The organism is Streptomyces sp. BK022 (genome assembly GCF_004217355.1).
GTDB classification, from domain to species: Bacteria; Actinomycetota; Actinomycetes; order Streptomycetales; family Streptomycetaceae; genus Streptomyces; species Streptomyces griseoluteus.
The window spans coordinates 781074-838587 of the sequence record NZ_SHKU01000004.1 but is presented as its reverse complement, the minus strand read 5'-3'; the positions used below and the strand labels follow the sequence as shown (position 1 = coordinate 838587).

The window sequence follows — 57514 nt, the reverse complement described above, 5'->3', positions numbered from 1 at the left end:
GCGGTCGTTGTCGGTGTACGGGACGGTGTTCCACTGGTCGTGCGAGCGCAGGGTCTGCAGCAGCAGGTGACCCTCGGGGGCCCGGGGGACGACCCGCTCGTTGGGGGTGAACCGGGCCTTGCCGGTCTCGGTCCTGAACACGCCCTCGTTGACCGGGTTGGGCAGCTGGAAGCCTCCCGGGCGGTTCACCCGGGCGTTGAAGTCGTGGAAGCCCGGCACGATCCGGGAGATGCTGTCGCGGATGGTGCCGTAGTCGCCCTCGAACCTCGCCCAGGGGATGTCCTTGTCGCCGTCGACGCTCAGCCGGGCAAGCCGGCACAGGATGGCGACCTCGCTCAGCAGCACGTGCGAGGCAGGTTCGAGTCGTCCCCGGGAGGTGTGCACCTCGCTCATGGAGTTCTCGACGGTGACGAACTGCTCGCCGTCCGCCTGGACATCACGCTCGGTGCGCCCGAGCGTCGGCAGGATCAGGGCCGTGTCGCCGCAGACGGTGTGCGAGCGGTTGAGCTTGGTGGGGATGTGAGCGGTCAGCCGGCACGAACGCATCGCCCGCTCGGTGACCTCGCTGTCGGGCGCCGCGCGCACGAAGTTCCCGGCCAGGGCGAGGAAGACCTTGACGCGGCCCTCCAGCATCGCCTTGATCGAGTTCACCGAGTCCAAGCCGTGCGGGCGCGGCGGATCGAAGCCGAACTCCTTCTGGAGGGCGTCCAGGAAGGTGTCCGGCATCTGCTCCCAGATCCCCATGGTGCGGTCGCCCTGGACGTTGCTGTGGCCGCGCACCGGGCAGGCGCCCGTGCCGGCACGCCCCAGATTGCCGCGCAGCATCAGGAAGTTGACGATCTCCCGGATGGTGGGTACGCCGTGCTTGTGCTGGGTGATGCCCATCGCCCAGCACACGACGACGCGTTCGCTGTGCAGGACCTCGTCGCGGACCTTCTCGATCTCCTCGCGGGTCAGCCCGGTCGCCGCGTGCACGTCGTCCCAGTCGACGGTGCGGGCGTGCCGGGCGAACTCCTCGAAACCTGAGGTGTGGGCGTCGATGAAGTCGTGGTCCAGGACGGTGCCGGGACGCGCGTCCTCCGCCTCCAGCAACAGCAGGTTCAGGGCCTGGAACAGGGCGAGGTCCCCGCCCGGCTTGATGTGCAGGAAGCGGTCGGCGATCTGGGTGCCCCGCCCCACTACCCCACGCGGCTTCTGCGGGTTCTTGAAGCGTCGCAGCCCCGCCTCCGGCAACGGGTTCACCGCCACGATGCGGCCGCCGTTGCGCTTGGCCTCCTCCAGGGCCGACAACTGCCGCGGGTGGTTGCTGCCCGGGTTCTGCCCCACCACAAAGATCAGGTCCGCGTGGTGGAGGTCTTCGAGACTCACGGTGCCCTTGCCGACGCCCAGCGTCTCGTTCAGGGCGAAGCCGCTGGACTCGTGGCACATGTTGCTGCAGTCGGGCAGGTTGTTGGTGCCGTAGGCGCGGGCGAAGAGCTGGAAGACGAAGGCGGCCTCGTTGCTGGCCCGGCCGGAGGTGTAGAAGACCGCCTCGTCGGGCGAGTCCAGCTCCTTCAGTTCCTGCGCCAGGACCTTCAGGGCGTCGTTCCAGCCGATGGGCTCGTAGTGGTCGGACCCGGGCCGCTTGATCATCGGCTCGGTGAGCCGGCCCTGCTGGTTGAGCCACATGTCGGAGCGTGCGGCCAGATCGGACACGCTGTGCTCGCGGAAGAAGTCGGCGGTGACGCGGCGCGTCGTGGCCTCGTCGTTGATGTGCTTGGCGCCGTTCTCGCAGTACTCGTTGCGATGGCGCCGGCCCGGAGCGGGGTCCGCCCAGGCGCAGCCGGGGCAGTCGATCCCGCCCACCTGGTTCATGGTGAGCAGGTCGACCCCGGTCTTGCGCGGGGAGGTCTGCTCCAGGGAGTACTCCAGCGCGTGCACGACGGCGGGAACCCCGGCCGCCCACTTCTTCGGCGGTGTCACGGAGAGGGAGGTCTCCGGCTCCTCACCGGGCGGGTTCTGCATCGCTTGGCCTTTCTCTTGCCGTGTGCGGTACGCGGGTCAGCCGACGGGCCACTGGGCGACACGGCTCCTGGGCGGTTCCGGGGAGTCGTGCTGAACCCGGCCGTTGCGGATGGTGCCGCGCCAGGCGCCGCCCTCCTGGCCGAGCCCTTCGATGAAGTGCTTGAAGCCCACCAGTTCCCCGCGCACCAGTCGCGCGGTCAGCCCGACGACCCTGGACGAGCGGGTGAGGACCTTCGTGACCCCCTGCGGTCGGAGGCGCATCCGGACGGTGATCGCGGTGCCACCGGACCTGGTCGGCCGGAACTCGACCTCGCCCTCGTGACCGGGGTGCTGCTCCAGGCCGCGCCAGGCCAGGTAGGCGTCCGGGTCCTGTTCCACGATCTCGACCGCGAAACGGTGACGCAGGGGGCCGTAGCCGATGGTCCACTCGGTGACGGTCGGCCTGATCTGCTCGACGCCGCGGACCACGGTCGAGAAGCGCGGGAACGTCTTGAACTGCGTCCACTGGTTGTAGGCCGTGCGGACCGGCACCGCGACCTCGACCGTCTCCTCGACGTGCCGCTCGCGCAGGGGGCGGCGGCGTGTGACGCCGGCGCTGTCGGAGCGCAGGCCCGGGGTGTTCGGCACGGCCTGCCCGCCGTCGTCTTCGTGCACCATCATGGTCCTTCCGGTGAGGGAGCCGGGCGTCGGGAGACCCGGCCCTCCCCTTGTGGGGCAGGGCATCTCTTCCGCTTCCCCGGTCCCGGGTTTCCAGTCACGCGGCCACGTAAGCGTCCCCGACGGCCCCGCGCACGGGTCGCCACGAGGGCGCGGCGTCGGCCGGTCGAAGCGGCCGGGGTGGCTGTCGCAGGAACGGGTATCCGCGCCACACAGCGTCGATTGCCGGCTTTGCTCGCGGTGACAGTAACGGAGACACGGATGAACGGCCCCCGAACAGACTTCCCGCCGACGCAGAGGGTGTCCACCGAGACCGTGGGCGGCCGGTACCGGCTGGGCGCCGGTATCGGCCGAGGAGGTGCCGCCGACGTCTACGAGGGCGTCGACGTCCGCCTCGGACGACCGGTCGCCGTCAAGATCTTCCGGGTGGGAGCCGACCCGGAGATGGAACGACGCTTCGCCGAGGAGGCCGTCCTGCTGGCGCGGCTTCAGCACCCCGGCCTGGTGACCGTCTACGACGCCGGCCGGCACCAGGGCAGCGCCTATCTCGTCATGGAGCTGGTCACGGGGCAGACGTTGCGCCAGTGCCTCGGGAGCGAGCCGATGTCCCCCCGGCGCGTCGCCGAGCTGGGCGCCGGCCTCGGGCGGGCGCTCGCCCATGTCCACGGCGCGGGCATCGTGCACCGCGACATCAAGCCGTCGAACGTCCTGCTGGACGCCTCCGGCGCTCCGCACCTCGCGGACTTCGGGATCGCCCGGCTGGTGAACGCCACGCGTCACACCGCTTCCGACGTGCTCATAGGAACCGCCGCCTATCTCGCGCCGGAGCAGGTCATGGGCAGGGAGGTGGGACCGGCCGCCGACATCTACGCCCTCGGTCTGGTCCTGCTCGAGTGCCTGAAAGGGGAGCTGGAGTACGTGGGGACCCCGCTGGAGGCGGCTGTGGCCCGGGTGCACCGGTCGCCCGTCGTACCGGGCTCGGTACCGCCCGAGCTGGCCCGTCTCCTGCACGCCATGACGGCTCAGGACGAGGCGACGCGGCCCGACGCCCCGAGTTGCGCCCGGGCGCTGTCCGCGCTGTGCGCCGCGCCTCCGCCCGCCGCGCTGTCCTCGGTGGCCCCCGTCACCCTCTCCGCGCGGGCGGACGACGAGACGCGCAGCCGGGCCCGGGCATCGCACACCGGCAGGACGGGACACGCGCGCCGCCTCGTGGTCGGCACCGCCCTGACCGCGCTTTCCGCGGCTCTGGGAGCCACTCTCGCCGTGACCCTGGACACCGGCGCGCACAGCGACGAACGCGTCGGCTCCAGCTCCCCCGCCTCCGAACTTGACCAGCCGCCCTCCGACTCCGCGAGGCCGCCGGGGACCGCCGCCGCGGACCCGGACACACGGCGGCCCGGGTCGGCTTCGGCGTCCGGCCCGTCACGCTCCACCACCGCGGCCACGACCGGTGACACCGCCCCGGCCGGCGGGACAGCCGTGCCCGAAGCCGCGGCGCCGGCCGCCGCGCGCCGGACGCCACCCGGTGCGGAGAAGGGCGGCGCGGCCCCCCAGCACCACGCCCCGGGCCGCGACAAGAAGGCGGCCAAGAGTGCCCCCGCCCACGCCGGGCCCGGCGGCGCGCGGAAGCCGGCCGGGCCGTCCGGCGGCTCTCCGGACACACCGGGCCGGAAGAACCACGGGTGACCTGAGGCGCCGAGCGCGCGGGACCGTGGAGGACGGTCCCTGCGGGACCGCTGCACGGGGTCCCGTAGCCGGCGGCCGTCGGAGTGAGCCCGGTCGGTGGCAGCGGCGGGGTCGGCCTGGTGACGGGGGCGGCCGTGTTCGTCGGCAACAAGCCCGAGGGTAAGCCGAGTTGAGCGGGGATGCGCGCGGTCTCGGACCGATCCGGTGCCATGCGCGCGGGGCCGTTCACCGTGGCCGGCAGCCGGGGAAATGGGGGTGCGGTCGGCAGAGCCGGGGTGGTAGGCACACGATGTGACAGAGAGTCTTGAGTTCTCCGCCCTGCTGCGACTGATCGACGAGCGGTCGGCCGCGTTCCGGAGGGCGGTCGCCGACGCGCCCGGCCTCGACGCGCCGGTGCCGTCCTGCCCCGAGTGGACCTTGTTCGATCTGGTGCAGCACCTGGGAAGGGGCCAGCGCTGGTGGGCCGCGATCGTCGCCGCGGGCCCGGCCGGGGCTCCGCCGCCCAAGGATGCCACGCAGGCCCCGCGCGAGCTCGAGGCGCTGCTGGCCTGGTACGCCGAGTCGCACGAGCTGCTGCTGAGCGCGCTGCGCGACGCCGGCCCGGAGCGCGCGTGCTGGACCTGGTGGAGCGCCGGCGTGTCCCCGGCGAACGCCTGGGGCGTGGCCCGGCGCCGGGTGCACGAGGTGCTGGTGCACACCTACGACGCCCAGCTCGCCGCGGACGCCGTGCAGCCGATGCCGGCGGACGTCGCGCTCGACGGCGTGGCCGAGTTCCTCGACACCTGCAACTCCACCCCGGCGGCCTGGCCGCACCAGGCCGCCACCATCCACTACCACGCCACCGAGGGCCGCTCCTGGCTTCTCGCGCTGGACGGCACCGGGGCGTGGCCCGCACCCTTCACGGACGAGGCCGCGCCCGCCTCCGCTTCGGCCACGGGTACGGCCGAGCAGCTGCTGCTCTTCGTCTGGGGCCGCCGCACGCTGAGCGACCTCAAGATCGACGGCGACCAGCAGGTCTTCGAGCAGCTGATCGCCTGGGAGCCGGAGGAGTAGCCGGTCGACACCGCCGGCGGGCCGCCTCGTCGGGTGTCAGCGGGTCTCGATGACGACCTTCTCGATCACGACGTCCTCCAGGGGGCGATCGTCGCGGCCTGTCTCGACGTCGGCGATGGCATCGACGACCTTCTGTCCGGCGGCGTCGGTGACCTCGCCGAAGATGGTGTGCTTGCCGGTGAGCCACACGGTCGGTCCGACGGTGATGAAGAACTGGGAGCCGTTGGTGCCCGGACCGGAGTTGGCCATGGCCAGCAGGTAGGGCTTGTTGAAAGCCAGGTCCGGGTGGAACTCGTCGCTGAACTTGTAGCCGGGGCCACCGGTCCCGTTGCCCAGGGGGTCGCCGCCCTGGATCATGAAACCGCTGATGACTCGGTGGAAGACCGTGCCGTCGTACAGCGGTGCGGTGCTCGGCTGACCCGTGTTCGGGTCGATCCACTGCCGCTCGCCCGTGGCGAGTTCGACGAAGTTCTTGACGGTCTTGGGGGCGTGGTTCGGCAGCAGCCGGACCTCGATGTCGCCCTTGTTGGTCTTCAACGTCGCATACAGTTCTTCCGCCATGGTGGATCTGATCCTTCGACGCGTGGGCTTCCGACCCGCCCAGTGTCCCGGCCCGGCGGACGCTCCCTGACGCCGCGACACGGTGTCTCACCCGCACGAGTGGCTCGCGGCGCAACCTCTCCGAGGCTGACGGTCAGCGGATGTCCCGTTCGCGCACGCCGGAGGCGACGAGGAAGCGGGACGGCGACGACCGGCTGGCCGGGGCGGCGCTGCATCGAGGACGGACCGCTTCTCCCCCTGGTCGATCAGCGCCCCGACGCGCTGGACACCGGGGCGTGCTCCAACTGCTGCCCGCCCCTCCGTCAGAACCGGGCGGCGATGTAGTCGATGCCGGTCAGCTCCACGTCCAGGCGCTGGGCGCGGCGCCCCCGGTCCTGGAAGTACAGCTCCTTGGCGGCCTGTGCCAGGACCTCGTTGGGGTGTTCGCCACTGCGCCCGTACTGGGCGTCCAGGAGACGGCCGGCCCAGGGCGCGTCCAGGTGGATGGTGAGCAACCGCTCGCGCGCCTCATCGGTGGTCCCGACCGGCGCGATGTAGCCGAACGTCGCCCGGAACTCCACGGTCATGCCGGTACGTTCAGCCGCGCGGCGGCGGGCACGCTCGCGGACACGGGGCTGCCAGCGGGAGCGGACCGCCTCGTCGATGCGAGCCTGGACGTCGCCGGGCGGGTTCTTGCGTGCGCCGCGGCGGTAGCGGTTGACCGAGTCTGCGGTGACCCCGATCTCGGCAGCGACCGCGCGAGCACTGCCGAGCTTGCGCAGCAGGTAGTTGATCTGGCCCTTGAGGGTGCGGGGCGGGGTGGTGGTGTAGGTCTCGCGGCCGGCGCGTTCGAGGGCCTCCCCGATCAGCGCGTCGTCGGCGCCGGCGGTCTGCGGGCGGATCTGGCGTGGCATGGTCTCCTACTCTCCGCCGTCGAGCACGGCGTCGTGGCCGCCCTTGATGAGCTGCGCGGGGTTGCCGCCCTGCTCGATGAGGTCGATGGCCCACTCCATCGTCTGCACGCCCTCCAGCTTGACCAGGCCGGGGGCGACCCCGAGACGGAAGCAGCCGGGCAGCGGTTTGCCGCTCTCGGTGTACGGGAGCAGACTCAGCGGGCTGGCCGTCGGGGCCGGGTAGACCACGCAGTCGGACAGCACGCCCAGCGGGAACAGGCCCACGGACGCCATGGCACGCATCTTGCGGTGCATGTTGATCCGCGCCTTGCTGATGATCGCGGCGCGGATGTCGGGGCGCCAGGTCGGGCGCTCCAGCTCGGGCCAGCGCTCGCCGCGCACGTAGTTCAGGCCGCGTGCCCGGGACTGGAGCTTGCCGATCCCGCCCTTGGCGGTGGCCTTGACGGCGGCCAGGACCGCGCGGGCGGCCGGGTCTCCGTGGCGCGCCTGCTCCATCGCGGCGAGGAAAGCGGCGTCGTCCATGCCGGGCTCCACCCCGAGGTCCGCCATGGTTTCCAGCAGCGCGGTCCTGAGCCGGTCGTGCCACGGGTCCAGGAAGGCCCCGTACTCGGGGCGCAGATACGCTTCCTGGATCTCCACGTTGTGACCCAGCTCGATGGCGTAGGCGACGGTGTGGGTCTGGTACCAGGCCGGCCCCGTCGGCCGCTCCCCGGACGGGGTGAACGGGCTGGGCAGGCGCGGGTCCAGCTCGACGTGGGACAGATCGGTGTACCAGGAACCAGGCACCTTCTTGTCGAACGCGGGCCGCCTTGCGTGGACCGGGGCACACAGGCCGACCGGCGTGCGGGACGCGGCCGCGAGGAACGCCGCGTTCACGTCCAGGCCGATGGCGAACGGCATGCCGGCCTCGGAGGTGACGGTGTCCAGGTCCCGGACCCAGTCGTACACCTCCTCGTGCAGGAACCCGTTCTCCCAGCCCTGGGCGAGAGGGTGCTCCGCAGTGGCCTCGGGCGGCGCCGGGTCCACCGGCTGCGTGCCCAGAGAGCCGGGGTTGTGGGCGGACACCCAGCCGTTGCCCGACTCGTCCCGCGCCGCGCGGGTCGGCGGCCGCAGCGCGGTCATCAGCTCCAGACCGTTGACCGCCGTACCTCCACGCGGGGTGATGACCCTGTCGGCGTACCGGGTGAGGGCGCGGGCGATCTCCTCGGGCTCCCTGGCGGCCAGGCCCGGCCAGGACCGCTCGTCGAGGGCGCCCCAGGAGAGCACGGCGATCTGCACGCACTGGCGCTGCCCGGCCTTGGCCGGACGGTAGACCCGCGCCCACGGGCCGAATCCGCGCCGGGTGAGTTTCCACTTGGCCCGGCCGATCTGCTTGACGATCGGGTGGTCCTCGGGCAGGCGCAGTCCGGCGCGCTGCTCGTGGCCCTCCAGGCGCTCCGGCAGCCCGAGTTGGACGGCGGCCTGCGCGGTCAGCACGACCAGCGGGTCGGAGGGCTGCCCGTTGCGGTTCAGCGCGGGGGCGCCGACCGGCTGCGCGAGGGTCCACTCGACAAGTTGGGGGATCGTGCGGGCCGGGCACTCCAGCACCAGGCCGTCGCGGCCATGGGCGGTGCCGTCGCCGTCCAGGACCAGCAGCGGCCCGTGCGCGTAGCGCGGGTCATCGGCGGCAGCCGCCTTCTTGTGGCCTGCCGCCCGTGGCGCCCCGGCACCGACCCCCGCTGTCGGCCGCGTCGGCACGGAGCGCGGAGCGGCAGACGCGACGGGCGCGGGGGCGGAAGGCTCGGGTGAGGTGAGCACCGGGGCCGGGGCGGTTGCCGGGCCCGGCGGCTCGGCCACGGTCGTGACCGGCATGGGCACGGGCACGGGTGCGGCGGGCGGGGCAAGAACGGTGCCGGGGGCCGGGTGCTTCTTCCCCCACGCGTCCAACAGGCGCTGGTACGCCTCCAGACGCGGCGGACGCGGTTCGCTCCGGCCGTTCTCCCAGTTCTTCACGGTCTGTGGTGTCGTCCTGAGCACCTGGGCAAGGCGCGCCTGCGTGATCCCCGCAGCCTCCCGCAGCCGTGCCCGTTCGGCGGGCGGCGGCAGCTGCGGCTCCTCGGCCGCGAGCGCGTCCACCGCTGCGAACAGCTCCTCCTGCGACACCATCAGCGTCACCTCCGCCAGTCAACCTAGCATCGGCTTGCCTCTGGATTTAGCCCTTGCACTTAACCTCGCCGGGTGAAGTTCACGTGTCGGTACGACGTGCGGTGACGGGGCGCGGTCGTGGAGGCCGACGGTGAGTGCCGGCGCTGGTGCGGAGCCGGTCCGGGACCGGACTGCGGGACGGCGTGGGTGACGGTGTCCCGCGGTCCGGCCGGGCGCGGCTACCAGGTGTTGGAGTTGATGACGGACGCCTCAAGCGAGCCGTCCAGGACGCTGCCGAGCCGGGGTATGCCGGTGGTGTCCATCTTCAGGTGACGGGCCTTGATCTCGGTGGCCCCGTCGGTGCCGATCCGCCCGCTCCCGTCGGTCCCGGTCACCGACGGCAGCACGGTGACCGTGCCGTCCCCGTTGTCCTGGCCCAGGGCGCCGACGACCAGATCGGCTCCGCCGCTGTTGTCGAGGTCGGTCAGCAGGGCGGCGGAGCCGAACTGCGCCCACAGCGGGGTGCCGGGGACCCCGTGATTGCCGGGGTAGAAGTACTGCGGGGCCGTAGTGGTGTCGACGCCGCCGCGGGAGCCGGCCAGGACGGTCACCGTGCCCACGCCGTAGTGGACCTGCCCCCAGAGAGTCAGGCTCTCCTGCCGGGCACCGATGGCGAGGTCGAGCCGGCCGTCGCCGTTGACGTCGCCGAGGGCGACCGAGGAGCCGAACTTGTCCCAGTTCTCCGAGTCGCCCGGCACATTGCCGGACTCCTCGGAGATCGTCTGCGTGCGGGACGAGGGGCCGCCGGCCGCACCGTAGGTGACCTGGACCTGGCCGCCTATCGCCCCGCCGGGCTTGCTCCGCGCCCACCAGATACCGGTGACGATGTCCCCGTAACCGTCCCCGTCGATGTCGCCGATCGCCCCGGCCACACCCCCCGGCATCTTCTTGGCCACGGTGCGCGAGGGACCGGTGGACGTACCCGGCACGAAGTAGTTCACATTGTGATACTTGCCGTCGGTCCAGAGGGTGGGGCTGTAGCCGTCCACCATCAGGTCCGCGCGGCGGTCCCCGTCGACGTCACCGGCGGTGAGGTTGATGATGCCGGCCTCCGGCGCACTGCGCAGCGGCAGGACACGGGTGGCGAGCGCACCGGCCCGGCCGCCGCGCGAGATGCCCTTGCGGAAGACGTAGAGGGTGGAGCCGTTGGTCCCGGCGGCCAGGTCGGTGCGGCCGTCCCCGTCGAAATCGCCCGCCGCCAGCGCGGCCCCGAACCGGTCGTGCGCGGCCGGCGCCGGATCGGGGACGGTGGAACCGCCCCGCAGGCCCGTCGCCGAGCCCCACAGGATGGTGACCGAACCGCCGTTGACGTCGCTGCCCACGTCCTCCAGCGGAGCACCGACCGCAAGATCGGTGTAGCCGTCACCGTCGAAGTCCCCGGGCGCCGTGGCCGCCCCGAAGAGGTCACCGTTCTCGGCGCTGCCCGGCACGTTCGCCGAGTCCTGGTCGAGCGTGGCGGTACCGGCGGCCGTCACACCCCTGGCCGAGCCGTAGAACGCGGTGACCGCACCCGCCCGCCACTTTCCGTGCACCCACCCCGCGGGAGTACCCGCGGCGAAGTCGGCGTAGCCGTCGCCATTGAAATCGACGCGGGACAGCCCACCGGGCCGAGCCGGTGCGGCGGCCGCCGTAGCGGCCAGAGAGCCCGTCAGCGCGGCCACGAGCGCGGTGGCGATGACAGTGCGGTATCGGTACTTCACCCGAAAATCCCCAACCATTCAGCGAGAGTTGTCGCCGAGGAGACCCCCAGGGCACCCGAACGGTTGCACGGACAACTCAAGATCACCGACCCACACCCCGGCACCGGCCCGAACCACGGGGCCGCGCGTGCACGCTGAACCGGTGAGCGCCCCGGCTGCGTTGCCGTCGGCGAGGGCGACGGCCAGGTCATCAGGCTCCCCGGAATCAGGACCGTGGTCCCGGCAGAGGTCCTCGTTCCGTCGCCACCAGGGCCGTCGTGGCCACGCCGTCCAGGACGGGCGTCCACGCTGAGCTGGGTGTCCTCCGCGAGGTGGGCCGTCCTCTCTCATCATGGTGTCTGCCCACAGCCGAGGTCTGTCGGTAGGTGCCGTTACCTTCACCGTCATGACGACACCTTCCAAGCCGCTGACGCGGCTGTTGACCGACCCCGTGGGGGCAGTACCGGGGCTAAGCCTGCCGCCGGGCTCACTGGTGATCGAGACCAACGGTGGTCCTTGGCCTGAGCCGCTGCTTTGGGTCGCCGACGAGGTCGCAGCACCTGGAACATGGGCCGAGTACCTGCCGGCCCGGTATGCCGGGCTGCGGCCCGTGCTTCTCCAGGACGAAGCCGGTCTCGAGGAGTGGTGGGACGGCCAGCTGGATCCCGGCATGGTGTCGGACCCCGACGTCCACCGTGCCGAGGAGGTCCTCGAGGACCTTTGGAGGTCCGCGGCGTCGGAGACCGAGGACGACGAGGACGACGAAGACGCGGGCGAGACCATAGCCCCGTTCACCGGCAGCTGGCCTGGACTTGCGTCGCCAGGGCGGACGGCGGCAGATCCGGAGGTGACCGCTGCGGACGTAGCCCAGGCCTTGGTCGGACACTCGCTCATGAGTCCTCGGATCGCGTTGGTCCCGGTGGGCCGGGCCGCGGACCTCCCCGCGGCCATCGGCTGGTCAGGGCCGGTCAACTACGAACACGACGTGGCACGGCTGTGTGCCGTTCTCCGTTCCTGGGAGGACCGCTTCCACGTTCGGGTGATCGCGCTGTCGTACGCACGGCTGGACCTGTCGGTCGCGGCCCCTCCGCGGACGCTGGAGGAAGCTCTCGCGGTCGCCGCGGAGCACTTCGCGTTCTGCCCTGACAACATCTGGCAGGGATACGAGAGCATCCGGGAATACGCGGAGGATGCTCTGGTGGGTAAGGCCCACTGGACGTTCTGGTGGGACTGAAAGGCTTGTGGCTGTTCCTCCTCGCTGGCAAGAACACGGCTCAGGGCTGCCCCGGGACCGCATTGGCTCGATGCATCGCGGCCGGCGTGCCGGACAGTTGCCGGGGGCTGCTCCCGGCGCTGAGACCCCGGGTCGGCAGACTCACCACAGTGCCGTGCCCGGCCCGCCCTTGAACGGGCCTTCGATCTCGGCGGTGATCCAGCCGCCGTAGAAGTCACCCTCCTGCGCACGCACGACCTCGCCGTCCACCGTGCAGAGGTCGACGTGGGTCGGATAGAAGGCGATGTGGTCGGTGAGCCGTTCGTAGCCGCTGGTGGGAGCGGGGTAGCTCCAGGCGGCGCGCCTGCGGATGCCGGGGCCGGGGGCCAGGTCCCAGTACACCGCCCGCCCCTTCCACTCGCACCACGTGCTTCCGCGCGCCGCGAGCAGCAGATCGGTGCGTACGTCCTCGGGAGGGAGGTAGAAGACGGGCGGGTGCGAGGTCTCCAGTACGCGCAGGGCACGGCGCGTGTCGGCGATTTCGGTGCCGGCGCACTCGACCCGGATGCGACGGCCGTCGGAGCGGATCGCGGGAGGCCGGGGGTAGTCCCACACCGACTCGGTCCGGGGCGGTGAGTGATCGGGCATGGTGCCATCGTGCGTCCGGCAGCTGGCGTGCGCCTCCCGCGTCGTTGCTGCGTCGCTTCCGTCGCTGGGCTCGGCACCCCTGGGTTGAAGAGGCCGGACGACGGCCGGGGGGATGCTCGGGGCCACCGGGCAGCTGCCGAGCGAAAGGGCGGTCATGCAGGTGGTGACGCGATCTGCGCGTTGACGTCCCAGTTGTTCCGGGCGCTGGGGTTGCCGCCGGACTCGCGCATGATGTTGCGGTGCAGGCCCTCGTAGCTGCCCGGCATGCCCTTGGCCTTCATGACGGTCGCTACTGCCTGATCCAGCTGTCCAGACTCCCGGACGCCCCGGTGGCGGCCTGCGGAGCGCTGTGGGCGGCCGTGGTCGCGTGGGCGGCCTGCGGAGCGGTGGCGGCGGAGGCCGATGTCGGCACCAGCCTCACCGCACCCGCGGCGGCACCCACGATGGCCTGGCCGGTCAGGAGAGGTGCCGATATGGGCCCTTCGCTGCCGCCAGGAAGGGGGAGCCTCCTACGACCCGCGACAGGACGTGAGCTGCCTCCTATGAGCACCGTCACCCCCACTCCCCCTCTCGGCGCCGTTCGGTGAACCTGGTTCAGGCCCCCGAACCGCCGCCGGCGGCACCGGGGGCCACGCCGTCCGGCTGCCCGCTCCCCAGGGCATCCCGCATGGTGCGGAGACGGCGGTCCTGGCGGTTGCTGCTCCAGACCATCCACCCCATGAACGCGACGCCGAACGCGACGAAGGCGACGGTCTGAAGGGGCTGCGCGGTGAGCCCGACGAGCACCGCGACCGCGGCGAAAAGGGCCACCAGGAAGATCAACGCCGCCACACGATGCCGGGTCTGGCGCAGGCGTCGCCCGACGATCTCCCGCATGGCCTCACGGTCCTCAGGGGCGGACGGCACCTCCCCCGTACGCAGCCACCGTTCCACGCGGACCAGACGGTCCATGGAACCACCCGCGGCCCTCTTCTCCTTCCGGCGCCTGGCGAGTGCGAAGGCGATCCCGGCGGCCGAGTAGACGCAGGTGCGCACCAGGACCGCTCCGAGCGAGCGGCCCGGAAGCAGCACCCAGGTCACCAGGCTCGCCGTGACCACGCCCAGGACCACCGCCGCCCACACGTTTCTGATGAAGAACTCGTTGATCCGCCCCACGATCAGCCTCCTTGGCCTCCCCCGCAGCCCGGTGACCCCCACCGCTGCGGCCGAACCAACGCCTACCCCCTCTCATCGCACACAGGCGTCAACTCCTGCCTCCGCGACGGTATTTGGCCTCGGGGCGCCGAACCGGCACGGTCGCCGGACGCGTCAGGGCGCCGCCCCAGCCGACCGCGCCCACGGTCGGCCCGGCGCGCGAGAGGCCGTTCCCTCCCTCGATCGGGCTTTCCTCGAAGACCGGTACAACCATCCGGATGCGTCGCCAGTCAGACCAGTCAGGAGCAACGAGTTCCTACTGCCACAAGGGGGAAAAATGCGATCCAACCGTACTGCCCTCACCGTCGGTGCTCTGGCCGCGCTCGCGCTCGGGGCCGGCACCGCGCTGGCCGCGCCGGCGTCCGCCGCGCCCAACACCACTCCGCAGCAGGTCTGCGGGAGCAGCTACCGCACCGTCAACTCCGCGGCCGTCGGCTCGCTCGGGACCGTCTACCTGACCTACAACGCGTCCAACGGCAAGAACTGTGTGACCACCATCCGCAACAGCCCCGGCACCGCGGTCGAGATGTCGGCGTGGGTCTACGTCGCCGACACCGGCCAGGGCGACGACGACTACGGCAACTTCACCTCGTACGCCGGTCCGACCTACGTCTACGGCAAGGGACACTGCGTCGACTGGGGCGGCCAGATCAAGAACGTGTACGTGCAGGTCTCCGGTTCCAACTGCGCGTCCCTGAAGGAGAAGCGGTCCACCTACACCCGCTGATCCGCGGCCACGCACGATGACCACTCGCTCCGGCGGAGGCTTCACGCTCCCGCCGGAGCGAGTTCGCGCGTGGCGACCGTCAGCACTTCTCGCGCAGGGAGTGCAGGTACGCGCTCGAACGCCGCGCGAAGCTCAACGAGTCCGGCGGGCTGTCGTGCTCCGTCTGCCAGTGGTGCGCCAGGCGTTGGCCGCGCAGGTGGGTGACGGTGGAGATGAAGCGCTGGTAGTCGATGTCACCGTCGCCGACGTCCGTCATCCGGTAGCCGAACTCGTTCGTGGGATCGCTCACGCCGTCCTTGACGTGGAAGAGCGGGTAGCGATGGGGGCGGGCGAGGACGTAGTGCAGCGGGTCGAACGGCGCGGGCGTGCCGTCCGGGCGCTTGGAGAAGCGGAACTGGCCCGCGTAGGCCCAGTAGATGTCCATTTCGAGGTAGACGAGGTCGGGGTCGGTTTCCGCCAGCAGGACGTCGTAGAGGCGGACCTCGGGGTGGTCGGTGGCGAAGGCGAACTCGTCCGAGTGGTTGTGCTGGTAGAACTTCATGCCGCGCGCCCTGGCCGCCGCGCCGTAGGCGTTGAACTCGTCGGCGGCGCGCTTCCAGGCGTCGACGGTCGAGCCGTACCGGAACGGGCCGGAGGCGGTGCCGATGTGCTTGAGGCCGAGGGTCTGGGCGTCGTCCAGAACCTTCTCGAGGTTCTGGGCGAAGGTGTAGGCGTTCGGGTCGTCGGAGTAGTAGCCGACGTGACTGCCGATCGGGGTCAGACCGTGTTCCCTGGCCAGGCGCCGGAGGCGCGGCAGGGTGATGGGGCCCGCCGAGCCCTGGGTGTAGCCGGCGAACTCGATCTCGTCGTACCCGTACCTCTCCAGTTCGGCGAAGACGGGGGCGAACCCGAGGGTCCCGATCTTGTCGCGCAGGCTGTAGAGCTGGATGCCGAGCCGGCCGGGGGGCATGACGGGACGGCCCCGGCCTGGGGCGGGGGCGGCGGTCGCGGCCGAGGCGGGGCCGGCGGCGCCCAGCAGGGCGGCGGCCGTGGCGCCCGCGGCGACGCCCAGCATGCCCCTTCTGGTCAGCCGATGGGTCAGTTCGGAGTCATGGTGCGAAATGCGGCTCATGCGGGAACTCCGGGGTGTGGGAGGGCATTGTCAGTGGTGGGTGCTTCACTGGGGACCAGGCACACGAGACGGGTGTCATGAGGGCTCGTCAGGTGAGTCCGGCGAGTCGGAGCAGGAGTGACTTCACATCGGTGGCCGCGAGGCGGTCGCCGACGGTACGGGGGGTGGAGCAGATGAGGAGTGGACCGTCGTCGTCGCTCGCGGGAAGGCGGCCGTGGCTGCCCCGGATAGGTGACGGGTCCAGGGGCACGACCGCCATGCGGTAGCGCAGGCCGAGCTTCTTGCGGGCCAGCGCGGCCGCCGCCTTGACCTTGACGTAGGGGTCCAGGGGGTCCATGAAGAGTTCGACCGGGTCGTAGCCGGGTTTGCGGTGGATCTCGACGAGCCGTGCGAAGTCGGGTGCGCGGGCTTCGTCGAGCCAGTAGTAGTACGTGAACCAGGCGTCCGGTTCCGCCACGGCGACGAGTTCGCCGGAGCGCGGGTGGTCGAGGTGGTACTCCTTCTTGCCCTCGTCGTCGAGCAGTTGCGCGATGCCCGGCAGGCCGGTGAGGGCGGCGCGGGTGGCGTCGAGGTCTTCGGGACGGCGTACGTAGACGTGGGCGATCTGGTGGTCGGCGACCGCGAAGGCACGTGATGCCATCGGGTCCAGGTACTCCATGCCGTCCTGCTCGTGCACCTCCAGCAGGCCGGCGCGGCGCAGCGCGCGGTTGATGTCCACGGGGCGTTCCACGCGGGTGATGCCGTACTCGGACAGGACGACGACGGTACGGCCCTCCGCGCGGGCGTCGGCCAGGAGGGGCGCGGCCGCTGCGTCCAGGTCGGCGGCCGCCCGGAGGGAGCGGGGGTCGTCGGGGCCGTAGCGCTGGAGGTCGTAGTCGAGGTGAGGGAGGTAGCAGAGGGTCAGGTCGGGGCGGCGGGTGCGCTGGATGTGGCGGGTCGCGTCGATGATCCAGCGGCTGGAGGCGAGGCCGGCGCCGGGGCCCCAGAACTGGAAGAGGGGGAACGTGCCGAATCGGGCCGTGAGTTCGTCGTGCAGGTCGGGAGGGCGGGTGTAGCAGTCGGGTTCTTTGCGGCCGTCGGCGTAGTAGACGGGACGGGGGGTGACGGTGAAGTCGGTGTCGGCGCCCATGGCGTACCACCAGCAGATGTTGGCCACGGTGTAGCCGGGGTGGGCGCGGCGGGCGGCGTCCCAGAGCTTGTCGCCGGTGACCAGGCCGTTGTGCTGGCGCCACAGCAGGACATCGCCCAGTTCGCGGAAGTACCAGCCGTTGCCGACGATGCCGTGCTCGGCGGGTGTGGTGCCGGTCAGGAAGGTCGACTGGGCGGCGCAGGTGACGGCGGGCAGGACGGTGCCGAGGTGCGCGCGGGAGCCCTGGTCCGCGAGGGCGCGCAGATGGGGCATGTGGGCGAGGAGGCGGGGCGTGAGGCCGACGACGTCCAGGACGAGCAGGGGGGTGGGGCGGCCGGGCGAAGACTGGGCGGGGGCCGCCGGGTGATCGGTCATGGCAGCTCCTTCAGGCCGAGGTCGGTGAGCAGGTCGCGGGCGAGGGAGAGTTCGGCGGCGATGCCGTCGGTGAGCTGGGCCCGGGTGCGCGGGCGCAGTGCGGCGGGGAGCGCGTGCCAGGTGTAGGTCTCGACCTCCAGGTGGCGGGTGAGGGGGTGCGGGCCGCCGACGAGCCGCGTCAGGGCGGTGGCGAGGACGGGGAGGGTGGAGGCGAGGGGCGCGGCGGGGGCCGCGTGCAGGGGGACGTGGACGTGGGTGCGCCACGGGGTGGAGTGGGGCAGGGAGCCGTCCTGCAGGGCCTCGCCCAGGTCGTCGGTGCCCTGTCGGCCCGTGGCGGTGAGGGCGCGGGTCTGGTGCAGGAAGCGGGGCTCGTCGAACGCGGTCAGGGCTTCACGGACGTCCGGTCGGTGGGGGTGCTCGGCGTGCAGTGCGGCGGAGAGCTGGGATTTGACGATGGGCACGCCGGCTCGGGCGAGGGCGTCCAGGGCGGTGCCGGGATCTTCGAAGGAGGTGGCGAGGTGGCAGGTGTCGACGCAGATGCCGATGCGGGGGTGGGCGATGTCGGCGAGGGGGGTGAGGGCGTCGGCGGTGGTCTCGATGACGCAGCCGGGTTCGGGTTCGAGGCCGATGCGGAGGGAGCGGCCGGTGAGATCCGCGAGGGCGTCGAGGCGGTCGCCGAGGGTGCGCAGGGCGGTCAGGGCCGTCTCCATGCGCGCCGGTGTGGCGACGGTGCGCCAGGCGAGCGGCAGGGTGGAGATGCTGCCCTCCGCGATGTCGTCGGGCAGCAGGCCGGTGAGGATGCGGGCCAGAGCCGTGGTGTGGCGCAGGCGCTCGGGGTCGGCCCAGTCGGGTTTGTAGACGCGGTACTTGACCTGCTGGGAGCCGAAGCCTTCGTACGGGAAGCCGTTGAGTGTGACGACCTCCAGCCCGCGCCGGTCGAGTTCGGCGCGGAGGGCGGCCAGCGCGCAGGGGTCGTTCTCCAGGGCGAGGGCCGCGTCCTTGGCGAGCCAGAGCCCGATGCCGAGACGGTCGCGGCCGAGGCGGCGCCGGATGGGCTCGCAGTGTTCGCGGAGCTGGGCGACGACGGCGTCGAGGGTCTCGGCGGGGTGGACGTTGGTGCAGTAGGCGAGGTGGACGAGGGAGCCGTCGGGGTGGCGGAAGCGCACGGGTCACTCCTGTCCGGCGGGGGCGGTTTCCTTGGGGGCGCCGCGGAGGATGGTGTTGCCTTCGTGGGTGGCTCCGGTGGCGTCGACGGCCAGGTCCAGCCGTCCGCTGAGGCCGTAGAAGGCGACGGGGTTGCGCCACAGGACGCGGTCGACGTCGTCCTCGGTGAAGCCTTCGGCCAGCATCAGGTCGGCCACCCTGCGGGTCTTCAGGGGGTCGCTTCTCCCCCAGTCGGCGGCGGAGTTGACCAGGACCTGTTCGGGGCCGAAGGCGCGCAGGACGGCGACCATACGTTCCTCGTCCATCTTGGTGTCCGGGTAGACGGAGAAGCCGAGCCAGCAGCCGCTGTCCTTGGCCTCCTTGACGGTGGTCTCGTTGAGGTGGTCGAGCAGGACCCGTTCCGGGGCGAGCGCGGAGTCCCGCACGGCGTCCAGGGTGCGGCGCAGACCGGCGGCCTTGTCCCGGTGGGGGGTGTGCACGAGGGCGGGCAGGCCGTGGTCGGCGGCGAGCTGGAGCTGGGCGGCGAGCGCGGTGTCCTCGGCCGGGGTCATCGAGTCGTAGCCGATCTCACCCACGGCGACGACGCGGTCCTTGACGAGATAACGGGGCAGCTCGTCCAGGACGGGGGTGCAGCGGGGGTCGTTGGCCTCCTTGGGGTTGAGGGCGATCGTGCAGTGGTGGGCGATGCCGTACTGGGCGGCCCGGAAGGGTTCCCAGCCGAGGAGGGAGTCGAAGTAGTCCAGGAAGGAGGCGGTGGAGGTGCGGGGCTGGCCGAGCCAGAAGGCGGGCTCGACCACGGCGCGGACGCCCGCGGCGCGCATGGCCTCGTAGTCGTCGGTGGTGCGCGAGGTCATGTGGATGTGGGGGTCGAAGAGACGCATCAGGACTCCTTGCCGTGGGGGCCGCCCTCGGGCGCGCGAAGCGGCGGGGCTGCTGCGGGGGCGGTCAGGGCCAGGACGCGGTGCAGGTCCTCGGGTACGGGGCGGCCCGCGGCGGTGCGTTCGGCGGCGAAGTCGGCCAGCATCCGGGCGAGTTCGCCGTCACCGTGGGCGCGGGCGGCGAGCTGGGCGGCGCCGGCCACGGGTACGCCGGTGAACAGGCACTTCAGGATCGCGTGCCGCCAGAGGTGGGCGCTCAGATGCCGGGCGGCGTAGGGGCCGAGGGCGGCGGTGAGGAGGCGGGTGTCGTTGGTGCGGAGGGCGTCCTCGACGAGCGGGAGGGCTTCGGGTCCCGGTACGAGGCGGGGCAGGGCGTGGAGGACGGCTCGGCGTTCCTCGGCGGTGCCTCGGTGGTAGACGCGGGCGAGCTCGGCGAGGGTGGGGTGGGCGGCTTGGAGGATGAGGACGCGGGCTGTGTCGGCGTGAGGGGGACCGCAGCGGCGCGCGGCTTCGGCCAGGCGTAACTCCGTGGTGGGGGTGATGCCTTGGGCGGCTTCGCTCAGGGCTTGGTCGAGCCAGGCTCGGGCGCGGGGTGTGAGGCGGGAGCCCAGATCGCTCGGGAGGGGGGTCGTGTCGGCGGTGGCCGGGGTGCTGGGGGCGGAGTGGGTCATGGCGTGGTCCCTTCCGTGGGGGCGGAGGGCTGGGTGGAGGGGGGTGCTGTCGGGGGGCTGCTTGACGGCGTTGCCGCTATGGCGTCTGAGGGCCGGGTGGTACCACCGGGACGCCGCCCGAGAACTCTGAAGCCGGGGCGGACGGCACCGGACCGTTCATGCGTGGTGAGGAATCCGTGCGGGCTGCGGCCGCGGCTGCGGCTTCCCTGAGAAAGGGCAGGGAGGCTTCGGCGTAGTGGGGGCCCGCGTGGGAGTGGCGGGGTAGTTCGACCACGGTGAGGGCGCTGTAGCCGGTGGCGGCCAGGGCCGCGAGGACGGCGGGGAAGTCGATCTCGCCGTCTCCGAAGGGCAGGTGTTCGTGGTGGCCGCGGCGCATGTCCTCGATCTGGACGTGCCGCAACCAGGGGGCGGCGGCGCGGACGCAGTCGGCGGGTGGGAGGGGTTCGAGGCACTGGCAGTGGCCTATGTCGAGGGTGAGGCCGAGGTGGGTGGGGTCGCCGAGGGCGTGGCGCAGCTGGTGGAAGTCGGCGAGGGTGGCGAGGAGATGGCCGGGTTCGGGCTCGACGGCCAGGGGGATGTCGGCGGCGGTCGCGGCCTCCAGGACGGGGGTGAGGGCGTCGGCCAGTCGGTTCCAGGCCGTCGCCTCCTCGGTGCCGGGCGGGAGGGTGCCGCTGAAGCAGTGCACCGCGCGGGCACCCAGGTCGGCGGCCACCCGTACGGCTCGGAGCAGCAGGTCGGCGCGGCGGGACCGGTCGGCGGGGTCGGGGTCGAGGAGTGAGGGGCCGTGTTTGCGGCGGGGGTCGAGCACGTAGCGGGCGCCGGTCTCCACGGTGACCTCCAGTCCGAGCGCGGCCAGACGGCGGCCGACCCGGCGGGTGCGGGCGGCGAGGTCCGGGGCCAGGGGGTCGAGGTGCATGTGGTCGAGGGTGAGGCCCACGCCGGCGTAGCCGAGGTCGGCGAGGAGGGCGAGGGCGTCGTCCAGGCGGAGGTCGGCCAGGCCGTTGGTGCCGTAGCCGAAGCGGAGGGGTACGGGGGCGGGCCGGGCGGCCGGCGCGTTCGCGGGCGTCATGTCACGCTCACCTTCTTGGCGAACCGGGCGGCCAGGGGCGCCAGGGCCGCCGTGATCAGAGCGCTGACCGGGGCACCGGCGCGGGCGGAGAGCGCGGCCTGGAGCGGGATGGTGGCCCGGATGCCGCCGCCGACGGCCTTCTGGGTGAGCTGGGGTGAGGGGTTGAGGGCGGCGTGGAGGTACGGGCGGCCGGCGGTCGCCGCGTAGGCGACGGCGAGGGCTGCGCGGAGGGGGTTGGCCGGTTCGTGTCCGAAAGCCCTCGGCTGCCGTGCCCGCACCGGAATCCGAGTGCCGCCGGTCCTGCGGCCAAGGCCCCGTACCAGCGCGCCCGTGGCGGCCAGTGCCGTCAGGGCGGTGAGCGGAGAGCCGCCCCGGGTCTCGTGGCGGGAGACGGTGGTCACGGCCAGGGTGTGGGTGCCGAGGAGGGCGGCGGAGGAGAGTGCGGGGCGGACGCCGCCGGAGACGGTGGCGGCGCCGAGCAGGAGGTCCAGGGCGCGGGCCGTCGCCATGGCGGCGGGGCCCACCGGGGTGCGTTTCAGGCCGAGGTCGTAGGCCCATACCGTGGCGGCGAGTGGGGCGGCGACGGTGAGTGCCGGACGGCCGGCCCGTGCGGCGAGGGCCAGGCCGGCGGCAGTCAGGGCGCAGGCCGCGGTGAGGGCTGCGGTGGGGCGGACGCGGCCCGAGGGCAGGGGGCGGTGCGGGCGGTCGGCGGCGTCCTCGGCGCGGTCGGCCCAGTCGTTGAGGGCCATGCCCGCCTCGTAGAGGCAGAGGGAGGAGGCGAGGGCCCACAGGGTGGGCGGGCCAGGGCGGCCGGAAGCCGCGGCCGCTCCCGCCAGTACGTCGCCGGGGACGGTGAACAGAGCGGGCAGGCGCAGGAGTTCGGCCCACGCGGAGACACCCACCCGCCCCTCCCCCGTCACCGCGTCTCCCCCACCCGCAGCCGAGCCGCGAGGTCGCCCAGTGCGACGTACTGCTCCCCGAGCCCCGCGGCTCCCTCCCCCACCGGGTCCTTGAAGTAGAACCCCAGCTCACCCACCGCTCCCGAGACCCCCGCCTCCCGCGCCCGGAGCATCAGCCGGGCCAGGTCGAGGACCAGCGGTGCGGCGAGGGCCGAGTCGCAGCCCTGCCAGATGGTCTGGAGGACCATGCGGGTGCCGAGGAAGCCGTCGAAGGCGATGTGGTCCCAGGCGGTCTTCCAGTCGCCGAGGGCGGGGACGTCGTCGATGTGGACCTGGCCCTGGACCGGGGCGCCGAGGGTGTCGGCGAGGACGCGTTCCTTGCCCGCGTTCTTGGCGGCGGCCGCGGCCGGGTCGGCCAGGGCCGCGCCGTCGCCGCCGCCGAGCAGGTTGGTACCGGACCAGGCGCGGACGTCGAGGGCGCGCCTGGCGAACATCGGGCCGAGTACCGAGCGCAGCAGGGTCTGGCCGGTCTTGCCGTCCCGGCCGGCGTACGGCAGGCGGCTCCGCGCCAGGGGTGCGGCGAGGGACGGGTGGTGGAGGCCGGTGGAGGGGGTGAAGTTGACGTAGGGGCAGCCGGCGCGGAGGGCGGCGGCCGCGTAGAGCGAGCTGGGCGGGAGGGTGTCGCCCTCGGCGGCGGGCTCGGTGGAGGCCACGTTGACGACGACCGTTCCGGCCGGGGCCCGCCGTGCCGTGAAGTCGCGGATGTCGGCCGTGAACGCCTCGATCAGCTCCTCCTGGTCGCGGTCGTCGTGGCGGAGCGGGCCACCGGGGCGGATCTCGGAGTCGGCGGCCGCGAGTTCGGCGGCCACCGCGGAGGGGAGGCCGTGCGGGAGGACGCCGCCCGCGGCGAGTTCCTCGGCTCGTTTCGGCAGCGGGCAGTCCAGCGTGTCGTGGCCGCCGAAGACGAGGGAGGCGAGCCCCGGCAGGCCGCAGTCGGCGAAGAGGGGTGTCTCCGTGAGCATGCCGGACGGTGGGTGCAGGCCGGCCGACAGCGCGGCGCAGCCCGCGACCGCGGTGGTCGCCACCGAGCCTCGGGCGCCGATGAGCCAGACGCCGGCGGGACTGGACGTAGACATGGTCGGCCTCCTTGGGGGCGTGCTGGTCAGGGACGGGAGACGGCGGGCGGGGCTACGGCGTGCCCCGCCCGCCGTCGCTTCAGCGCCCCCGCACGGGCAGTTCCTTGATCCGGACGTCCCGGAACGACACCTGGTCGTCGGCACCGTGGTTCTGGATGCCTATGTGGCCGTCCCGCAGACTGCGGGCGGGGTCGGTGTTGGTGAAGTCGTTCACCGGCACCCCGTTGAGCCAGATCCGCAGACGCTCGCCCTCGACCCGGATCTCGTAGGTGTTCCACTCCCCCGGCGGGTTCAGCGCACGGTCCCGTGCGGCCAGGTCGGCGGACTGGAAGCCGTACACCGAGCCGGTGGTCTTCTCCGGGACGTCGGTGGCGTCGATCTGGACCTCGTAGCCGTTGTCCACGGCGGACCAGGGGTCGTCGGAGGGCGGGAAGCCGACGAACACGCCCGAGTTGCCGTCCCCGGTGATCTTCCAGTCGAGCTTCAGGGAGTACGACGAGAAGCCCGAGGCGGCGTACCAGAGCAGGCCCATGCCCCCGGACGAGGTGAGCGTGCCGTCGGCGGACAGGGTGAAGGAGCCCGGTCCCGCCTGCCGCCAGCCGTCCAGCGAGGTGCCGTCGAAGAGGCGGCGGTAGCCGTTCTCCGGGCGGCAGTCGGCCTGGGCGGCGCCGGTGGCCCAGCGGAGACCGCCCAGCAGGTGGGCGCGGAAGGCGGGGTCGGCGTAGGAGTCGCGGGTGTGGCCGCCTCCGGTGTAGAAGGCGCGGCCGCCCTGGTAGCTCTGGCACCAGGCGATCGGGTGGTCGCCGCTCATGGTGCCGCCCGTGTACGAGGATTCGTCCAGCGAGGCCAGGACGTGGGCGCGTTCGCGCGGGTTGGAGCGGTAGTTGTACCACTCGTCGGTGCGTTCCCACCGGACGGGCAGGGCGGCGGTCGAGGGGTGGGCGTGGTCCTCGACGACGACCGTGGCGGGCTGGATCGCCGGGTGCGAGTCGAACCAGGCTCCGGCGAGGCCGCCGTAGAACGGCCAGTCGTACTCGGTGTCGGCGGCCGCGTGGACGCCGACGTAGCCGCCGCCCTGGCGGATGTAGCCCTCGAAGGCGCGCTGCTGGGCGGAGTCGAGGACGTCGCCGGTGGTGGAGAGGAAGACGACGGCGTCGTAGCGGCGCAGGTTGCGGGTGGTGAAGGCGGTGGCGTCCTCGGTGGCGTCGACCGTGAGGCCGTCCGTCGCGCCGAGCTGCCGTACGGCCGCGATGCCGTCGGGGATGGAGTCGTGGCGGAAGCCGGCGGTCTTGGAGAAGACCAGGACCCGTCCGGTCTCGGCGGGCTTCGCGGCGGCCGGGCCGGTGACGCAGCCGAGCAGCAGTGCGGCGCCCAGGGCGGTGGTGGTGAGCAGGCGTGTGGTGCGCATGGGGTGCCCTCCGCTCAGCCGGTGGTGAAGGTGAAGTCGTCCACGTCGAAGAGGGCGCCGGTGCCGCCCTTGAAGACGAGGAAGAGCGTGGTCGTGGCCTTCGGCGCGCGGGACAGGCCGGCGCTGACGTCCTGGAAGGTCTCCCAGCCGCCCGTCACCGGCACGGTGGCCTTGCCGAGCAGGGTGCCCTTGGCCGATCCGGCGCGGATCTCCAGGGTGCCGCCGGCACCGCCGGAGGAGACGCGTGCGGAGATCTTCTTGGCGTTGCCCAGCGCGTAGGGGGTGAAGGAGATCCAGTCTCCGGAGTGGATGTCGCCGACGGTCTTGCCGCCGTGGGCGGTGTCCTTGGACTGGAGGGTGACGCCCGAGGAGCCGGTGTAGTGCTCGGCCTGGCGGTGGCGGGGCTGGGTGACGTTCTGGTCGTGGGAGGTGAGAGCGGCCTGGCCGCCGCCTCCGTTGTCGGTGTACTCGGCGTCGAACACGCCGAAGATGTCCTCGTTCTCGTCGTGTCCGCCGTCGGCGGTGGTCTGGATGGTGCCGGAGCAGCCCTTGGCGGAGGTCAGCGGGTGGCCGTGGGTGTCGTGGCCGAGGATGAAGTGGACGGTGACCTTGGAGCAGTCGATGTCCTGGCCGTCCTCGGGGTCGGTGACCCCGACCGTGAAGGGGACAGCGTCACCGAAGCTGAACAGCTGTCCGTCTTGCGGGAGTCGCAGGGTCACGGTGGGGGCGGTGTTGCCGACGACGACGCGTACGGCGGCGCTGCCGGTGCGGCCGGAGGGGTCCTTGGCGGTCAGGGTGGCGGTGTAGGTGCCGTTCTGCCGGTAGGTGTGGGTGGGGTTGGCGGCGGTGGAGCCGGTGCCGTCGCCGAAGTCCCAGTGGTGGGTGAGGGTGTCGCCGTCCTGGTCGGTGGTGCCGGCCGAGGAGAAGCGGACCTTCAGCGCGGCCTGCCCGGAGGTCTTGTCGGCGGCGGCCACGGCCACGGGCGAGTGTCCGCCGGTGGCGTTCTCGATGCGGTAGAGGGCGGAATTGTCGTCGCCGCCGAACCAGGCCGTGCCGTAGTCCAGGACGTACAGCGCGCCGTCGGGGCCGAAGGCCATGTCCATCACCTGGGTGCCGGTCCAGGGGAAGGCGTTGATCGACTGCACGGCACCGTCCGCGCCGGTCTCGATGCGCTTGATCCAGCGGCGGCCGAACTCACCGGCGAAGAAGTCCCCGTCGTAGGCCTCGGGGAACTTCACGGGCGAGTCGAGGGCGGGGTCGTAGTGGTAGACGGGGCCGCCCATCGGGGACTCGGAGCCATCACCGAACTCCGGCACGGACGCGCCGTCGTAGGGCAGCCAGGCCGCCTGGGCCGGGGGCAGGTCGGTGAGGCCGGTGTTGTGCGGGGAGTCGTTCCTCGGTGCGGCGCAGTCGAAGGCCGCGCCGGAGGTCTTCGTGGCGAAGTCGTAGTCGACGTAGGCGTCGTTCTTCCCGGTGCAGTAGGGCCAGCCGAAGTTGCCGGGGCCGGTGACGCGGGCGAACTCGACCTGTCCGCCGGGGCCTCGGGCGGGGTCGGCGGCACCGGCGTCGGGGCCGTAGTCGCCGACGTAGAGGACGCCGGTCTCCTTGTCGACGCTGAAGCGGAACGGGTTGCGGAAGCCCATGGCGTAGATCTCCGGGCGGGTCCTCGCGGTGCCGGGGGCGAAGAGGTTGCCGTCGGGGACGGTGTAGGAGCCGTCGTCCCGCACCTTGATCCGCAGGATCTTGCCGCGCAGGTCGTTGGTGTTGCCGGCGGTGCGCTGGGCGTCGAAGGCCGGGTTGCGGTCCGCGCGTTCGTCGATGGGGGTGAAGCCGTCGGACTGGAAGGGGTTGGAGTCGTCGCCGGTCGACAGGTAGAGGTTGCCGTCCTTGTCGAAGTCGATGTCGCCGCCGACGTGACAGCAGATGCCGCGCGAGGTCGGCACCTCCAGGATCTTCTTCTCGCTGGCGGCGTCCAGGGTGCCGTCGGCCTTCAGGACGAAGCGGGAGAGCCGGTTGACGCCGTCGAAGGGCGCGAAGTCGGCGGCGGTGCCGGTCTCGGGGGCGTCGCCGGACGGGGTGTCCATGGGGGGCGCGTAGTAGAGGTAGACGAACCGGTTGTCCGTGAAGTGCGGGTCGACGCCGACGCCTTGCAGGCCCTCCTCGTCGTGGGAGTAGACGGCGAGCTTGCCCGCGGTGCGGGTGGTGCCGGTGGCGTCGGTGAGGCGGAGCTCGCCGTCGCGGGAGGTGTGCAGGACCGAGCGGTCGGGCAGGACGGCGAGGCTCATGGGCTCGCCGACCTCCGCCTCGCCGCGGGCGAGGGTGACCTGCTGGAAGTCCTCGGCGGCGGCACCGTCGCGGTCGGCGGCGGCAGCGCCGGGGGCGGTGAGGGCGGGGGTGGCGCCGATGAGGAGCGCGCCGCAGGCGAGGGCGAGAGCGGTGCGCAGGCGTGGTCGGCGGCTCGGAGTACCGGTGGGGCGGTCGTTCCCGTGCACGGATGCCTCCAGAAGAAGCGGGTTGTACGGGCGGGTGGGGGTGCGCCGGGATGCGCCGTCATCCCGGTGGGGAGAGTCGGGGACCGGTGGGGAGTCGGTGGGCGGTGGGGAGTCGGTGGGCGGTGGGGAGTCGGTGGCCGTTGGGGAGCGTCAGTGGCCGAACGCCGCGTCGAACGAGGCCGACGGCGGGTCGAAGTCGTACGCCTTGAGGCGGGCCAGGGCTTCGGGGGCGCCCTGGAGCCGGTCCATGCCGGCGTCCTCCCACTCGACGGAGACGGGCCCCCGGTAGCCGATGGAGGCCAGCATCCGGAACACGTCCTCCCAGGGGACGTCGCCGTGTCCGGCCGAGACGAAGTCCCAGCCCCGGCGCGGGTCGCCCCAGGGGAGGTGGGAGCCGAGCCGGCCGTTGCGGCCGTCCAGGCGCTTGCGGGCCTCCTTGCAGTCCACGTGGTAGATCCGGTCCCGGAAGTCCCACAGGAAGCCGACCGGGTCCAGGTCCTGCCACACGAAGTGGGAGGGGTCGAAGTTGAGCCCGAAGGCGGCCCGGTGTCCGACCGCCTCCAGGGCCCGCCGCGTCGTCCAGTAGTCGTAGGCGATCTCGCTGGGGTGGACCTCGTGGGCGAACCGCACGCCCTCGGCGTCGAAGACGTCCAGGATCGGGTTCCAGCGCTCGGCGAAGTCCTGGTAGCCCCGCTCGATCATCGTCTCGGGGGCGGGCGGGAACATGGCGACGAGGTGCCAGATGGCGGAGCCGGTGAAGCCGACGACGGTGCCCACGCCGAAGGCGGCGGCCGCCCGGGCGGTGTCCGCGATCTCGGCCGCCGCCCGCCGCCGTACGCCCTCGGCGTCGCCGTCGCCCCAGATCCGGGCGGGCAGGATCGCCTGGTGGCGTTCGTCGATGATGGCGTCGCAGACGGCCTGGCCGACCAGGTGGTTGGAGACGGCCCAGCACTTCAGGCCGTACTTGTCGAGGAGCTGATGGCGCGAGGCGAGGTAGGACGGGTCCGCGAGAGCCTTGTCGACCTCGAAGTGGTCGCCCCAGCAGGCCAGTTCGAGTCCGTCGTAGCCGAAGTCGCGGGCGAGGCGGCAGACCTCCTCCAACGGCAGGTCGGCCCACTGACCGGTGAACAGGGTGAACGTACGCGGCATCGGGCAGCCCTCCCGGGACTTCAGACGATCGGGGTGTACACGGAGTTCTTCGCCGCGCTCTCCTCCGCGGCGGCGAGCACCCGTTGGACCTCCAGGCCGTCGGCGAACGAGGGAACCGGCCTGCGGCCCTCGGCGATGGCGTGCACGAGGTCGCGGGCCTGGTGGACGAAGGTGTGCTCGTAGCCGAGGCCGTGGCCCGGCGGCCACCAGGCGTCCAGGTAGGGATGGTCGGGCTCGGTCACCAGGATGCGGCGGAACCCGGCGTGCGCGCCCGGTTCGGTGCCGTCGTGGAAGGACAGCTCGTTCAGCCGTTCCAAGTCGAAGGCGAGGGAGCCTTGTTCACCGTTCAGCTCGATGCGCAGGGCGTTCTTGCGGCCGGTGGCGTACCGCGTCGCCTCGAAGGAGGCCAGCGCGCCGGAGGCGAACCGGCCCGTGAACACGGCGGCGTCGTCCACCGTCACCGGGCCCGAGCCGCCCTCGGGCAGGGGCCGTCGGCGTACGAAGGTCTCGGTGAGCGCGGACACCCCGGCGAGCCGCTCCCCCGCCAGGTACTGGGCGACGTCGATGACATGGGCCCCCAGGTCCCCGAGCGCGCCCGAACCGGCCGCCTCCTTGCGCAGCCGCCAGGTCAGCGGGAACTCCGGGTCGACCAGCCAGTCCTGGAGGTAGCTCACCCGGATGTGGCGCAGGGTGCCGAGCCGCCCCTCGGTGATCATCCTCCGGGCGAGGGCGACGGCGGGCACTCGGCGGTAGTTGAAGCCGACCATGGCCAACTTCCCCCGGGTGTACGCCGCTTCCGCCGCCTCCGTCATCGCCTCCGCCTCCTCGACGGTGTTGGCCAGCGGCTTCTCGCACAGCACGTGCTTGCCGGCCGCGAGCGCGGCGAGGGCGATCTCGGCATGGCTGTCGCCGGGGGTGCAGATGTCGACCAGGTCGACGTCGTCGCGGGCGATCAGCGCGCGCCAGTCGGTCTCGGTGGCCGCCCAGCCGTGGCGCTCGGCGGCGGCGCGGACGGCGTCGGCGTCCCGGCCGCACAGCACGGACAGGACCGGTTCGCGGGGCAGGTCGAAGACGCGGCCCGCCGTCCGCCAGCCCTGGGAGTGGGCGGCGCCCATGAAGGCGTAACCGACCATCCCGATGCGCAACGGCGGCTTGTCCTCGACGCCGGGCCGGGTGCCGTCCCCTGCTGAACTCTGCGGCGCTGCCATGCGGTGGGTCCTCTCCTCGTCCTCGTACGGGGTGCCGTGCGGGTGGGGCGGGGGCCGGTCACCGGAAGCCGGTGGGCATGTACCGCTCGACGTTGTCCTTGTCGACGACGGCGGAGTAGAGCGTGACGGAGGCCGGGATCTCGTACTCGGCCATGCCGCCCACGCCCTTGCCCTGGCCGAGTGCGCGGGCGAGGTCGATGGCGGAGGCGGACATGGTGGGCGGGTAGAGGACGGTCGCCTTCAGCACGCCGTCGTCGCGCTTGATGGCCTGGAACGCGGAGAGCGCGCCGGCGCCGCCGACCATGAGGAAGCCGTCCCGGCCCGCCTGTTCCACGGCACGCAGCGCGCCCACGCCCTGATCGTCGTCGTGGTTCCACAGGGCGTCGAACTTGCGCTGCGCCTGGAGGAGTTGGGCCATCTTGGCCTGGCCGGACTCCACGGTGAAGTCGGCCGCCTGGCGGGCCACCTTGCGGATGTTGGGGTAGTTCTTCAGGGCGTCGTCGAAGCCCTTGGTGCGCTGCTTGGTCAGCTCCAGGTTGTCCAGGCCGGCCAGCTCCACGACCCGGGCGTCGGGGGTGTCCTTGAGCTTCTCGCCGATGTAGTGCCCGGCGTTCAGGCCCATGCCGTAGTTGTCGCCGCCGATCCAGCAGCGGTACGCCTGGGGGGTGTTGAAGACGCGGTCGAGGTTGACGACCGGGATGCCGGCGCGCATGGCCTTGAGGCCGACCTGGGTGAGGGCCTTGCCGTCGGCGGGCAGGACCACCAGGACGTCGACCTTCTTGTTGATGAGGGTCTCGATCTGCCCGATCTGGGCGGCGGTGTCGTTGGAGCCCTCGGTGATCTCCAGGGTGACGTCGGAGTAGGTGCGGGCGCGTCGCTTGGCGTTGTCGTTGATGGCGTTGAGCCAGCCGTGGTCGGCCTGTGGGCCGGCGAAGCCGATGGTGACGTGCTTGCCGGGCTTGTCGTCGGCGGGCCGGTCCTCGGCGGCGGTCTTCTCGTCCTTGGGTTCGTTGCTCGTGCACCCGGCGAGGAAGGCCCCGGCGCCGACGGCGGCGGTGCCGAACAGGAGCCCTCTGCGGCTGGTCAGGGATGTCGGTGCGGTCGGTCGCATGGCGGTGAACCCTTTCCTCAGGTCGTGCTCGCGGTACGGCGCTGGACCAGCACGGCGGCGACGATGATCGCGCCCTTGGCGATCTGCTGGACGTCGCTCTGCAGGTTGTTCAGGGCGAAGATGTCGGTGATCGTGGTGAAGATCAGCACTCCCAGCACCGAGCCGGTGATGGTGCCCCGGCCGCCGCTGAGCAGGGTGCCGCCGATGATGGCGGCGGCGATGGCGTCGAGTTCGTAGAGGTTGCCGTTGGTGTTCTGGCCCGAGCCGGCCAGGACGATCAGCAGGAAGGCCGCGATGCCGCAGCACAGGCCGGAGAGCAGGTAGAGGTAGAGGCGCTGGCGGCGGACGTCGATGCCGGCCAGCCGGGCCGCCTCCGCGTTGCCGCCGACCGCGACGGTGCGGCGGCCGAAGGTGGTCCGGTTCAGCACGAGCCAGCCGATGACGGTGACGACGGCGAAGACCAGGACCAGCGGCGGGATGCCGAGGACGTAGGCGTCCCGCTCGCCGAGACTGAGGACGGAGTCGACGGTGACGATCTGGGTGCGTCCGTCGGTGATCTGGAGGGCGAGTCCGCGTGCCGAGGCGAGCATGGCCAGGGTGGCGATGAAGGGGACCATGGCGCCGTAGGCGACGAGGAGGCCGTTGACCAGGCCGCAGCCCACGCCGACGGCGAGCGCCGTGAAGAGGATGCCCGCGAACCCGTACTCCTGGGTCGCCACCGTGGTCGCCCACACCGAGGCGAGGGCGACGATCGCGCCGACCGACAGGTCGATGCCGCCGGAGGTGATGACGAAGGTCATGCCCACGGTGACGACACCGATCACGGACGCCTGGGTGAGGACGAGTTGCAGGTTGCGGGTGTCGAGGAACTCGTCCGGCTTGGTTACCCCGCCGATCACGATCAGGACGGCGAGGACGCCGAGCAGGGAGAGGGTGCGGACGTCGGCGCGGGCAGCGAGCGTGCGCCAGGCGGGGGGCCGCGCGGCCGCGGGCGCCTTGCCGCTGTCGTACCGGGGCGGGGAGACGGGCTGCGTCATGACGCCGGGCTTCCTTCCATGACGAGGTCGAGTACGCGGTGCTCGTCGAGTTCGCGGGCGGGTGCCTCGTGGACGACGTGGCCCTCCCGGAGCACCAGGACACGGTCGGCCAGGCCGAGGACCTCGGGGACCTCGCTGGAGACCAGCAGTACGGCGAGGCCCTCGTCGGCGAGCCGGCGGACCACCGCGTACAGCTCGGCGCGGGCGCCGACGTCCACGCCGCGGGTGGGCTCGTCCAGCAGCAGCACCCGGCAGCCGCGCAGCAGCCAGCGGGCGAGGACGGCCTTCTGCTGGTTGCCGCCGGAGAGGGTGCGGACGGGGACGGCCGGGTTGTCCGGGCGCAACGACAGCTCGCGGGTCGCGGCACGCGCGGCGCCCAGTTCGGCACGCCGGTCGATCCAGCCGGCGCGGGCGAAGCGGGAGAGGGTGGACACCGAGACGTTGCGGGTGACGGACTCCAGCATGAGCAGGGCCTGCGCCTTGCGTTCCTCGGGGGCAAGCCCGATCCCGGCGCGTACGGCGGCGCGTACGCTGCCGGGCCGGACCGGCCGGCCGCCGACCAGGACGTGCCCGGCGTCGGGCTTGCGGGCGCCGTAGACCGTCTCCAGGATCTCCGAGCGGCCGGAGCCGACGAGCCCGGCGACGCCGACGATCTCGCCCGGCCGCACCACGAGGTCGAGCGGGTCGAACTCACCGCCGCGGGCGAGGCCCCGCACCTCCAGCGCCGGTTCGCCGAGCGCAGGTTCGGCTGGACGCGGAGGGAAGACGTACTCCACGTCGCGGCCCGTCATCAGGGTGACGACCTCGCGGGTCGGCGTGGTCCTGGCGGGCAGCCCGCGGGCCACCGCCCGCCCGTCCTTCAGTACGGTCACGCGGTCGCCGATGCGGCGGATCTCGTCCAGCCGGTGCGAGATGTACACGACCGCGACTCCCTCGGCGGTGAGTCCGGTGACCACGCGGAAGAGGTTGTCGACCTCGTCGGGGTCGAGGGCGGCGGACGGCTCGTCCATCACGATGAGGCGTACGTCGTGGGACAACGCCCGCGCCATGGAGACGATCTGCTGCTGTGCCGCCGACAACTCCCCTACCAGGCGCCCCGGTTCGATCTCGGAGTGCCCGAGTCGCCGCAGCAGCGCGGCCGTCGAGGTGCGTGCGGCGCGCCGCCGTAGGACGAAGCCCGCCCTGGTGGGTTCGTGGCCCAGGTGGATGTTCTCGGCGACCGACAGGTGCTCCACCAGGTCGAGTTCCTGGTAGATGGTGGCGATGCCGAGGCGCATCGCGGCCAGGGGCGAGCGGAGGGTGACGGGGTCGCCGCGCCACTGGATGGTTCCGGTGTCGGGCTGATGGGCGCCGGCGAGGACCTTGATGAGGGTGGACTTGCCCGCGCCGTTCTGGCCGAGCAGGCAGTGCACCTCGCCCTCCTGCACGTCGAGGTCGACACCGTCCAGTGCCCGGACGCCGGGGAACGCCTTGGTGATGCCGGTCATGCTGAGCAGGGGTGGTTCGGGTGCCATGTGGATTCCCCTCGGCGGGCGTGCGGGCCTGTTTCAGGGCGGTACGCCGGTGGACGGGGCGGACCGGGGCAGAGCTGAGCGGTGCGGTGGCGCTGTTTCCTGCGGGCCGTCCGGCGGGGTGCCGGGCGGCGTGGTCACGCGGGGGAGAACAGGTGGTCGCTGATGAGACGGGCGCCGCCGATGACTCCGGCGTTCTGGCCCAGCTCACCGAGGACGATGGGCAGGTTGCCGGTCGCGAGCGGCAGCGACTGGCGGTAGACCTGGGTGCGGATCGCGGCGAGCAGGGTGTGGCCGAGGCCGGTCACCCCGCCGCCGATCACCACGAGAGAGGGGTTGAAGAAGCTGACCAGGCCCGCGATGACCTGGCCGGTGCGGGTGCCGCCCTCCCGGATGAGGTCGAGCGAGACGGTGTCGCCGGCGGCGGCCGCGGCCGCGATGTCGACGGCGCTCAGGGTGCCGTGCGTCTCCAGGCGGGAGGCGAGTTCGGCCGAGAGCCCCTGACCGGCCGCCTCCATGGCGTCGCGGGCGAGCGCCGCGCCGCTGAAGTGGGCCTCCAGGCAGCCCCGGTTGCCGCAGGCGCAGGCGCGGCCGTCGGGTACGGCCTGGATGTGTCCGATGTCGCCCGCGCTGCCCGTCGCCCCCCGGTAGACCTCGCCGCCGACGACGATGCCGCAGCCGATGCCGGTGCCGATCTTGACGCAGAGGAAGTCGGCTGCCGTGCGGGCGACGCCCGCGTGCTGCTCCCCCATGGCCATCAGGTTCACGTCGTTGTCGACCATGACGGGGCAGCCGAGTTCCTGGCTGAGCGCCTCCCGCACGGGGAAGCCGTCCCAGCCCGGCATGATCGGCGGGGCGACCGGCACCCCCTCCGGGAAGCGGACGGGGCCCGGTACGCCGATGCCGGCGCCGTCGAACCCCTCCACGAGCCCGGAGGAGCGGAGCTTGGCCGCCATGGCGAGGACGTGCTCGAAGACCGCGACCGGGCCCTCGCGTACATCCATGGGCTGGTTGAGGTGCCCCAGCACTTCGAGTTCGGCGTTGGTGACGGCGACGTCGACCGAGGTCGCGCCGATGTCGATGCCGAGGAAGCGCAGGTTCGGCGCGAGCCGCAGATTGTGGGAACGGCGCCCGCCGCGCGAGGCGGCGAGTCCGTCGGCCACGATGAGGCCGGTCTGCAGGAGCCGGTCCACCTCCACGGCCAGCTTGGACCGGGACAGTTCGATCTGGTCGCCGAGCTGGGCGCGGGAGTGGGGACCCTTGTCGCGCAGCATGCGGAGCAGCCGGGCCTGGTGGGCGTTGGCGGGTCGTGCCGTCATGCGTCTCACGAGTCCCTCCCCGCCTCGGTACCGGCCGTCCGTCGCGTTCTTTCGGGGGGAACGTAGCAGCGGCTGCCGGGGCTGGGAAGAAGTAGCGCGGAAATTCGTGCTCACTTTCTCCACTCACAGGACAAAGACTCGGGGGGCGTCAGTGGGCTTGGTGCGCGGCGGTGTGGTGTCCGGTGTGGCCCGGTACGGTGCCGTCGGGCTTCGCCACCAGGAACAGTCCGGCCATCCCCATGTCGGAGTGGCTCTGGACGTGGCAGTGGTACATCCAGGCGCCCGCGCCTACGTGTTCGCCCGCGACGACCTGGAAGCCGAAGGAGTCGGCGGGCCCGGTGATCTTGTTGTCGACGATCCGGCTGGGATCGTCGGGACCGGTCAGCAGGCCCGTGCGGTTGTCGGCCCAGCGGTGACCGTGCAGGTGGAAGGTGTGGTAGTACTCGCCGTGCGTGATCATGATGATCTCGACGCGCTCGCCCACCGTGGCCTCGAAGTCCGGGGTCTCTCCCGCCGTCCTGTTGTTGATCGTCATGTCGTTGAAGACGATCGTGAACTGCTTGTCCGGCAGGAGGTCGCCCTTCCGGCGTACGACGACGGGGCCGTACAGGCCCTTGCGAATGCCGCCGGTTCCGTGGTCGGTGCCCACGACGTGGTCGTGGTAGTGCCAGTAACCGGCGCTGCCCGGCTGCCAGGTGCCGTCCTTGCGGCGGCCGGGGGCGTGGGTGCGCCAGGTGTAGGTGCGGGTACCGCCGGACTCGACATGACTGCCCGTCATCCGGGTGCCGTCGTTGGCGATGTCGTAGTCGACGCCGTGGACGTGCAGGCTGGCGTCGGCGTCGGTGAGGTTCTCGAACTCGATGTGCAGGGTGTCGCCCTCGACCAGCTCGATGAGCGGTCCCGGCACCGTCGCCTTGCCCTTCTCGAGGCCGTAGCCGAGCTGTCCGCCCGGCAGCTTCTCGGCGTAGAGCTTGAGGTGGCGCACCTGGCCGCCTGCCGGAGCGGTGGGCGGTGAGGGTTCCGCGGCCGAGGGGGCGGAGGCCACCGACAACGTTGCCGTACCGGTGGCGGCGACCACACCGCCGGCGAGCAGTCGTCGTCCGAAAGTCCTTCTGTCCAGAGCCATACCGGTCTCTCCAGTCCTGTGCGGGGTGCTGTGAGGAGACGGGCGGGGGCGGGCCCCCGGGGACGGCCACGGTAGAGGCGCCCCTCGCGTTTATCCACACCCAGGACAAAGTTGGTGAGATTCCGTCCATAGCTATTGGCGGGCCGGTGAAAGACGTCTAGCTTCTGGCGCTGTTGCTGAGACCACGGAGGGTGGGTGACCCATGCAGAGCGCACCACATCACCGGTCGAGATCCCGGCGGGCGGCGGCGGCGGCCCTGGCGGCCGGAGCCCTGGCGGCATCCCTGCTGAGCGGCGGCACCGCGGCCACGGCCAGTCCGTTCCCGGAGCCGAAGGCGTCGGCGCTGCCGTCGCCGCCGGGCGGCAGACACGTCAAAGTGCTCGTCTTCCACGCCTCGGCCACCGAGGAGTCACCGACCGTCGACGCCGGTATCGAGGCGATCGAGTCCATCGGTCTGACCGGGCCCGAGGATCAGCGTTTCCAGACCGTGGCGACGGACGACGCCTCGGTCTTCACCAACGACAAGCGGCTGGGCACCTTCAACGCGGTGGTGTTCCTGACCGGTGGCGGGGATGTACTCGATCCCGAGCAGGAGGCGGGTCTGGAGGCGTATCTGAAGGCCGGCGGCGGCTTCCTCGGCATCCATGACGCGGCGCGGACGGAGCCGTACTCCGACTGGTTCACCGGTCTGATCGGCGCCCGTCCCGCGAGCGGGAGCCCCGCCGCCGTACAGCGGGCCACGGTGGAGGTCCCGGACCGGAGTCATCCGGCCACCAAGGGGCTGCCGCTGGAGTGGAAGCGGCCCGACAAGTGGTTCAACTGGGCGAGCAACCCGACCGGCAAGGTGCACACCGTCGCCAAGGTCCGGGAGAGCAGTTATCGGCCGGGCACCGGGGCCAACGGGGCCGACCACCCGGTCTCCTGGTGCCGGGACTACTCCGGCGGCCGGTCCTTCTACACGGGCATGGGCGGCACGGTGGAGTCGTTCGCGGAGACCGACTTCCGCGACCATCTTCGGGGCGCCCTGCTGTGGACCACCCGGCTCTCGCGCGCCGACTGCAAGGCCACGATCGACGCCAACTACTCGGCGGTGCGCGTCACTCAGCCGAACCAGCCCGGCCAGCAGGACCAGATCGGCGAGCCGCACGGACTGGTCGTGGCGCCCGACGGACGGGTGCTGTACATCGGCCGGGGCGGCGGCACCAACGGGGGGCCGGTCGTCACCGACTGGAACGACCCCGACATCGGCAAGGGCATAGGACAGATCCACGTCTACGACCCCGCCACGAAGAAGGTCACGCTCGCGGGCGCCCTCACCGTCTTCGGCAACAAGGGCGGCGGCGACGAACTGGTCAAGGTCGAGGAGGGGTTGCTCGGCATCGAGCTGGACCCCGGCTTCGAGTCCAACGGCTGGGTGTACCTGCACTACACCCCGCACTCCGGCCTCGACCGCGACAAGCAGGTGGCCGAACGCCGCGTCTCCCGCTTCACGCTGGACCGCGCCACCAACAAGCTCGACCTGTCCTCCGAGAAGGTCCTCCTCAAGTGGCCCGTACAGGTCCACAGTTGCTGTCACGCGGGCGGCGGGATGGCCTGGGACTCCAAGGGCAACCTCTACATCGCCACCGGTGACAACAACTCCTCCGGATTCAGCGACGGTTACTCCGGCAACAACCCGCAGCCGAACTACAAGGGCCTCTCCTTCGCCGACGCCCGCCGCACCGCGGGCAACACTCACAACCTCAACGGCAAGATCCTGCGCGTCCACCCGGAGCCGGACGGCACGTACACGCTGCCCGAGGGCAACCTCTTCACCGGCAAGGAGCAGGACGAGGGCGGCGGCAAGACCCGGGGCGAGATCTACGTGATGGGTGTGCGGAACCCGGCGCGGATCTCCGTCGACAAGAAGACCGACATCCTCTACGCGGGCTGGGTCGGCCCCGACGCGGGTGCGCCGAGCACCACCTGGGGTCCGGCGAAGTACGACACGTTCGCCGCGATCACCAAGGCGGGCAACCACGGCTGGCCGTTCTGCATGGGCAACAAGCAGCCCTACCGCGACCGCAATCTGCCGGACCCGGCCAAGCCGCTGGGCTGGTACGACTGCGACGCCCCGAAGAACGAGTCGCCGAACAACGACGGCCTGGTGAACCTGCCGCCCGTCACCGGCAACACCATCTGGTACTCGCCGCAGGGAGGCGCCCCCGACTTCCCGCGCGACGCGGCGGGCGTGCCCAGCTACAGGAACGAGGAGGCCACCTACCTCCTGCCGTGGCTGAAGGGAGGCGGCCAGGCCACCATGGACGGCCCGGTCTACCGCTACGACGCGGCGAAGGCAGGCGCCGGCGCGTGGCCCGCGTACTGGGACGGCAAGTGGTTCGTCGGTGACTTCTACGACGCGGACAACCCGCGCCACGCGGTGCTCACCGACCCGAAGACGGTCGGCAAGGGCGGCCTGCCCGTCACGGCCGAGTCGCTGAAGAAGATCATCCCGGTCGGGCAGGGCGGCATACGCAACCTGATGGACTGGAAGTTCGCCCCGGACGGTTCGCTCTACGTCCTCGACTACGGCCGCGGCTTCTTCACCTCCGACTCCCAGTCCGCGCTGTGGCGCGTGACGTACACCGGCGGCGCGGCCACGCCCGCCGCGAAGGATCTGGCCAGGAAGGCGGCACAGTGAGACATCGACCTCTGCGCCTGTACACCGCGCTGCTGGGCGCGCTGCTGCTGATGCTGGGGCTCACCTCGACGGCCGCGTACGGACGGGACGGCGACCGCGCGGCGGCGGCCCAGGTCCTGACCTGGACGGCGAGCTCCCGCACCGACCGGTACGCGAGCTTCCCGACGACGGCGGTGGCCGGCGCGGCGACCCTCGTCTTCGAGAACAGCGCCGCGACCGGCAACGACATCGGCATGCCGCACACCCTGACGTTCGACGTGTCGGACCCCGAGTACAACCACGACGTGCCGGTGAACATCCTGGCCAACCCCGGTGACGACAGCGGCGGCAAGCACACCGTCGACGTCACCCTGACGCCCGGCCGTTACCGCTACTTCTGCAGCATCCCCGGCCACGGCCAGATGCAGGGCATCCTCACGGTGACCGAGCCCGGCGGCGAGGACACCACGGCGCCGACCGCCTCGGCCAAGGTCGAGGGGCAGAGGAACGCCGACGGCGCCTACGTCGGCTCGGCCACGGTCACCGTCTCCGCGTCGGACGACGCGTCCGGCGTGAGGTCGGTCGAGTACGCGGTCGGCGCCGACGGTCCGTGGCAGGCGTACACCGCGCCGGTGGTCGTCGACCAGGTCGGCTCGCACACCGTGCGCTACCGCGCCACCGACCAGGCGGGCAACGTGGCCGCCGAGCAGTCCGTGACCTTCGGCGTGGTCGCCCCGCCGACGGACGACACGACCGCGCCGGAGACCTCCGCGACGGTGAGCGGCGAGAAGGACGCCGACGGCGACTACCTGACCATGGCCACGGTGACCGTGACCGCCTCGGACACCGGTTCCGGCGTCAACACCATCGAGTACGCGCTCGGGGCGGACGGCGCCTGGCAGCCGTACACCGCGCCGGTGATGGTGCACGCGGCCGGCTCGCACACCGTGCGCTACCGGGCGACCGACAAGGCGGGGAACGCGGCGGCCGAGAAGTCCGTGAGCTTCAAGGTCGTGGCCCCGCCCGCCGAGGACACGACCCCGCCGGAGACCTCGGCGACCCTGAGCGGCACGCGGAACTCGAACGGCGCGTACGTCACCAGCGCCAAGGTCACCGTCAACGCGTCGGACTCCGCGTCCGGGGTGGCCCGGGTCGAGTACTCCCTGGACCAGGGCCCGTACCTGGCGTACTCGGCGCCCGTGGTCGTGGACCGGCTCGGCTTCCACACGGTGGCGTACCGGGCGACGGACAAGGCGGGGAACACCTCTGCCGCGAAGAGCGTCACCTTCACGGTCGCGCAGGGCGGTGGCGTCCCGGCGCCGAACTGTCCCGAGTACGACGAGCGGCTGACCGTCATCGTCGGCACGGTCGACACCGGTGTGCCGAACCGGATGACCCGCAGCCGGTGCACGATCAACGAGCTGATCGAGGACGAGAAGGACTGGTCGTCGCAGGCGCTGTTCCTCAAGCATGTCGACGGCGTGCTCGACGGGCTCCTCGCGGACGGTCTGATCGACCAGCGCGAGTTCAACAAGATCACCAAGGCGGCCAAGCAGTCGAAGATCGGCAAGCCCGGCCGGACAGCGGGCTATCGCGATCTGTTCGACGGCACGCAGGCGTCCCTGTCCAAGTGGGAGCAGGTCGGCGGCGGGCAGTTCGCCCTGACCGGCGACGGCGCCATCACGAGCAGCACGACCGTGCCGGGTATGGGCATGCTGTGGTTCCCGGAGCACAAGTACGGCGACTTCTCGCTCAAGCTCCGCTTCCGCGACGACGCTCCGGGCACGGGCAACGCCAACGGCGGGGTGTTCATCCGGTTCCCGAACGTGCACAACCACCCGGAGGAGTCCCGGCCCGAGTGGGTCGCCATCAACTACGGGCATGAGATCCAGATCCTGGACAGCCCGACGGGCGACATGTACAAGACGGGTTCGGTCTACGGCTTCGACCGGGTGGGCCTGGGCGGCGCGGGAGTCACCCCCAAGGGCACCTGGAACGACTACGAGATCCGCGCGGAGGGCCAGCACTTCACGATCCTGCGCAACGGTGCCGTCATCAACGAGTTCGACAACGTCGGCGGACAGGTCTTCACCCCGCCCCGCGACGGTGACCCCGGCACCGACGGCCGGCGCTATGCGACCGGGTACATCGGGCTCCAGGTGCACAGCACGTCGGACGTGATCTCGTACCGCGACATCCGGATCCAGGAGTTGTAGGCGGCGGGACCGTGGGGCCCTCACCGCTTCGGCGGTGGGGGCTTTCCCCGGCTGCCGGCCGGCTTCTCCGAACGTGCGGCAACTCGCCTGTGACCTCTCGGTGTTGACGGTCACGGGCTGGTCAAGCCGTTCCCGCGCGTTGGCCGCATGTTCACCGCCCTCCCCTGACGCGTCCCGGCGGGAGGGGCGGAGAGTGAGGGACGGCCCGGCTTCCCGGCCGGGCGGACCGATACTCCGCCGGAGCGCCCACCGCGCTCAAGAAGGGACGACCATGGCCGAGTTGACCCGCCGTAGAGTCCTGGGATCGGCCGCGGGCGCGCTGGGTGGCGCCGCGGCTCTGTCCCTGCTGCCGCCGAGCGTCCAGAAGGCCGTCGCCGCCGGGCCGCCCAGGCGCGGTTCGCTGCGCGACATCGAGCACGTGGTCCTGCTGATGCAGGAGAACCGGTCGTTCGACCACTACTTCGGCACCCTGTCCGGGGTCCGGGGCTTCGCCGACCCGCACGCCCTCAAGCTGGACAACGGGCGCAGCGTGTTCTACCAGCCCGACGCGGTGAACCCCAAGGGCTACCTGCTGCCCTTCCACCTCGACACCCACTCCTCCAGCGCCCAGGCCATCCCGTCCACCAGCCATTCCTGGTCCGTGCAGCACCAGGCGTGGAACAACGGCAGGATGGATCAGTGGCTCCCCGCCCACCGCGCGGCCGACGGCGTCAACGGCCCGTATGTGATGGGCTACTACACGCGCGAGGACATCCCGTTCCAGTTCGCGCTCGCCGAGACCTTCACCATCTGCGACAACTACTTCTGCTCGGTGTTCGGCCCGACCTGGCCCAACCGGCTGATGTGGATGACCGGTTCGATCGACCCCGGCGGCACGAAGGGCGGCCCGGTCCTGAAGAACTCGGCGCCCAAGCCGTACCAGTGGACCACCTACGCCGAGCGGCTCCAGGCGGCCGGCGTGAGCTGGAAGGTGTACCAGCAGGACGACGACTACGGCTGCAACATGCTGGAGCAGTTCGCCCCGTTCAAGAACGCCGCGCCCGGCTCGGAGCTGTACGAGCGCGGGGTGCGTCCGCAGCCCGAGGGCACCTTCGAGGACGACGCCCGCAACGACCGGCTCCCGGCGGTTTCCTGGATCATGCCGACCGGCCACCAGTCGGAGCACCCGGACTATCTCCCGGCGGCCGGCGCGGACTTCGTGGCCTCGAAGATCGAGGCGATCGCGTCCAACCCGAAGGTGTGGCGCAAGACCGCGTTCATCCTCAACTACGACGAGAACGACGGCCTGTTCGACCACGTGCCGCCGCCGGTGCCGCCCGCGGGAACGCCGGACGAGTTCGTGCAGGGGTTGCCCATCGGCGGTGGTTTCCGGGTGCCGGCGATCGTGATCTCGCCCTGGACCGTGGGGGGCTGGGTCGCCACGGAAGCCTTCGACCACACCTCGGCACTGCAGTTCCTGGAGCGCTTCACCGGGGTGGAGGAGCCCAACATCAGCGACTGGCGCCGTTCCGCCTTCGGCGATTTCACCAGCGCCTTCCGCTTCCGCTCCGGCCGCCCGCACGCACCGCGCCTGCCGGACGACACGGCGGAGCAGCTCGAGAAGGCGCAGGAGGAGGTGGCCACGCTGCCGAAGCCGACGCTGCCGGGCGCGGACCAGACCTTCCCGCACCAGGAACACGGGCGCCGGCCGCACGTGTGAGCCGCCCGGGCGGAGGCCGTCCGCGGCTGAGCCGTCCGGGCAGGTGCCGTCCGCGGCACCGGCTCCGTCAGTGCACCGGCCGCTCCCCCAGCGACGCACCGGGGGGGCACGCGTCGACCCCTCGGCCGCCTCAGTACCGGACCGACTCCGTGAGCCGCCGCAAAGACGCCCGACCCGGTGGGCCCCAGGTCGGTTTGCCGCCGGGGCGGCCCTCGTCGCCCGCGTGGCCGATGTGGAGGCCCGCCAGGGCGCGGAGGACGGCCCAGCCGCGGGCGCGGCGGAGGGTGGCGGGGTCCGGGGCCGGGAGGTAGGCGGCGTGGAAGCGGTCGACGGCGCCGTCCGGGAGGAGGATCCAGGCGGAGGCGAGGTCGAAGGCGGGGTCGCCGGCGAAGAGGTCGCCGAAGTCGATGACGCCGGAGAAGGTGCCGTCGCGGGTGAGGACGTTGGCGGGGTGCAGGTCGCCGTGGAGCCAGAGGCGGGGGCCGGTCCAGGCGGGGGCGGCGGCCGCGTCCTCCCAGACGGCGCGGACGGCGTCGGGGTTCTCGACGAGGCCGAGCTCGGTGGCCCGGGCGAGCGAGCCCGTGAAGGCTTCCGCGAAGCCGGCCAGCCGGCCCCCTCGGTCCCGGCCCACCGGGGCCTGTTCGGGGGCGCGGCGGTGAAAGGCGGTCAGGAAGGCGGCGAGAGTGTCGGCCGCTTCGTCGGGGCGGGTCGCGGGGGCGCGGTCGGCGGGCTCACCGGGTACCCAGGTGGTGACGAGCCAGGGTCTCGGGAAGCGGTCGGAGGGTTCACCGAGGCGCTGCGGTACGGGGATCGGCAGGGGCAGGCCCTCGGCGAGGAGCGGCAGCCAGGCGTGCTCCTTGCGCAGCAGCGCGTCCGCCGACTCGGTGGCCCAGGGCAGGCGGACGGCGAGGTCGTCCCCGAGCCGCCACACCTGGTTGTCCCAGCCGAGCGCGCCGAGCTTCAGGGGGCGTTCCGCCAGGTCGGGGTGCTGCTCGCGCAGCAGATCCCGGATCAGGTCCGCCGTGATGTCCGTCCCGGTGACTGTCATGGGGAGCCACGTTAGCGCCTGGGGCGCGTCTTCCGGATCTTGCCGGAGTCGCGGGGCGCACCTCCGCGGCGGCCTTGTCGTCGGTCCTCGGCTCCCCCCTCGCGTCGGCGCCCTCGGCCGAGAAGGCGCCGTCGGACGAGGGCGGCCTGACCGGGACGAAGGGCCTTAGCCCGGATGCCGGTCCGGGATGCGCGCCCCGGCGGTCCCGCCCCAGGATGCTGATCATGCGGAACTCCACTGACACCCCGTCCTGTCCCCGTTACCCGCGGCACGGTGGTGCCCGGCATGCCATATCCGCGGTGGCCCTCTGCGGTGTGCTGCTGGCGGTGACCACGGCCTGCGGAGACCCGGGCACGAAGGCCCGCTCCGGCGGCGCGGCGGGCAACGGCAACCCGGCCGTGTCCGGCTCCTCCCGCCCGGCGACCGCCGGCGGCGTCCCCGGTGTCGGGGAGCGGATGGGCCGGCAGATCCCGGACGACACCCGGCAACTGGTGGTGGTCTACGGCGACGACCGGGACTCGGCCGAGGGCACGGCCGTGCTGTACGAGAAGCAGGGCGCGCAGTGGAAGCAGTCCGCGAGCTGGCCCTCGCACAACGGCCGCCGGGGCTGGACGACGGACCACCGGCTCGACGACGAACGCAGCCCCGTGGGCGTCTTCTCCCTCACCGACGCCGGAGGCACGCTGCGCAGCCCCGGCACGAAACTGCCGTACTGGTACGACGACCACGCCTACGCGGCGTCGGTGGCCGACCCGGACGACGAGGCGCACGCGCACGACTTCGACTACGTCATCGCCATCAACTACAACCGGCTCAAGGGCACCCCGCCCTACGACTGGAGCCGGCCCGAGGGTGTGGAGAAGGGCGGCGGCATCTGGCTGCACCTGGACCACGGTGACGGCACGTCGGCCTGTGTGACCGTCCCGGAGGCCGGCATCAAGACCCTCCTGGGCACCCTCGACCCCGCCGGCCACCCGATGGTGGTGATGGGCGACCGCGACCGCCTCAAGGCCTGAGCGAACCCCATCCGTCACACCCGTATCGGCCGTGGCGATTCGGCCATGGCCGGGCGGAGCCCCGGCGCGGTGAGTTCCACGACGCGTTTCCAGGGCTCCCGGAACGACGGCGGTCGATGCGGACTCCGCTGCGGCCGAAACACGTGTGTTCGATATGACGCTCCCTCTCGTTGACCCCGGTGCCGCACCTTCACCGGCTTCCGCAACCTGAGGAGACGCGCAGTTGAGCACCTCCACCCGTACCGTCCCACCACCCGCACCGGCTGAGATCAACTACTCCGGGCACTACTCCGTCAACCCGCTGGGCGACGCGAGCTTCCGCGGCCTGTGTGCCCAACTCCCCCGTGTGCTGGGCCGGATCACCGCCATGGCGTGGGCGATCGACCGCCGTGCCGTCCTGCTGCTGCTCGCCTGCCAGGTGGCGACCGGGGTGTCGGCCGCCGTCCTGCTCACCGCCACGGCCCGGGCCATGACCCCGCTGCTCGGGGCGGGCGCGATGGCGGACCGGTTGCGTGCGGCCCTCCCCGCGCTGGTCGTCGTCGCCTGCGCGAGCGCCACGGCCCGGACCGCGCTGGCCGTCGCGCGCTATGCCGAGCGCCGGATCACGCCCCGGCTGACGACCGCCACGGACACCGCTCTGGTCGAGGCCGTCTGCCGGGTGGAGGCGGCCGCCTGCGCGGTGGACGGCTTCTCGGACCGGCAGGAAGCCGCCGAGATGGGCGTGACCCGTACGCAGGTCATGGTGATGGACGCCCAGCGGTTCACGTCGGCCCTGATCAGGATGGTCACGGCGGGCGCGGTCGTCACCGTGCTGAACCCGCTGGTGCTGCCGCTGCTCCTGCTCGCCGTCGCCCCGGCCGCCGTCGGCGCGGTCCTCACCGCACGGGTGGACTACGACATCCACTACGCCAACATCGCGGACCGCAACGTCCGTGGCATGACCCGCTGGTGGGCGACGACCCCGAAGTACGGCGACGAGGTCCGCGCCAACGGCATGACCGACTACCTCCTCTACTGGTACCGGGCCCTGTCCGAGCGGGTCGACCGGCGCACCCTCGCCGCCGCCCCGAGGACGCTGCGGATCGCCCTGTCCTCCTCCTTCGCCGGGGGCGTGTTCCTCACCGCCACCTGGGGGATGCTCGCGTGGCTCGCCGTCACCGGCCGGGTGGCGCCGGCCGTCGCCGCCACCGCCGTGGTCGCGGTGCAGACCACGCTGTCCGCGCTCTCCCAACTGGTCGTGGAGGGCGCGGCCGTCTTCCACACCAGCCTCTACCTCGGCGACATGCAGGCGTTCTTCGACCACGCCGCCGAGCGTGCGCCCAGGCGCGGGGGCGCGGCCGTCGAGGCGCCGGTGGAGGAGATCCGGCTGGAGGAGGTCGGTTACCGGTATCCGGGCAAGGACCGCCCCGCCGTGGAAGGGGTCTCCCTGACGCTGCGGCGCGGCGAGATCCTGGCGGTCGTGGGGGTGAACGGCTCCGGCAAGAGCACCCTGACCCGGCTGATCACCGGCATCTACCTGGCGGACAAGGGCCGGGTGAGGTGGAACGGCACAGATCTCGCGGGCGCCGATCCGGCGAGCGTCTGGGACAACACGGGTCTGGTGCCGCAGATCTTCGCGCAGTGGCCTCTGCGGGTCCGGGAGAACATCACCCTCGGCCAGCCCCGCAGCCATGACGACGGCCCGGTGTGGGACGCGGTGGAGGCCGTCGGGATGCGCGATGCGGTGGAGGAACTGCCCGCCGGGCTGGACACGCTGCTCGCCCGCGAGATCTTCGGCGGCACCGAGCTGTCCGGGGGCCAGTGGCAGCGGCTCGCCTGTTCCCGCGCGTTGTACCGCCGTCCGCCGCTGCTGATCCTGGACGAGCCCACGTCCCAGATGGACCCGCACGGCGAGCACGCCATCTTCGAGCACATCAAGGCGATCTCCGCCGACCGGATCACCATCGTCATCACCCACCGTCTGGAGAACACCCGGATCGCGGACCGGATCGTCGTCATGGACCACGGCCGGATCACCGAGCAGGGCACGTACGACGATCTCGTGCACGCGGGCGGCACCTTCGCCGACCTGCTGCGGCTGTCGCAGGACCGCTGAGCGCCTCGGCGCGGGTCCCCGGCCGGAATGGGGGAACGCGTCAGGCGGAACGGAAGGGAACGGGCCCGCCGCGCCGAACGGGCGGGCCCGGCACAGGCAGGAGCGCGCGGTGCGGACCGTGCGGTGAGGAGGCGACATGGGTGGCGACGGCAACAGCGCCTTGGGCCACGAGAAGTTCAAGCGGTCCAAGAGCCGTTTCACGGACCGGATCACCGCCGACGGCCGGGACGGTCGGCCGGTCGAGTCAGGGCGGTACCGGCTGGTGGTCTCGCGGGCCTGCCCGTGGGCGAGCCGGGCGGTGATCTCGCGCCGGCTGCTCGGGCTGGAGCGGGCGCTGCCCATGGCGGTCGCCGATCCCCTTCAGGACGACCGGAGCTGGCGGTTCACCCTGGACCCCGGCGGCCGGGACCCGGTGCTCGGCATCCGGTACCTGGCCGAGGCGTACGAGAAGCGGGAACCCGGCGCGCCCGGCGGGGTGAGTGTGCCCGCGATCGTCGACGTGCCGAGCGGCGAGCTGGTCACCAACGACTACCAGCAGCTCACCCTCGACCTGGCCACCGAGTGGACGGCCCTCCAGCGCGAGGGCGCACCGGACCTGTACCCGGAGCACCTGCGGGACGAGATCGACGAGGTGATGGCGGAGGTCTACGAAGACGTCAACAACGGGGTCTACCGGGCCGGGTTCGCCTCGGAGCAGAAGGAGTACGAGGAGGCGTGCGCCGGGGTGTTCCGGCGGCTGGAGGCGCTGGCGGAGCGGCTGGCGGGGCAGCGCTATCTCGTCGGGGACACGATCACCGAGGCGGACATCCGGCTGTTCACCACGCTGGTCCGCTTCGACCCGGTGTACCACGGGCACTTCAAGTGCAATCTGTGGAAGCTGACGGAGAACCCGGTGCTGTGGGCGTACGCGCGGGACCTGTTCCAGACGCCGGGGTTCGGGGACACGGTCGACTTCGACCACATCAAACGGCACTACTACCAGGTCCACTCCGGCATCAATCCGACCGGGATCGTGCCGCTCGGCCCGGACCTCGCCGGCTGGCTGAGCCCGCACCACCGCGAGGAGTTGGGCGGCCGGCCGTTCGGTGCCGGCACCGCGCCGGGACCCGTGGCGCCGCACGAGCGGGTGGGGCCCCGAGGTCTGCCTGCATGAGGCGGGCGTGACGAGGAAGAAGCGTGACATGGCGAAGAACAAGACGAAGAAGAAACTCTCGCTCACCTACAAGCCGGTCGGCTTCGTGATGAGCTGGGCCGGCGGCGCCCTGGCCGGACTGGCCTTCCGTAAGGCGTGGATGGCCATACGGCACGAGGAGGACGCGCCCGACGCGCTGGACCGCGACCGCGGCTGGGGCGAGGTGCTGCTCGCGGCGGCCGTGCAGGGCGCGATCTTCGCGGTGGTGCGCAGCGCCGTGGACCGTACGGGGGCCAAGGCCATCGAGCGGTCGACGGGTGTGTGGCCGGTGGCCGAGAAGGGCGGCCGGGACTGAGCACACGAGGACCGGGGGTGGCGGGCCGATGCGATGCCCGCCGCCCCCGGTCCTCGTCCGTGCTCAGCCCTGCTTGGGTGCGGTCGGCGGGGCGAGCCGCACCGTGAAGGAGTGTCCCGACGGGTCGGAGTAGCTGCGCTCCTCGTGCGGACCCACCGCGTCCCGTGTCTCCAGGGGGCGGCCGCCCAGCGAGACGATGCGCCGCTCGGCCGCGTCCAGGTCGTCCACCATGAACTCGAGGTGTGCCTGGAGCGAGTTCTCCGGGCGGGGCCAGCTCGGGGGCGTGGCGTTCACATCGCGGCGGAAGGCGATGCGGAAGCCGTCCGCACCCCGGATCTGCACCAGGTTGGCGGAGGCGACGGTCTGTTCGCCGTCCAGGAACTCCTCGTAGAACGCGGCCAGTTTCTCCGGCTCGGCACAGTCGAGCACCACCACGCCCGCTTTGACCAGCGTCATGCTTCCTCCCAAAAGTCGCCTCCCCCTGCGACTGTCCCGGCCGGCCCGATTCAGTCGGCGTTCCCGGGCGGCTCGGTTGCGGACGGCTCAGTCCGCGAGGTCGACGAGGAACTTCCGGGGCGGGCAGAAGAAGGTGACGCCGGTGACCGCCCGTGAGTAGTCGAGGATGCGGTCGTGCAGGGGCGGCGGGTCCCCGATGAACATGCGCTCCAGCATCTTCTCGGTGACCCACAGGTGCCGGGAGTAGCCGATGAAGTAGGTGCCGTACTCGCCCTTGCCGGGGGTGGCGAACGGCATGTTGTCGCGGAGGATGTCGTGCTCGCCCTCGGCGTCCTGGATGGTGCACAGGGTCTTGTGCGACTTCTGCCCCTCGGTCGCGTCGGGGAGTTCGATGTTGTCGAACTTCGTACGGCCGATGATCTGTTCCTGCGTCTCGGTGGTCTGGGCGCGCCAGTCCTTGAGGTCGTGCAGGTACTTCTGGATGACGACGTAGCTGCCGCCCGTGTATGCCGGGTCCTCCTCGCCGACCAGGGTGGCCGCCGGCAGGGACAGGCCGATCGGATTGGCGGTGCCGTCCACGAATTCCAGGAGGTCGCGGCCGTTGTAGTAACGGAATCCGGTGACATCGTCCACGGCCGTCACGGAATCACCGAAAGCCTCCAGGAGGATCTTCTCGAATTCCACGACGAGATCAACCGAATCGGCGCGGATGTGGTAAAGCAGATCGCCTTCGGTGGCCACCGCCGTGTGCTGGGCGCCCCGGATCTCCTGGAAGGGCTTGAGTTCCTTCGGCAGCGGTTTGCGGGTCAGCGGTTCCCAGGCGTGGTGCGAGATTCCGAGATTGCAGGTGAAGATCCCGGTGTTCACCTGGATCTTGATGTCCTTGATCAGGTCCTCGATGCTCGCCACGACCGACCGCGCCTTGTCCATGGCCTCGTCGCCGCTGTTGATGGTCAGCACCAGGAAGGCGGCCGCGGCGGTCATCGGCGCGTCGATGTACTGCGGCTCGGTCTTCAGGTCGTGCTTGGCGACGGCGCTGTGATCCATGGCCTCTCCCGGTGGGCGGCCCGCGGGGTGCTGCGGGCAGGGCGGTGCGATACAGGCGGAATCCGGCCCGTCCAGCATCCGACACCGAGGGGCGGCCCGCCACCGGCGGCGGTACCGGAAAGGTCCGCCAAACAGGTGATCCCATATGGCCCGCGCACCTGCGGCTGCCCAGAAATCACGGGCCTGGCGGGGCCTTTCCGGCCCACGGGTTGATCGATTCGAAGTGGCAGCCTTACCGCGCCGGGCCGACACTGAGTCAGCAGTTCGTGATCAGAGAAGAGCACGTGGCCGAGCAAGCGATCCAGACGTTCTCGCAGGAGATCACATGGTGGAACAGTCCTCGGACGTCCATATAGAAGGAACGGACGACGAAATCCTCGTGGGGCGGCCCGTTGACGGTGGCCCGGCGGTGAGCCAGACCGAAGCGCGGCTGGCGGATGTGCTGGCCGACGTCATGGGTATGGAGAACGTTCCGGCCGATGCGCACTTCTTCGAGATTCTCGGTGCCAATTCCCTGGTCATGGCGCAATTCTGCGCGCGGGCCCGGAAGCGGGAGGATCTGCCCTCCCCATCCATGAAGGACATCTACCGGTACCCCACGATCCACGCCCTGGCGGCGGGTCTCACAGCGACCTCGGCGGCCCCCGCTCCCGCCGCTCCGGTGATGCCCCCGGAGCCGGCGCGTCGGGCGAGCGGGCTTTCCCACACCCTCTGCGGCACGGCCCAACTGCTGATCTTCCTCGGATACTCACTGGTCGCCGGATTCGCCACCGCCGGCGGTTACGAATGGGTGGCCACCAGTTCGGGCGTGTGGGACGTGTACCTGCGGTCCCTGGTCTTCGGCGGAGTCGGCTTCGTGGCCCTGTGCGCGTTCCCGGTCGTCGCCAAGTGGGTGCTCGTCGGGCGCTGGAAACCGGGTGAGTTCCCGGTCTGGGGCCTCGCCTACCTGCGCTTCTGGGTCGTCAAGGCACTGCTGCACGCCAATCCGATGATCCTGTTCATCGGGAACCCGCTGTACGTCTTCTACCTGCGGGCCCTGGGCGCCCGGATCGGCAAGGGCGTCACGATCCTCTCCCACTCGGTACCGGTCTGCACGGACCTGCTGACGATCGGCTCCGGCACGGTTATCCGCAAGGACTCCTTCTTCCTCGGCTACCGCGCGCACGCCGGGTACATCCAGACCGGCCGGATCAGCATCGGCCGGGACGTGTACATCGGGGAGAAGACCGTCCTGGACATCGACACCGCCATGGGCGACGGCGCCCAGCTCGGGCACTCCTCGTCGCTGCACCGCGGCCAGTCCGTCCCGGCCGGCGAACACCAGCACGGCTCACCCGCGCAGACCACCGACATCGACTACCTGCGGGTCGCGCCCGCCCGCTGCGGCACCGGCCGCCGGGCCTGGTTCGCGCTGGCCTCGCTGCTCCAGTTGTTCCTTGTGTACATCCCGCTCGGGGTGGGCGGGATATACATCCTGTTCAACGCGGTGCCGGCGGTCCGCCGCCGGCTCGACCCCGAGACGGCGCTCCCGCTGGGCGAGTTGGTGACCGACGCGTTCGTGCTCTCCCTGGTGCTGTTCGCCGGCTTCGTCGTCCTGGGCCTCGCCCTGCTGTGCACCCTGCCGCGCCTGCTGCACCTGGTGGTGCCGCCGGACCGGGTGTTCCCGCTCTACGGCTTCCGGTACGCGGTGCACCGGGCGACCGCGCGGATGACGAACATCAAGTTCTTCGCCTGGCTCTTCGGCGACAGCTCGTACATCGTGCACTATCTGCGCGGCATCGGATACGACCTCTCGCACGTGGAGCAGACCGGGTCGAACTTCGGCACCGAGATGCAGCACGAGAACCCGCTGCTGGTCACGGTGGGCAGCGGCACGATGGTGGCCGACGGGCTCTCCGTCATCAACGCGGACTACTCGGCCACGTCGTTCCGGGTGTCGCGCGCGACGATCGGGGCGCACAACTTCCTCGGCAACAACATCGCCTACCCCATCGGCGGCCGGACCGGGGAGAACTGCCTGCTGGCGACGAAGGTGATGGTGCCGCTCGACGGGGAGGTCCGCCAGGGTGTCGGGCTCCTCGGATCGCCGTGCTTCGAGATCCCGAGGTCGGTGGAGCGTGACAGCCGGTTCGACAAGTTCAGGTCCGGTGACGCGCTGCGACAGAGCCTCGCCGGGAAGAACCGTTACAACCTGCGCTCGATGGCCTTCATGCTGTTCGTGCGCTGGCTGCACGTCCTCGGGCTCACCCTGCTGGGCCTGGCCACGGTGGAGCTGTACGGCGTGCTCGGGCACGTGGTCATCGCCACCTACATGGCGCTGACGCTGGTCCTCACCACGCTCTACTACGTGCTGCTGGAGCGCTGCCTCACCCGCTTCCGCCGGCTCCGCCCCATGCTGTGCTCCATCTACGATCCGGCCTTCTGGGCCCAGGAGCGCCTGTGGAAGGTGCCGGACCGGCATCTGAACATCTACAACGGCACCCCCTTCAAGGCCCTCGTCTGGCGCCTGACGGGTGTCCGCGTCGGCCGCAGGGTGTTCGACGACGGCTGCTACATGACGGATCGCACGCTCGCCGTGATCGGCGACGACTGCACTCTGAACGCCGGCAGCAAGGTCCAGTGCCACTCGCAGGAGGACGGCACGTTCAAGTCCGACATCAGCACGCTCGGCGCGGGCTGCACCCTCGGCGTCGGCTCGCATGTGCACTACGGCGTGACCATGGGCGACGGCGCGCGGCTGGCGCCCGACTCCTTCCTCATGAAGGGCGAGGAGGTCCCCGCGCACGCGCGCTGGGGCGGCAACCCCGCCGTGGAGATGCCGGAGGCGGCGGTGCTGCCCGCCGGTACCGGCCGCAGGACCCCACCGTCCGTCGACAGCGCCGCCGCGGCGTCCGTGAAGTGAGGGAGCATCCGATGGGAACGCGTGAGCAGGCGGACCGGGAGTTCTGGAGCGGCGTGCTGACCGCCGGCGGATTCACCGCGGTACCGCGCTGGGCGCAGGTGCCTGTCTCCGGTACGGCCGAGTGCGGGGTGCCGTTGCCCGAGTCCTTGGACGACCTGGCCCGACGGCTGGACGTGCCGGTGGGCGCGCTGCTGCTGGCGGCCCACGCCAAGGTGCTTGCCGCCCTCACCGGCGAGCAGGACGTGGTGACGGGGTACGCCGTCGACGCCGAGCCTCTGCCGTGCCGCATCACCGTCTCCCCCGGCACCTGGCGCGCGCTCGCCGGAGCCACCCACCGCGCGGAGTCGCGGGTGCGGGCGCACCGGCCCGTCGACCTCTCGGCCCTGCGCCGCGAACTGGGCCTGACGGACGAGGCGTTCGAGGTGACGTGCGGCCCCGAGGACATCCCCCTCTCCGGCGCCCGTGTCCTGCACGTGCACTGGTCCGAGGCCGAGGGGCGCCTGGTCCTCCGGTACCGCACGGACGTCCTGGACGCCCGGAGCGCGGGCCGTGTCGCCGGGTACCACCTGCGGGCGCTGGCGCTGATGGCGGCCGACCCGGACGCCGAGCACACGCACCAGAGCCTGCTGTCGGCAGAGGAGCGGCACGAGCAGTTGGCGGAGCTGGCCGGTCCCGAGCGGGAGCTGCCGGACGCGCGCGCCCACGAACTGTTCGAGCGGCGCGTACGGCGGCACCCGGACACCGTCGCGGCGGTGCACGGCGACCGGCGGTGGACGTACGGCGAGCTGAACCGCCGGGCCAACCGGCTGGCGCGGGCGCTGGTGGCGCGCGGGCTGGGCCGGGAGGACGTGGTGGCCGTGGTCACCGAGCGGAACCTCGACTGGCTGGCCGCCACGCTGGCCGTGTTCAAGGCGGGCGGCGCCTATCTGCCGATCGAGCCGCACTTCCCGCCCGGCCGCATCGCGGCGACCCTCTCGCGGGCCGGGTGCCGGCTGGTGCTGACCGAGTCGGGCAGCACGGGCACGCTCGACGAGGCGCTGGCCGAGGTGCCCGGCGCCGAGCGGCTGCTCGTCGGTGACGCGTACGCGGAGGAGCACGCCGAGGACGACCTCGGCGTGCCGGTGGAGCCGGGTCAGCTGGCCTACATCTACTTCACCTCCGGCTCCACGGGCGAGCCGAAGGGCGCGATGTGCGAGCACGCGGGGATGCTCAACCATCTCTTCGCCAAGATCGACGACCTGGGTGTCGGCGAGGACGGGGTGGTGGCGCAGACGGCGCCGCAGTGCTTCGACATCTCGCTGTGGCAGCTCGTCTCCGCGCTGCTGGTGGGCGGCCGGACCCTGCTGGTGGAGCAGGACGTGCTCCTGGACGTGGAGCGGTTCGCCGACACGCTCGTCGGCAACCGGGTCCGGGTCACCCAGCTCGTGCCCTCCTATCTGGAGGTCCTGGTCTCCTACCTGGAGCAGCACCCGCGCGACTTCCCGGACCTGCGCTTCGTGTCCGTGACCGGCGAGGCGCTCAAACCGGAGCTGGTGCAGCGCTGGTTCGCCGTACAGCCGGGCATCGAGCTGGTCAACGCCTATGGCCTGACCGAGACGTCGGACGACACCAACCACGAGATCATCGACGGGCCCTGCGACCGCGTCCTGCTGGGGCGTGCGGTGAACAACGTCCGCGTCCTGGTCGTGGACGAGCGTCTGGAGCTGGTGCCGCTGGGCGCACCGGGCCTGATCGCCTTCTCCGGCGTCTGCGTGGGCCGGGGCTATGTCAACGACCCCGAGCGCACCCGTGAGGCGTACCTGGAGGACCCCTACCGGCCGGGTGAGCGGCTCTACCTGGGCGGTGACTGGGGGCGCTGGCACCCCGGCGGCAAGCTGGAGTTCCTGGGGCGCCGGGACAACCAGGTCAAGATCCGGGGCTTCCGCATCGAGATCGGCGAGATCGAGAACGCGCTGCTGCGGGTGTCCGGGGTGCGGGACGGTGCGGTGGTCGTGGCCGAACGGGCCGGACAGGGCCAGCAGTTGGCCGCGTTCTACGCGGGGCGCGAACGGTCCGCGGACGAGCTGCGGGACGCGCTGGGCGCGGGGCTGCCCGCCTACATGGTCCCCGCCGCCTTCCACTGGCAGTCGGCGCTCCCGCTGACCGCCAACGGCAAGATCGACCGCAAGGCGCTCACCCGGCTGGCCGAGCAGAGCACACCGGCTACGCGCGACGACGCCGGGGACCGTGCGCCGCGCACCCCGGCCGAACGCAGGCTCGCGGCCGCCTGGGCCGGACTGCTGGGCATCCCCGAGGACCGGATCGGCCGTACGGACCACTTCTTCGACTCCGGCGGCACCTCCCTGACGGCGGTGAAGCTGACGATCGCGCTGGACCGCGCGGTGTCCCTGAAGGACATCACCCGCCAGCCGGTCCTCGCCGATCTGGCCGCCCTGCTGGACGGCGCGGCCGGGCCGGACGGGGAGCTGCTCCAGCCCCTGGCGGAGGGCGACGGAACGCCGGAGTGCGCGCTGGTGTGCTTCCCGTACGCGGGCGGCAACGCGGTCAACTTCCAGCCGATGGCGAGCGCGCTGGCGGGCGGTGGGATGCCGGTGTTCGCGGTGGAGCTGCCCGGGCACGACCTGGCCGGGCGGCAGGAGCCGTTCGCTTCGGTCGCCGAGGTGGCGGAGCGGGTCGCGGCGGAGATCACCGCCCGCGGACTGACCCGGGTCATGCTGTGGGGTCACTCGTCCGGCGCCGCGGCGGCCGTGGAGACCGCCCGGCGGCTCCAGGAGCTCGGGGTGGAGGTGGCGCGGCTGTTCCTGGGCGCGCAACTGCTGGGCACGGCCGCCGAACGGCACGCCGCCGTGGCGGCGCTGGCGGTCCGCGGTGACGCCGAGATCGCCGCGCGGCTCGCCGAGGAAGGTGGTTATGTCGAGCTGGCGGAGCTGACCGCCCGGCACGCGGAGCGCGTCGGCGCCGCCTACCGCCACGACTGTCTCTCCGCGCACCGGTACTTCTCGGAGGCCCTGGAGAATCCGCCGGCGGTGCGGCTGTCGGCGCCGGTGTCGGTGGTGGTGGCGGCCGACGACCCGCACACGGCCGGGTACACCGAGGCCCACCGGGACTGGCTGCTGCTGGCCGGCCACGTCGACCTGCACGAACTTCCCGACGGCGGGCACTACTTCCCGCGCCTGCGCCCCACCGAGGCGGCCAAGGCCGTACTGACCGCCGTGGAGCCGCTGGCCTCCTCCTCCTGACCTTCCCCCCTCAGCCCAATGGCGGGCGACCGAAAGGAAAACCGACATGTCGACCTCTTCCCTGGCAGCCCCGCTCGACGTGGAGCTGCGGCCGGGCAGACCGCCGGTGGCCCGTATCGACACCCCGCCGGACGTGCCGGGCTGGGCGGCGCAGTACCGCGACGTGCTGCGCGCCCAGGTCGCCGAGCACGGGTCACTGCTGGTGCGTGGCCTGGGGCTGCGGGACCCGGAGCAGGTCGGTGCCCTGTTCACCCGGTTGACGGGCGGCCTGATGACGGAGCGGGAGTCCTTCGCGCCACGCGAGACCTTCGGCTCGGGGCTGTACGTGTCCACGACCTGGCCGGCCAACCAGCCGATGTGCATGCACCACGAGCTGAGCTACACCCAGGAGCCGCCCGGTCTGATGCTGTTCGCCTGCCTGACCGCGCCCGAGGACGGCGGGGCGACGGCGGTGGCGGACGCGGCGGAGGTGCTGCGGGAGCTGCCTCCCGAGGTGCGGACGCGTTTCGAGCGGGAGGGCTGGCTGCTGACCCGGTCCTACAACGACGAGATCGGGGCGTCCCTGGAGGAGTCGTTCGGGACCGCCGACCGCGCCGGGGTGGAGGGCTACTGCCGGGCCAACGGCATCGACTTCGCCTGGCAGCCGGACGGTTCGCTGCGCACCACGCAGCGGCGCCCGGCCGTGGTCCGGCACCCGGTGACGGGCGAGGCGTGCTGGTTCAACCAGATCGCGTTCCTCAACGAGTGGACGCTCGCCCCCGAGGTCCGCGAGTACCTGGTGGACGTCTACGGCGCGGACGGCCTGCCCTTCAACACCCGCTTCGGGGACGGCGGTCCGATCGGCGAGGACGTCGTCGAGCTGCTCAACGCGACCTACGAGAAGCACACCCGGCGCGAGCCGTGGCAGGCCGGCGACCTGCTCCTCGTCGACAACGTGCGCACCGCGCACAGCAGGGAGCCCTACACCGGGGACAGGCAGGTGCTGGTCGGCATGGCCGACCCGCGCCGGCTGGACGCCGGTGCCACGAACCCGGAGGCGAGCGAGCGATGACCGATCTGTTGCCCACCACCACGCGGCCTGCCCACCCCGACCCGGCCTCGCCGACGTTCGCGGTGATCTCCGGCGAGCAGGTGCAGAAGGCGCTCGCCGGGCGCGAGCGGGAGATCACGGACCTGGTCGAGGCGACCTACCGGCTGCACGGGGCCGGGGACTCGGTGAACCCGCCGTCCTACTTCCTGCGCTTCCCCGACCGGCCCAGCTCGCGGATCATCGCGCTGCCGGCCTCGGTCGGCGGGTCCGTCGGCGTCGACGGCATGAAGTGGATCTCCAGCTTCCCGGACAACGTCCGGTCGGGACTCCCCCGCGCCTCGGCGGTGCTGATCCTCAACGACCCCACGACGGGTTACCCGTTCGCCTGTCTGGAGAGCTCCATCATCAGCGCGACCCGGACGGCCGCGTCCGCCGCGCTGGCCGCGGACTGGTTCAGCCGCAACCGGCCGCGTCCGACCCGCGTCGGGTTCTTCGGCACGGGTCTGATCGCCCGCTACATCCACACCTTCCTCGCCGGCACCGGCTGGGAGTTCGAGTCGGTCGGGGTGCACGACCTGGCCGCCGACAGCGCCGCCGGGTTCTGCGACTACCTGCGGCAGAGCGGGACGAGCGCGGAGGTCACGGTCCACGACAGCGCGGCGGACCTGATCCGCTCCAGCGACCTGGTGGTCTTCGCCACCGTCGCCGGACAGCCGCACGTCACCGACGCCTCGCTGTTCTCCCACAACCCCGTGGTCCTGCACGTGTCGTTGCGCGACCTGGCCCCCGAGGTCCTCCTCGCGTCGGCGAACTTCGTCGACGACGTCGAGCACTGCCTCAAGGCCGACACCTCCCCGCACCTGGTCGAACAGCGCACCGGGAACCGGGACTTCCTCAACGGCACGCTGAACGACGTGATGCTCGGCCGGGCGGCGCCGCCGCCCGACCGGCCGATCGTGTTCTCGCCCTTCGGGCTCGGCGTCCTCGACCTCGCCGTCGGCAAGTACGTCTACGACGAGACGGCCGCCGCGGGGAACCTCGGCCTCATCGACAACTTCTTCCACGACCTGCGCCGGTACGGCTGAGAGCCCTGCCCCTCCGCGGCACCAGGAGGCCCATCGTGCCCGTCATATCCGCTCCCCATGACTTCAACGAAGGCCATCTCTTCGTCGACCTCAAGTCGATCCTCGGATGTCCCCTCTACCTGAAGTGCGAGGGCTTCAACTTCGCCGGCTCCATCAAGCTGAAGGCCGCGAACGAGATGGTGGAGAGCGCCGAGCGGGAGGGCATCCTCAAGCCGGACTCCGTCATCGTCGAGTCCTCCTCCG

The 57514-nt window shown here is 71.8% G+C and carries 46 protein-coding genes (2 of these 46 only partly in view); 16 read left to right on the top strand and 30 right to left on the bottom strand.

From position 1 onward, the window contains the following. Together EV284_RS20600 and EV284_RS20595 are read right to left on the bottom strand one after the other, a co-directional pair. A protein-coding gene (locus tag EV284_RS20600; RefSeq protein ID WP_130336208.1) for an FdhF/YdeP family oxidoreductase crosses the window boundary here: on the bottom strand, nucleotides 1–2004 show its 5' portion. The gene continues 309 nt to the left of window position 1, outside the view; only the first 2004 of its 2313 coding nucleotides appear in the window; the start codon lies at nucleotides 2002–2004; the stop codon falls past the left edge of the window. 36 nt (nucleotides 2005–2040) lie between these two features. Next, a complete protein-coding gene (locus tag EV284_RS20595) occupies nucleotides 2041–2661 on the bottom strand; it encodes an SRPBCC family protein (RefSeq protein ID WP_130336528.1) in 621 nt (206 codons plus the stop codon). Nucleotides 2662–2922: 261 nt separating this feature from the next. Between EV284_RS20595 and EV284_RS20590 the strand changes: the two genes are divergently transcribed. Together EV284_RS20590 and EV284_RS20585 are read left to right on the top strand one after the other, a co-directional pair. Then, nucleotides 2923–4347, top strand: a complete 1425-nt coding sequence (locus EV284_RS20590; protein WP_242625744.1) for a serine/threonine-protein kinase — start codon at nucleotides 2923–2925, stop codon at nucleotides 4345–4347. A 291-nt stretch (nucleotides 4348–4638) separates the two neighbouring features. Next, nucleotides 4639–5400, top strand: coding sequence for a maleylpyruvate isomerase family mycothiol-dependent enzyme (locus EV284_RS20585; RefSeq protein WP_130336206.1), 762 nt, complete (start codon nucleotides 4639–4641; stop codon nucleotides 5398–5400). 36 nt (nucleotides 5401–5436) lie between these two features. Here the strand turns inward: EV284_RS20585 and EV284_RS20580 are convergent, their stop codons facing one another. The 4 genes from EV284_RS20580 to EV284_RS20565 all read right to left on the bottom strand — a co-directional run bounded on the left by EV284_RS20580 (nucleotide 5437) and on the right by EV284_RS20565 (nucleotide 10738). Beyond that, nucleotides 5437–5961 (bottom strand): peptidylprolyl isomerase, encoded by a 525-nt coding sequence (locus EV284_RS20580; RefSeq protein ID WP_130336204.1) that lies wholly within the window; start codon nucleotides 5959–5961, stop codon nucleotides 5437–5439. Between the two features lie 302 nt (nucleotides 5962–6263). Further along, nucleotides 6264–6854 carry an XRE family transcriptional regulator gene (locus EV284_RS20575; RefSeq protein ID WP_130336202.1) on the bottom strand — a complete coding sequence of 197 codons (591 nt, stop codon included), beginning with the start codon at nucleotides 6852–6854 and terminating at the stop codon, nucleotides 6264–6266. Nucleotides 6855–6860: 6 nt separating this feature from the next. Beyond that, nucleotides 6861–8999 (bottom strand): helix-turn-helix transcriptional regulator, encoded by a 2139-nt coding sequence (locus EV284_RS20570; protein WP_130336200.1) that lies wholly within the window; start codon nucleotides 8997–8999, stop codon nucleotides 6861–6863. Nucleotides 9000–9217: 218 nt separating this feature from the next. Next, nucleotides 9218–10738, bottom strand: a complete 1521-nt coding sequence (locus EV284_RS20565) for an FG-GAP-like repeat-containing protein (protein WP_165425590.1) — start codon at nucleotides 10736–10738, stop codon at nucleotides 9218–9220. A gap of 385 nt (nucleotides 10739–11123) precedes the next feature. Here EV284_RS20565 and EV284_RS20560 point away from each other — a divergent pair, with 385 nt between their 5' ends. Then, nucleotides 11124–11951 (top strand): DUF4253 domain-containing protein, encoded by an 828-nt coding sequence (locus tag EV284_RS20560; protein WP_130336196.1) that lies wholly within the window; start codon nucleotides 11124–11126, stop codon nucleotides 11949–11951. A 141-nt stretch (nucleotides 11952–12092) separates the two neighbouring features. Here the strand turns inward: EV284_RS20560 and EV284_RS20555 are convergent, their stop codons facing one another. The 4 genes from EV284_RS20555 to EV284_RS20550 form a co-directional block, all read right to left on the bottom strand. Further along, entirely contained in the window at nucleotides 12093–12578 is a 486-nt protein-coding gene (locus tag EV284_RS20555) for a DUF427 domain-containing protein (RefSeq protein WP_130336194.1), read from the bottom strand. 152 nt (nucleotides 12579–12730) lie between these two features. Then, nucleotides 12731–12859, bottom strand: coding sequence for a hypothetical protein (locus EV284_RS33575; protein WP_278045853.1), 129 nt, complete (start codon nucleotides 12857–12859; stop codon nucleotides 12731–12733). Between the two features lie 8 nt (nucleotides 12860–12867). Beyond that, nucleotides 12868–12990 carry a hypothetical protein gene (locus tag EV284_RS33570; RefSeq protein ID WP_278045852.1) on the bottom strand — a complete coding sequence of 41 codons (123 nt, stop codon included), beginning with the start codon at nucleotides 12988–12990 and terminating at the stop codon, nucleotides 12868–12870. A gap of 182 nt (nucleotides 12991–13172) precedes the next feature. Beyond that, nucleotides 13173–13733, bottom strand: coding sequence for a hypothetical protein (locus EV284_RS20550; RefSeq protein ID WP_130336192.1), 561 nt, complete (start codon nucleotides 13731–13733; stop codon nucleotides 13173–13175). Between the two features lie 316 nt (nucleotides 13734–14049). On the opposite strand from EV284_RS20550, the gene EV284_RS20545 reads away from it, so the two are divergent. Beyond that, nucleotides 14050–14499, top strand: a complete 450-nt coding sequence (locus EV284_RS20545; protein WP_130336190.1) for a spore-associated protein — start codon at nucleotides 14050–14052, stop codon at nucleotides 14497–14499. 79 nt (nucleotides 14500–14578) lie between these two features. On the opposite strand, the gene EV284_RS20540 is transcribed toward EV284_RS20545, so the two are convergent. From EV284_RS20540 to EV284_RS20460, 17 genes are all read right to left on the bottom strand, one after another. Next, nucleotides 14579–15610 carry a sugar phosphate isomerase/epimerase gene (locus EV284_RS20540; protein WP_130336188.1) on the bottom strand — a complete coding sequence of 344 codons (1032 nt, stop codon included), beginning with the start codon at nucleotides 15608–15610 and terminating at the stop codon, nucleotides 14579–14581. 88 nt (nucleotides 15611–15698) lie between these two features. Then, nucleotides 15699–17114, bottom strand: coding sequence for a nucleotide pyrophosphatase/phosphodiesterase family protein (locus tag EV284_RS20535; RefSeq protein ID WP_130336186.1), 1416 nt, complete (start codon nucleotides 17112–17114; stop codon nucleotides 15699–15701). Beyond that, nucleotides 17111–18280, bottom strand: a complete 1170-nt coding sequence (eboE, locus tag EV284_RS20530; protein ID WP_130336184.1) for a metabolite traffic protein EboE — start codon at nucleotides 18278–18280, stop codon at nucleotides 17111–17113. Before eboE ends, EV284_RS20535 begins: the two co-directional genes overlap by 4 nt. Nucleotides 18281–18283: 3 nt before the next feature. After that, nucleotides 18284–19159 carry a TatD family hydrolase gene (locus EV284_RS20525; protein ID WP_130336182.1) on the bottom strand — a complete coding sequence of 292 codons (876 nt, stop codon included), beginning with the start codon at nucleotides 19157–19159 and terminating at the stop codon, nucleotides 18284–18286. Further along, the gene (locus EV284_RS20520) at nucleotides 19159–19827 is read right to left on the bottom strand and encodes an EboA domain-containing protein (protein WP_130336180.1); all 669 of its coding nucleotides are present in this window, start codon (nucleotides 19825–19827) and stop codon (nucleotides 19159–19161) included. Before EV284_RS20520 ends, EV284_RS20525 begins: the two co-directional genes overlap by 1 nt. 76 nt (nucleotides 19828–19903) lie before the next feature. After that, nucleotides 19904–20896, bottom strand: coding sequence for a sugar phosphate isomerase/epimerase family protein (locus EV284_RS20515; RefSeq protein WP_130336178.1), 993 nt, complete (start codon nucleotides 20894–20896; stop codon nucleotides 19904–19906). Further along, the gene (locus EV284_RS20510) at nucleotides 20893–21798 is read right to left on the bottom strand and encodes an SCO3242 family prenyltransferase (RefSeq protein ID WP_347402199.1); all 906 of its coding nucleotides are present in this window, start codon (nucleotides 21796–21798) and stop codon (nucleotides 20893–20895) included. The genes EV284_RS20515 and EV284_RS20510 overlap by 4 nt, the downstream gene beginning before the upstream one ends. Nucleotides 21799–21812: 14 nt before the next feature. Next, nucleotides 21813–22931 (bottom strand): inositol-3-phosphate synthase, encoded by a 1119-nt coding sequence (locus EV284_RS20505; protein ID WP_130336174.1) that lies wholly within the window; start codon nucleotides 22929–22931, stop codon nucleotides 21813–21815. 79 nt (nucleotides 22932–23010) lie between these two features. Beyond that, a complete protein-coding gene (locus EV284_RS20500) occupies nucleotides 23011–24339 on the bottom strand; it encodes a ThuA domain-containing protein (protein ID WP_130336172.1) in 1329 nt (442 codons plus the stop codon). A 14-nt stretch (nucleotides 24340–24353) separates the two neighbouring features. Beyond that, complete coding sequence (locus EV284_RS20495) at nucleotides 24354–26831, bottom strand: PQQ-dependent sugar dehydrogenase (RefSeq protein WP_130336170.1); 2478 nt, start codon at nucleotides 26829–26831, stop codon at nucleotides 24354–24356. Nucleotides 26832–26981: 150 nt separating this feature from the next. Further along, the gene (locus EV284_RS20490) at nucleotides 26982–27980 is read right to left on the bottom strand and encodes a sugar phosphate isomerase/epimerase family protein (protein WP_130336168.1); all 999 of its coding nucleotides are present in this window, start codon (nucleotides 27978–27980) and stop codon (nucleotides 26982–26984) included. 20 nt (nucleotides 27981–28000) lie between these two features. Further along, nucleotides 28001–29188, bottom strand: a complete 1188-nt coding sequence (locus tag EV284_RS20485; RefSeq protein WP_130336166.1) for a Gfo/Idh/MocA family oxidoreductase — start codon at nucleotides 29186–29188, stop codon at nucleotides 28001–28003. 58 nt (nucleotides 29189–29246) lie between these two features. Beyond that, the gene (locus tag EV284_RS20480; RefSeq protein ID WP_130336164.1) at nucleotides 29247–30299 is read right to left on the bottom strand and encodes a substrate-binding domain-containing protein; all 1053 of its coding nucleotides are present in this window, start codon (nucleotides 30297–30299) and stop codon (nucleotides 29247–29249) included. 17 nt (nucleotides 30300–30316) lie between these two features. Beyond that, nucleotides 30317–31336: an ABC transporter permease gene (locus tag EV284_RS20475; protein WP_130336162.1), complete on the bottom strand. Its 1020-nt coding sequence runs from the start codon at nucleotides 31334–31336 to the stop codon at nucleotides 30317–30319. Next, complete coding sequence (locus EV284_RS20470) at nucleotides 31333–32850, bottom strand: sugar ABC transporter ATP-binding protein (protein WP_130336160.1); 1518 nt, start codon at nucleotides 32848–32850, stop codon at nucleotides 31333–31335. Before EV284_RS20470 ends, EV284_RS20475 begins: the two co-directional genes overlap by 4 nt. Nucleotides 32851–32984: 134 nt before the next feature. Beyond that, complete coding sequence (locus tag EV284_RS20465; protein WP_130336158.1) at nucleotides 32985–34166, bottom strand: ROK family transcriptional regulator; 1182 nt, start codon at nucleotides 34164–34166, stop codon at nucleotides 32985–32987. A gap of 148 nt (nucleotides 34167–34314) precedes the next feature. Beyond that, the gene (locus EV284_RS20460; RefSeq protein ID WP_130336524.1) at nucleotides 34315–35286 is read right to left on the bottom strand and encodes a multicopper oxidase domain-containing protein; all 972 of its coding nucleotides are present in this window, start codon (nucleotides 35284–35286) and stop codon (nucleotides 34315–34317) included. A gap of 208 nt (nucleotides 35287–35494) precedes the next feature. On the opposite strand from EV284_RS20460, the gene EV284_RS20455 reads away from it, so the two are divergent. The 3 genes from EV284_RS20455 (at nucleotide 35495) to EV284_RS20445 (ending at nucleotide 41866) form a co-directional block, all read left to right on the top strand. Continuing rightward, complete coding sequence (locus tag EV284_RS20455; protein WP_207229083.1) at nucleotides 35495–37972, top strand: ThuA domain-containing protein; 2478 nt, start codon at nucleotides 35495–35497, stop codon at nucleotides 37970–37972. A gap of 50 nt (nucleotides 37973–38022) precedes the next feature. Next, entirely contained in the window at nucleotides 38023–40167 is a 2145-nt protein-coding gene (locus EV284_RS20450) for a family 16 glycoside hydrolase (protein ID WP_242625766.1), read from the top strand. Between the two features lie 271 nt (nucleotides 40168–40438). Further along, on the top strand, nucleotides 40439–41866 hold the full coding sequence (locus EV284_RS20445) for an alkaline phosphatase family protein (protein ID WP_130336154.1): 1428 nt from the start codon (nucleotides 40439–40441) through the stop codon (nucleotides 41864–41866). 130 nt (nucleotides 41867–41996) lie between these two features. On the opposite strand, the gene EV284_RS20440 is transcribed toward EV284_RS20445, so the two are convergent. After that, nucleotides 41997–42914 (bottom strand): aminoglycoside phosphotransferase family protein, encoded by a 918-nt coding sequence (locus EV284_RS20440; RefSeq protein WP_130336152.1) that lies wholly within the window; start codon nucleotides 42912–42914, stop codon nucleotides 41997–41999. A 299-nt stretch (nucleotides 42915–43213) separates the two neighbouring features. Between EV284_RS20440 and EV284_RS20435 the strand changes: the two genes are divergently transcribed. The 4 genes from EV284_RS20435 (at nucleotide 43214) to EV284_RS20420 (ending at nucleotide 47512) form a co-directional block, all read left to right on the top strand. Further along, nucleotides 43214–43930 (top strand): hypothetical protein, encoded by a 717-nt coding sequence (locus EV284_RS20435; protein WP_347402198.1) that lies wholly within the window; start codon nucleotides 43214–43216, stop codon nucleotides 43928–43930. Nucleotides 43931–44297: 367 nt separating this feature from the next. Beyond that, nucleotides 44298–46025, top strand: a complete 1728-nt coding sequence (locus EV284_RS20430) for an ATP-binding cassette domain-containing protein (protein WP_242625765.1) — start codon at nucleotides 44298–44300, stop codon at nucleotides 46023–46025. A gap of 136 nt (nucleotides 46026–46161) precedes the next feature. Beyond that, nucleotides 46162–47178 (top strand): glutathione S-transferase C-terminal domain-containing protein, encoded by a 1017-nt coding sequence (locus tag EV284_RS20425; protein ID WP_130336146.1) that lies wholly within the window; start codon nucleotides 46162–46164, stop codon nucleotides 47176–47178. Nucleotides 47179–47206: 28 nt separating this feature from the next. Further along, nucleotides 47207–47512 (top strand): DUF4235 domain-containing protein, encoded by a 306-nt coding sequence (locus EV284_RS20420; protein WP_031183373.1) that lies wholly within the window; start codon nucleotides 47207–47209, stop codon nucleotides 47510–47512. 63 nt (nucleotides 47513–47575) lie between these two features. On the opposite strand, the gene EV284_RS20415 is transcribed toward EV284_RS20420, so the two are convergent. Both EV284_RS20415 and EV284_RS20410 read right to left on the bottom strand, forming a co-directional pair. Beyond that, nucleotides 47576–47968, bottom strand: a complete 393-nt coding sequence (locus EV284_RS20415) for a VOC family protein (RefSeq protein WP_130336144.1) — start codon at nucleotides 47966–47968, stop codon at nucleotides 47576–47578. Nucleotides 47969–48055: 87 nt separating this feature from the next. Beyond that, nucleotides 48056–49015, bottom strand: a complete 960-nt coding sequence (locus EV284_RS20410; RefSeq protein WP_130336142.1) for a Dyp-type peroxidase — start codon at nucleotides 49013–49015, stop codon at nucleotides 48056–48058. Between the two features lie 325 nt (nucleotides 49016–49340). Here EV284_RS20410 and EV284_RS20405 point away from each other — a divergent pair, with 325 nt between their 5' ends. The 5 genes in view from EV284_RS20405 to sbnA are tightly spaced (at most 46 nt apart) and all read left to right on the top strand, a layout consistent with a single transcriptional unit that may run on beyond the window. Continuing rightward, entirely contained in the window at nucleotides 49341–51917 is a 2577-nt protein-coding gene (locus tag EV284_RS20405; protein ID WP_130336140.1) for a Pls/PosA family non-ribosomal peptide synthetase, read from the top strand. Nucleotides 51918–51928: 11 nt separating this feature from the next. Next, nucleotides 51929–55156, top strand: coding sequence for an amino acid adenylation domain-containing protein (locus EV284_RS20400; RefSeq protein ID WP_130336138.1), 3228 nt, complete (start codon nucleotides 51929–51931; stop codon nucleotides 55154–55156). Nucleotides 55157–55202: 46 nt separating this feature from the next. Beyond that, on the top strand, nucleotides 55203–56207 hold the full coding sequence (locus EV284_RS20395; protein ID WP_130336136.1) for a TauD/TfdA family dioxygenase: 1005 nt from the start codon (nucleotides 55203–55205) through the stop codon (nucleotides 56205–56207). Further along, the gene (sbnB, locus tag EV284_RS20390) at nucleotides 56204–57271 is read left to right on the top strand and encodes a 2,3-diaminopropionate biosynthesis protein SbnB (RefSeq protein ID WP_130336134.1); all 1068 of its coding nucleotides are present in this window, start codon (nucleotides 56204–56206) and stop codon (nucleotides 57269–57271) included. The genes EV284_RS20395 and sbnB overlap by 4 nt, the downstream gene beginning before the upstream one ends. A gap of 35 nt (nucleotides 57272–57306) precedes the next feature. Next, nucleotides 57307–57514: the 5' end (the start) of a 2,3-diaminopropionate biosynthesis protein SbnA gene (sbnA, locus tag EV284_RS20385; protein ID WP_130336132.1), read on the top strand. The gene runs 818 nt beyond the window's last position; 208 of the gene's 1026 nt are visible here — the first part of the coding sequence; the start codon lies at nucleotides 57307–57309; its stop codon lies beyond the right edge, outside the window.

Coding starts and splice junctions, on each gene's coding strand:
- EV284_RS20595 (WP_130336528.1), bottom strand. CDS start 2,661: ATGGTGCACGAAGACGACGGCGGGCAGGCCGTGCCGAACACCCCGGGC.
- EV284_RS20590 (WP_242625744.1), top strand. CDS start 2,923: ATGAACGGCCCCCGAACAGACTTCCCGCCGACGCAGAGGGTGTCCACC.
- EV284_RS20580 (WP_130336204.1), bottom strand. CDS start 5,961: ATGGCGGAAGAACTGTATGCGACGTTGAAGACCAACAAGGGCGACATC.
- EV284_RS20575 (WP_130336202.1), bottom strand. CDS start 6,854: ATGCCACGCCAGATCCGCCCGCAGACCGCCGGCGCCGACGACGCGCTG.
- EV284_RS20570 (WP_130336200.1), bottom strand. CDS start 8,999: ATGGTGTCGCAGGAGGAGCTGTTCGCAGCGGTGGACGCGCTCGCGGCC.
- EV284_RS20560 (WP_130336196.1), top strand. CDS start 11,124: ATGACGACACCTTCCAAGCCGCTGACGCGGCTGTTGACCGACCCCGTG.
- EV284_RS20555 (WP_130336194.1), bottom strand. CDS start 12,578: ATGCCCGATCACTCACCGCCCCGGACCGAGTCGGTGTGGGACTACCCC.
- EV284_RS33575 (WP_278045853.1), bottom strand. CDS start 12,859: ATGAAGGCCAAGGGCATGCCGGGCAGCTACGAGGGCCTGCACCGCAAC.
- EV284_RS20545 (WP_130336190.1), top strand. CDS start 14,050: ATGCGATCCAACCGTACTGCCCTCACCGTCGGTGCTCTGGCCGCGCTC.
- EV284_RS20540 (WP_130336188.1), bottom strand. CDS start 15,610: ATGAGCCGCATTTCGCACCATGACTCCGAACTGACCCATCGGCTGACC.
- EV284_RS20535 (WP_130336186.1), bottom strand. CDS start 17,114: ATGACCGATCACCCGGCGGCCCCCGCCCAGTCTTCGCCCGGCCGCCCC.
- EV284_RS20525 (WP_130336182.1), bottom strand. CDS start 19,159: ATGCGTCTCTTCGACCCCCACATCCACATGACCTCGCGCACCACCGAC.
- EV284_RS20520 (WP_130336180.1), bottom strand. CDS start 19,827: ATGACCCACTCCGCCCCCAGCACCCCGGCCACCGCCGACACGACCCCC.
- EV284_RS20515 (WP_130336178.1), bottom strand. CDS start 20,896: ATGACGCCCGCGAACGCGCCGGCCGCCCGGCCCGCCCCCGTACCCCTC.
- EV284_RS20505 (WP_130336174.1), bottom strand. CDS start 22,931: ATGTCTACGTCCAGTCCCGCCGGCGTCTGGCTCATCGGCGCCCGAGGC.
- EV284_RS20500 (WP_130336172.1), bottom strand. CDS start 24,339: ATGCGCACCACACGCCTGCTCACCACCACCGCCCTGGGCGCCGCACTG.
- EV284_RS20490 (WP_130336168.1), bottom strand. CDS start 27,980: ATGCCGCGTACGTTCACCCTGTTCACCGGTCAGTGGGCCGACCTGCCG.
- EV284_RS20485 (WP_130336166.1), bottom strand. CDS start 29,188: ATGGCAGCGCCGCAGAGTTCAGCAGGGGACGGCACCCGGCCCGGCGTC.
- EV284_RS20480 (WP_130336164.1), bottom strand. CDS start 30,299: ATGCGACCGACCGCACCGACATCCCTGACCAGCCGCAGAGGGCTCCTG.
- EV284_RS20475 (WP_130336162.1), bottom strand. CDS start 31,336: ATGACGCAGCCCGTCTCCCCGCCCCGGTACGACAGCGGCAAGGCGCCC.
- EV284_RS20470 (WP_130336160.1), bottom strand. CDS start 32,850: ATGGCACCCGAACCACCCCTGCTCAGCATGACCGGCATCACCAAGGCG.
- EV284_RS20465 (WP_130336158.1), bottom strand. CDS start 34,166: ATGACGGCACGACCCGCCAACGCCCACCAGGCCCGGCTGCTCCGCATG.
- EV284_RS20455 (WP_207229083.1), top strand. CDS start 35,495: ATGCAGAGCGCACCACATCACCGGTCGAGATCCCGGCGGGCGGCGGCG.
- EV284_RS20450 (WP_242625766.1), top strand. CDS start 38,023: ATGCTGGGGCTCACCTCGACGGCCGCGTACGGACGGGACGGCGACCGC.
- EV284_RS20445 (WP_130336154.1), top strand. CDS start 40,439: ATGGCCGAGTTGACCCGCCGTAGAGTCCTGGGATCGGCCGCGGGCGCG.
- EV284_RS20440 (WP_130336152.1), bottom strand. CDS start 42,914: ATGACAGTCACCGGGACGGACATCACGGCGGACCTGATCCGGGATCTG.
- EV284_RS20430 (WP_242625765.1), top strand. CDS start 44,298: ATGGCGTGGGCGATCGACCGCCGTGCCGTCCTGCTGCTGCTCGCCTGC.
- EV284_RS20425 (WP_130336146.1), top strand. CDS start 46,162: ATGGGTGGCGACGGCAACAGCGCCTTGGGCCACGAGAAGTTCAAGCGG.
- EV284_RS20420 (WP_031183373.1), top strand. CDS start 47,207: ATGGCGAAGAACAAGACGAAGAAGAAACTCTCGCTCACCTACAAGCCG.
- EV284_RS20415 (WP_130336144.1), bottom strand. CDS start 47,968: ATGACGCTGGTCAAAGCGGGCGTGGTGGTGCTCGACTGTGCCGAGCCG.
- EV284_RS20410 (WP_130336142.1), bottom strand. CDS start 49,015: ATGGATCACAGCGCCGTCGCCAAGCACGACCTGAAGACCGAGCCGCAG.
- EV284_RS20405 (WP_130336140.1), top strand. CDS start 49,341: ATGGTGGAACAGTCCTCGGACGTCCATATAGAAGGAACGGACGACGAA.
- EV284_RS20400 (WP_130336138.1), top strand. CDS start 51,929: ATGGGAACGCGTGAGCAGGCGGACCGGGAGTTCTGGAGCGGCGTGCTG.
- EV284_RS20395 (WP_130336136.1), top strand. CDS start 55,203: ATGTCGACCTCTTCCCTGGCAGCCCCGCTCGACGTGGAGCTGCGGCCG.
- sbnB (WP_130336134.1), top strand. CDS start 56,204: ATGACCGATCTGTTGCCCACCACCACGCGGCCTGCCCACCCCGACCCG.